This is a genomic window from Vibrio agarivorans (assembly GCF_030409635.1).
Lineage (GTDB): Bacteria > Pseudomonadota > Gammaproteobacteria > Enterobacterales > Vibrionaceae > Vibrio > Vibrio agarivorans.
In genome coordinates this window covers 1955236-2012906 of the sequence record NZ_JAUFQF010000004.1, presented here as the reverse complement: position 1 = coordinate 2012906, position 57671 = coordinate 1955236, and the positions used below count along the sequence as shown (strand labels likewise).

Genomic DNA, 57671 nt, shown 5'->3' with positions numbered 1-57671 from the left:
TACCTAAAAGAAAATAGAACGATCAGTGATAAAAAAACAAAAAAACCTCGCTCCGAGGAGCGAGGTTTCATTCTTGAGTTGGAACTTGACGTGTTAGTTCGCTATTACCGTCATGATAGGATTTACTTTATCAATGGCATTGAAGTGGAAGGTATAACTACCATTTGCTGGGATTTCGATAGCAAGGTTGTCATTCGATCCTTCTTCCATATCAATTGGCTCGCCAAACACCACTGAACCTGTACCACCGAAGTTTGTACCTTCGCTCCAAGCATCATCAGCAACTTTCATTTGAAAACTACCTGCGACCAAATCAATTGTTAAAGAGTAAACATCATTCGCATCATAAGTGAATTTCGCCGTTTCTATTGCTCCCCAATTGCTGTCGGTTACATCTCCACGAAGATACAGAGCTGTATCACCAAATGTTGGTGCATCAGCAGCCTGAGTCACAGACAATACTGGCTTGTCTACAGAGCTTGAATGCTCATGGCTTGCATTCAGAGTGAAGGTATATTTACCTGATTCATTGATTGTTACCTCACAATCGCCCCCCGTACCCAAGTCAAGACTTCCCGACGCTTGAGTTGCATTGTCACAACCGATATTCGGGTTACTCCATGCAGCATCTGCAAACTTAAACTGATACGTTCCAGCTTCAAGCGATCCAGTTACGGAGTACAAACCGTTTCCTTCAAAGCTCATCGCCCAGTCATCACTTTCTCCCCAACCATTCATTGAACCTTTCACATACACAACGGTATCACCGTATGGTGGAATTGATTCAAAATCTTTGTTGCTTTCGTCTACTGGAAGACCAGTACCGTCAGTCTGAACAAACACGGCCGTTGTTAAAGCAGGAACAGCAAAGGTTTTGTCTGAGAAAGAAGCGCTTCGAACAACACTATCCTCTGACTCTTGTTGCACTGGGTGCAAGTCAAAGTTCACCGCATCAGAGATTGAGAACTCTTTCTCTACAGCAGTCGAGTTGATAACCGCAACAATTGCACTGTAGTCATCGTCAATACTAAAGCCTTTGTTATCAATCGACATGACAATCAAGCCTTGTTCTTGCTTTTCGCCTACGTTTCGGAAGTCAACTCGGTTCATGACGTCAGAAGCAGACTCTAAACGGAACAACTCACTAGAGCTACGGATGGTTAGTAACTCTAGGAACTGCTGTTTGGTCAGTTCGATATCATCAACTGATGGCTCTGCTGTTGAATCACCGATGATCTCTTTAATCAAGTTCCAGTTGTCAGCATCTTTGTCTTCGCGCGGTAAGCCCACATTCCAGTTGTTGTCGTCACCGTTAAATTTAACGCGGTTGAACCAGTCACCAGAGTCGTAAGAGTCACGCTGCATTGACTTAGAGCGCAGTAGCTCGGAACCCATGTGAATAAATGGAATACCTTGACCTAACATCACTGTCGATAAGCCGACCGTTTGCATACGTGCACGATCTGCCGAGCTTGTACCCTCATCAATCTTATAAGCGTTAATATCCCATAGCGTTTGGTTATCGTGCTTAGACACATAAGAGATGTTTTCTGATGGATGAACCGTGTAACCTGCTGGTGCGCCGTTGTAATCTACTGTTTTACCAAGCTGAGTGTTGCCTTCATAATCAAGTAGCACGAAATCAGCTAAGTTACCCGCCATACCTACACGGATAATGTCTTGGTTGTGCAAGTGATTAGCTCTCATTTCATCACTTGTATATTTACTCTCCGCTTCCGAGTTTACGTAGGCAGCGTTACCAAAGCCTTGATTATAACGAAGAGAACGTAAACCATCGGTATCTTCACCGCCATCGAATGGGCTACCACCACGAACAGCATCACGTAAACGGTCTGAGAAAGTACCGATTTCTGTACCTGCCATGTTGATCTGTGTTGCTTGCTCAAAGCGGGCGTTGTTAGCTACTTCACCAAAGTCCCAGCCCTCACCGTAGAACAAGGTGTTACCATCAAATTCACGAACCGCCTTTAATGCCTCAACCATCAGGTCTTTCGGTTGGTGACCCATTAAGTCGAAGCGGAAGCCGTCAACCTTGTAATCACGTGCCCAAACCACTAATGAGTCAACCATCAGCTTACCCATCATCAAGTTTTCGGTTGCCGTGTTATCGCAACAAGTCGACATCTCAACGTCACCGGTGTTGACGTTCAAGCGGTGGTAATATCCAGGGACAATTTTATCCAGTACAGACTTATCACTATCACCCGATGCATTGGTATGGTTATACACCACGTCCATGATCAGCTTCAGTTCCATATCGTGAGTCGCCTTGACCATTTGACGGAACTGTTTAATACGTGCAGCGCCATGAGCATTAGTCGCGTAACTGCCCTCTGGCACAGTGTAATGGAAAGGATCATAACCCCAGTTAAAGCTATCGAGACCACGCAGATCATTCATCAATGCTTGAGCATCTGGTGTAGAAGGATCATAACTTGCTAACACGTCTTCGATTACAGCAGCATCATCTTCAACACCACACACAGCAGCTTCTAGGTTCAACTTACACAAGTCACCAATCGTGTCTGTAATGTCAACACGATTCACTTCATCAACGGTCGCGATATCGAATGCAGGAAGGATATGAAGAGACGTTAAGCCAGCTTCTTGCAATGCCTTTAGGTGTGTCACAGACTCACGGTCTTCTTCCGTTAGAGCTAGATATTTACCGTTAAGTGCTTCAGTTCCATTTTCATCACTAAAGCTAAAGTCTCGCAGGTGTGATTCGTATAATACATGGTCGACATCTTTGTCTACACTTGGACGAACGTGACCTTCTTCACCCCAACCATCTGGCATAAGTGATGTATCAGACTCTAGGTCAACAACTTGAGAGTGCGTAGAGTTAGCCGATAAACTCATGGAGTAAGGGTCAGTTACAGGTAAGGATAAAATTCTCTCCAGTGTTGGGTGATATACCTCGACACCATAGCGATAAAATTTTCCAACCACTCCCGAAACTGGATCCGACGACCAAATACCTGTAATAGGGTCCTCAGTCATTGTCAGCGTTTCTTCCATTTTTAAGGTGTCGTCATAAATTGTCACATTGACGCTTAGAGCTGTTGGTGCCCACAACTTAAATGTCGCGTCGTTTCCTTCTACGATCGCTCCTAGATCAGCATCGATAGCATTACCCGCGTCTTCATCAGCGAATACTGCATCCAATACTCCGGCTTTCTGAATTTGGGTTGCAGCAAGGGTCGAACCATCAGACTTATATGCCACTAAGACAATTTGTGATTTAAGAACTGATCGTAAAACTTCATCACTCAAGTCGATATCAGCCGTTGCCAAATCAGATAAATGTGGGAAACGCGCTTTAAGCTCATCACTTAAACCACTCCCCTGCGATAATTCGATAACCGTTCCGCCTTCGACCGACTTAGTTTCATCATTCATCACGATCTTGTTGTCTTGGTCGTAGCGCAGTTCAATCTTGTCGGCACTCGCCACAGATTCCCAGCCGATCGTTGTTGCATCTAACCAGTGTGCTTTCTGTCCATCAATCATTACCGGACGCTCAGCAATCGGCTCGTAGTAAAGTTGGCTACTGCCATGGAAGCCAAATACACCTTGAGAATCATCAAGGTTGCGAAGTTCTACTTTGCTGTTCGCACTACCAAACGCTTTTTCATCACCTTTATGTAAAATGAAGTTCATACACTCATGTGGATCAGAAGCGTTAGGATCGACTTTTAGAACATAATAAGCGCCATAAGTATTACTCATACCCGTTGCTAGCATTGGGTCATTCCAATCAGTGCCACCAGATGCGATACCCATCGCCTCAAGATCGGTACTGGTGCAACCTTCGCCATTCCATAGGTGTAAGCCCCAACCATCGTAACCGGTAGCATTACGAGCTTCGTCTGAGTCGCGTTTGTAGTAAATAACAACTTCATTTTCTTGAGCGTTGTATAGCCCATCCACATTATTGTCACCACCCCCTCCTGGGGTCGTGTCACTATCACTACCACAGCCTGACATCGCCACAGCAACAAACATTGGCATTGTATATTTGGCCAGCTTACTAATTCTAATTTCCATTAATTAAATCCTATCCTTTCGGTTATTTTTATATTTACGCCAACGATATGGTTTGCATGTAGGCACAGAGAATCGTCGTGTTTAAAGCGCACAAAAATATTAATAACAATAAGAACAAGCAGATTGTGACCAAGATTTAATTAAGTGATTTAGAAGCACGAAATATTAATTTATGAACAAAGGATCACGCTTTGCAGACCTACATATTTTGATCTCTTTCAAAAAACAACCTACGCCCCAGCTACTCCCCTTAGCTCAATTAAGTACGCCCCAAACACTCAACCCCAGCAGTGCAGGTCACATTCTGTACAAACAAGGCTGAACCGAGGCTTTATGGGGGGAAATGGGTAACAAAACAGTATAAACGAGCAACTTTTGCACACTTAGCGCCAACCATCACGTTTTCTAACTGTTAATTACCTAGAGCTACAATCTTGGTATAAAAATAAATAGAACAAAATAATAAACAAGGATAACCCAATGAAACCCTCTGCCTTACCAATAACACTAATCGCTATGAGCTCTTTATTAATCGGTTGTCAAAGCACATCTAAAAAAGAAGTCGTTGCTGTTGAGTACAATAACTACGAAATAATGAGTAACTGTTCATTACCTGATAGCACTGAAGCAGGTCCAATCAAAGATACTTTATTTGTTGTCGGCACATTTTCAGATTGGAAACATATTCCCGATAGAGAATACAAATATAAGGGCGACAACCTTTACCAAGCTGTGACTCAAGAATCGGCTGGCAAATACAAGATGCAGTTTGCCAGCTCAAGCTGGAGCCCTCAGTTTACTGCGGACGAGCGCAGCATGACCATCGGCCAAGAAAAAGCGTTGAAGTTTGGTGGGTATGCAAAAGATACCGAAGTGGAAATCTTAGAGCCTGGACAGTACGTTTGGAGTATGAAGTTTGATGACACGGGAGCACCATTCTCTGTCATGGTCGAGAAGTGCCAATAAGTTGTTCATTTTATCTCAATAGGAAACAACAAGGCCGAGCTTAAGCTCGGCCTTGTTGTTATTACGGTTTGCAGCGTAAATAAAAAAAGACTTAGTACTGCTGCTGACGAAGCGCTTCAATACGCTTGTCAAGCGGTGGGTGGCTCATCAGAAGCTCAGTCATTGAACGCTTTCCGTTGATACCGAACGCCATCATTGAGCCCTCAAGTTGAGGCTCGTGACTAACTTTAAGACGCTCAAGCGCAGCAATCATCTTGTGCTTACCAACCAATTGCGCAGCGCCCGCATCTGCATGAAATTCACGATGACGGCTGTACCACATGGTAATAAAGCTCGCTAGGAAGCCAAAGACTAATTCCAGCGCCATAGACACACCGAAATACACCATCATGCTCGTGCCGCCTTCGCCGTTTTCATCACGGTTTGACGCAACAATGTTGGCGATAAAACGAGACAGGAAGATCACGAACGTGTTCACAACACCTTGCATCAGCGTCATGGTGACCATATCACCATTCGCAATGTGACTAACTTCGTGCGCCAGAACCGCTTCTGCTTCATCTCGAGTCATGTTGTGCAAAAGACCGGTAGAAACAGCCACTAGCGAGTCGTCGCGTTTGGCACCCGTCGCAAAAGCGTTAATATCAGGGCTATCGTAAATCGCCACAGTCGGCATACCAATGCCTACCTGTTGAGCCTGACGAGATACCGTTTCCATCAACCAATGTTCTGTTTCGTTGCGTGGGCTTTCGATAACCATACCACCAACAGAACGTAGCGCCATGCTCTTAGACATCATCAAAGAGATCAACGCGCCACCAAAACCAAACAAGGCAGCCATAACCAGCAAACCACTTAGGCTACCTGGCTGAATACCTGTTGTGGCATAAACAATATTAAGAACAACACTTAAAACCAGTACGACGGCTAAGTTCGTTGCTAGAAAGAGTAATACGCGTTTCATTCCTTTCTCCGTTGGATAACGTCTATTGAGGCTCATGATGACCACATCCGACATTGGGTGGTCTGTTAAGCACGAAAACCCCATGCTACACAGTTATATATAGTCTAATTTTTTGTTTTCAAGGTTAAGTGAAGAATTGCAACATTTTGTGGAGAATGTTACGAGTTGTTAACGGGAAGGTTTCGAGGAATGGGGAGTGGAGGTTGAAGGTTGAAGGTTGAACGTTGGAGGTTGGAGGTTGGAGGTTGGAGGTTGGAGGTTGGAGGTTGGAGGTTGGAGAAGAATACAGAATACAGAATACAGAATACAGAATACAGAAGGTTACTATGATGACTCTATATTCTGAAATCTGTATTCCAGATTCCGTAGAGTTACATCTTTACATAAAAATCAACCAGTCACCTCCCTCAATCCTTCTTCCTCTCTCCTTCCCCACTCATTAGACTTAAGTCGTATTGAGTCTACCCTCTCGACCTACTACATTGCTGTAAGAGATGAGTTGGAAGTGTTTATAAGGATTGTAAGATGTCACAAGTTAACAACGAATATCAGATGGCGATTGACCTACTATGCTGCCACTTAGGCGTGTCAGAAAACGAGGCAAAGAAACAGCTAGGGATCAAAGCATTAGATGAGGATAAAGAGCAACAAATTGCCGAAACTCAGTATGCGTTAATGGGCTTATCATCAGAACAATAGTTAGAAAAGACCTGTATTAAAAAAGCCAGAGGGTATAAACCTCTGGCTTTTCTTATTCATGTTACTTTGCTTTGAAATGAGCAAGTTACAGCTCTAAAGGAGACAGATCGATATACTTACCTAAGTTTTTGCGCTTAGGATTTGGCGTATAAGGAATCTCACCCATCTTAGGTGCAGGAATACGCGCTTCAAGGCACTTAATCACTTCAGAGTAGTTTTCAATACCCGGGTTAACACGGTTCGCAACCCAACCCACGATCTCTAGACCATCAGCAATAATGCTTTCAGCCGTTAGAATTGCGTGACTTAGACAACCCAGCTTAATACCAACAACCAAAACCACAGGTAACTTCTCTTCTTTAACCCAGCTAGAGAAAGAGTCAGTGTCATTGACTGGTACACGCCAGCCACCCGCACCTTCAACTAAAACAACATCCGCATTTTGCTTGTGCTGCTCTAGCTTTTCAGAAATCAAAGGAAACTCAATCTCAATATTTTCCGCTTTAGAAGCAATATGAGGTGATGCTGGAAGAAGCAGCGGATATGGATTCACATCCTCATAAGAGACTTCAACGGTAGAAACAGAGTGTAGATGGCGAGCATCTGAATTGCGTACGCCTTCATCGGTCTTTTCGCTACCCGCAGCAACCGGTTTGTATCCAATAGTGCGTTTTCCTTTCGCATTCATCGCTTGTAGGATGGCTTTCGAAGCCACTGTTTTTCCTACATCAGTATCCGTACCAGCAATAAAGAAAGCATTAATCATGCTGTATAACCCCTAAACAAACTTGATAAGTTGCAGGTAAAAGACCTTGCTGATTTTTAAACTTTTGGTAAGCCATTTCGACTTGGTTCAAGGTTTTTCTACTCGTTAAACCCTGACCGCGACCACTCACATGCGTCGCACCAATCCCCTTAAGGTCCCGCATCACTGCAAATGCAGTCGGGTACCAAACTGTAATGGTCGGCAAGTCTAGGTCATGGTTAGCACAATGTGATTGAGCTAACGCAATTTTTAACCGATTGGGTGAAATAAAATCATTTACGTGTTGATATGAATCAATTTCTGACCAAGCCATAGCTAGCTCATATAATGATCCTTCTAACAAAGTACTAAAAAGGACCTGTCCACCCTGCCTAGTTACACGCTTTGCTTCACTTAATGGGAGCGATAAATCCTCACACCACTGCAGGGCAAGGCTTGAGAAAACATAGTCAAACTCTCCTCTATCAAAGGGCAAACATTCGGCGTCTACCTGATAAAAAGCAGCCCGCTTGCTGTCATTACAACGGCGCTTGGCAACGTCAAGCATAGCTAACGACAAGTCACCGCAAACTACCGTTGCACCGCGCTCAAGTAACTTTTGACTAAAATACCCCGTGCCGCACCCTAAATCTAAAATGCGTTTTCCGTTTAAGTCTTGTGGTAGTTTATCCAACAGGCGATGCCCAACATCACGTTGAAATTCGGCATGTCGATCGTACGTTTCCGCCGCACGTCCAAACGCATCGGCGATCGCCTGCTTCTCATCTAAGGCAATATCTAAAGCCGTAACAGCATTCATGATTAATCCTCTTGCCTTTCTATCGCTTGGCGCAATCCTGCTGCCAAGGTTTTCACTTGTTTCTTACTATGATTTGCCGTCAACGTCACTCGCAATCGTGCGCTATTTTTGGCAACGGTTGGTGGCCTAATGGCGGTGAGCCATAATCCTTGCTGACGAAGATAGTCCGCTGCATTAACGGTACGGCTACTGTCACCCATCACAAACGGCTTAATTGGAGTTTGCGTTTGACGATATTGAGGAAGATCAACCAGTAACTCCGCGTAGGTCGCACTCAATTCATTGAGTTTTTCTCGTCGCCAATTTTGTGTGCGAATCATCTCTATTGCATGCGTTAAGGCGTAGGCCTGTGAAGGCGGCATTGCGGTTGAGTAAACATGATGGCGCGCAAATTGAGTTAAATAGTCACCGGTGTTTTGATTGCACAGGATCGCCGCTCCCGAAAGACCAAACGCCTTTCCAAAAGTCACCACTAGAATGTCTGGTGTCATCTGGGCGGCATCACAACTGCCTCGCCCTTCTTCGCCCAGCACACCAATGCCGTGAGCGTCGTCTACCGCGAGCCAAGCTTTATCAATGCAGGTGTTTTGTAGCTCGGCCAATGGAGCACAGTCTCCATCCATACTAAACACCCCTTCCGTTACGACTAACGTGGCGTGTTCACTGTTGAGCATATAGCTAAGATGCTTGGAATCATTGTGTTTAAAGCGGCGCATTGTTGCACGCGACAACATACCCGCCTCAATTAAAGAAGCATGATTGAGTTTATCTTGAAGTAGACAGTCGCCTTTCTCCAGCAGGCTAAATAGCAATGCTTGATTCGCACTAAAACCCGAATTGAACAGAATCGCTCGCTCGAACCCAAGCCAGTCACACAGCGCAGATTCGAGATTATTATGTGCGTGGCTAAAGCCTGTCACTAATGGCGAAGCACCACTCCCTGAGCCATAAACACTCAAACCTTGCTGCCAAGCTTTTAACAACTCAGCATCGTGGGCAAGGCCTAAATAGTCATTGCTCGAAAAATTGAAAAAGCGTCGACCATTCCACTCTAACTCCGATTGATTGCCACCAATCACGGGGAGGATTTTACGATCCAACCCCTGTTTTCGTCGTTGGGTTAACGCTTGGTTGATGCGTGAAGCAAAGTTAGGCGCTGGCATCGTAAAACAGGTCGTCTTTGGTTGGACGAGCAGCAACACGTTCAACAACGCGATCAAGGAGATCGCTTTCTTCAACTTCGTCTGGCTTTTGCGAAACTTGCTGGCTGTTGATACCCAATTTTGCAAATAGCTGCATGTCTTTATCTTCACTTGGATTTGGTGTCGTTAACAACTTGCAACCATAGAAGACAGAGTTCGCACCCGCCATAAAGCACAGCGCTTGCATCTGCTCGTTCATGTTTTCACGACCAGCAGATAAACGAACTGCAGAGCCCGGCATCATAATGCGCGCTACGGCAATTAAACGCACGAAATCAAATGGGTCAACGTCTTCGGCTTCAGCCAGTGGCGTGCCTTTCACTTTGACTAGCATATTAATCGGCACGCTTTCAGGATGCGTTGGCAGGTTGGCAAGCTCCACCAAGAGACCCGCTCGGTCATTAGCGCTCTCACCCATACCAATAATGCCACCTGAGCATATTTTCATTCCGGCATCACGGACGTGCGATAAGGTATCTAAGCGATCTTGGTAAGTACGTGTCGTAATAATATTGCCGTAGAATTCTGGCGAGGTATCGAGGTTGTGGTTGTAATAGTCAAGACCCGCATCTGCAAGGGTTTCGGCTTGATCTGGCGTCAACATACCTAGCGTCATACAGGTTTCTAAGCCCATATTTTTTACGCCTTTGATCATATTCGTCAGCAATGGCATATCGCGTTCTTTCGGGTTTTTCCATGCAGCCCCCATACAGAAGCGTGTTGAGCCCGCCGCCTTCGCTTTCCCTGCTGCGTCTAATACGCGCTCCACTTCCATCAAGCGTTCGTTCTCGACATCGGTGGTATAGCGAGCACTTTGCGGGCAGTATTTACAATCTTCCGGGCAAGCACCGGTCTTGATTGAAAGTAATGTACTCACCTGAACGTGATTGGTTTGTTGATATTGACGGTGAACCAACTGCGCCTCAAACAACAGATCCATAAATGGCTTTGCCAGAAGGGAACGGACTTCTTCCACTGTCCAATTATGACGAACTTCCACACTGATTCCTTTTTATGAGTTTTCTAAACTAGTTGTTGGCTAGTCTACCTACACGCATTACACTGTCAACACATTGCACCTTTATAAAGTTGACATCTGTTTAATTTTTAGACTTTGGTATATTTTACTATGGCTATGGATCTTGCCTTCGACCGCCAGCACCTCTGGCATCCCTACACTTCAACGCTTACTCCTCTTACCTGTTACCCGGTGGCATCAGCCCAAGGTGTGACGCTGACACTGGAAGATGGAACTGAACTCACCGATGGAATGTCTTCTTGGTGGTCGGCTATCCATGGTTATAACCACCCGATTCTTAATGCGGCTGCTCACAAACAAATTGATACTGTGTCACACGTGATGTTTGGTGGAATCACTCACGAGCCCGCCATTGAACTAGGGAAAAAGTTACTCAATCTAGCCCCTGATAATCTTGAGCACATTTTTCTGGCCGATTCTGGCTCTGTCGCAGTAGAAGTCAGTTTGAAGATGGCATTGCAGTATTGGCATGCAAAAGGACAGTCTAGACCCAAATTTCTGACGTTACGCCATGGCTATCATGGTGACACCTTCGCTGCGATGTCGGTGACGGACCCTAACAATTCAATGCACAGCTTATATAAAGGCTTTTTACCAGAGCATATTTTTGCCGATTCGCCGAACTGCCGTTTTGAGGACGATTGGAATGACCAAGACTTAAATGACTTTAGGCTTCAATTGGAAACCAATCATCAGTCAATTGCTGCTGTGATATTGGAGCCAATCGTACAAGGTGCAGGCGGGATGCGTATTTATCACCCGCAATTTCTCAAGGGCGTGCGCGATCTTTGCGATCACTATGGCGTGCTATTGATCTTGGACGAAATCGCCACCGGTTTCGGTCGAACTGGTAAAATGTTTGCCTGTGAACATGCTGACATACAGCCTGATATATTGTGTATCGGCAAAGCCCTGACTGGGGGCTACATGACGCTATCAGCGACCTTAACCACGCCAGAGGTTGCCAACACCGTGTGCGGTGGTCAAGCAGGTTGCTTTATGCACGGTCCAACCTTTATGGGTAACCCTCTCGCCTGCGCCGTTGCCAACGCCAGTATGGCCATCTTACAGTGTGGCGACTGGCGACATCAGGTACAGAATATTGAACTCGCATTTGCTGAGTTATTACCTACATTAACCACGCATTCTCGAGTAAAAGACGTTCGTTGGTTAGGGGCCATCGGTGTGGTCGAAACGAATGAGCCTGTGAACATGGAACAGATTCAACGCCATTTTGTGGAAAATGGGGTTTGGATTCGTCCTTTCGGGCGCTTGATTTATATGATGCCGCCTTATATTAGTCAGTATGAGGATATTGCTAAGTTGGTGGGGGCGATTGAGGGGGCGTTGGGGAATGATGGTTGTTTTGGGTAGGTGGGGCTAGGTTGAAAGTTGGAGAAGAATACAGAGTTCAGAATACAGAGGGTAAAGTCGGTCTCGTATTCTGTATTCTGTATTCTAAAAAAATCTAAATATCGACTTACTCGAAGTCGATCAGCCACTTACGGAAGGCTTTGCGATCTTCTTGTGAGGCTTCTGTGTACCAAGTTTTTAGCTGTTGGAGTTCTTTTGAGTCTAGCTCTGGCAGCTGAACAGGTATAGCAGGCTCTGGGGCAATTTCTGGCTCTGGTAAAACGGTAGGGACAGCGGCTTTTGCTGTGTTGTCGACAGCAACGTAGGAAATGGCGACTGCAGCTGGGCCGCCGTTGATGTTGTACTCTCTAACCTCTTCTATATGGTTCCGCCCTAGCTGAATGCCATCTGATTTTAATACGTCTAGCGTCTTTTCAACTTCTTTGCCGTTTTGGTCAATAATCTTGAAGTCTAACTCTTTTAAGCCTTTTTCTGCTGAGCGCACTGAGCGGTAGCTTGGCATTTCGAATTGCACATCTTGATCTTCAGAGACAGTAAAGGTGACGACCTGGGTTTGGCCATAGACTTTCTTGCGCTCACTATTAGTTTCAATAACCGGTTCATATTGGAAAACGACTTGGTTTTTCCCTTCAGCCAGCTTGACACTTTTGGAGGATTTAAAAAGTTGGCCAGAAAGGGCGGGCTTTTCCATATTGACGACTAGTAGGTCAACAGTATCTTTCACTGATAGAGAAGCGGCCAGTGAGGAAGCACTCACTAAAAGTGTGGTAGCAAATGTAACTGCTTGTATTTTCATTATAATCCCTCAAGAACAGAAAAGCCCAGCTTACGCTGGGCTTTGGGAAGTAGTCAAACAGATTGATTACCAGTAAAAACGTGCACCGATACCGAAGTTACTCTCACTATCAGCAACTTGTGCTTCAACTTCTTGGTCAGATCCTTTGTTCGAGTAACCTAACGTTGTACCGTCACCGTAGCCGTATTCAGCATATACACGAGACCAACTATTAAACTTGTGCTCTACACCCACATAGATCACAGTACCATCTTCATCGTAATTCATTGCAAAGCCTGAAGACTCTTGATCTGTGAATTCATAACCAGCATACAACGCTGTTTTTGCTGTTGCTTGATAGATGCCAGCGAGTGAGTAACCATTTTCTTTGATTTTCTCTGAACCATTACCGTTTGAAAGTTCAGCATTGTAATATGTGAAACCAATTAGGTGATCGCCAATGTTGTACTCTGCAGTCAGTTCGAAGAATAGGTTCTCAACTTCTGCTCCGTCGACTCCAGCATCATCGTCTTCACCAAATGCGTAATCTTTATTCAAACCAACACCTGCGTGCAAGTCTAGAGCATCGAAAGACGTACCTACGAATAATTCATAAAGATCTTGGTTCGACTCACCTTCGTTGAGACCCCAGCCGGCTTTTAGCCAAAACTGCTCTGCATCGTAAGCATATTTTATCTGAGAATCATGTAAAGCACCGTTAAGTGTTGAATAACGTAATGCTGAACCGCCGTAGAAATATGAGTAATCAGCACCATAAACATCATCAGATGTTGTCCATTGTTTACCCAACTTGATAGTACCGAAATCACCAGAAAAGCCAAATATGTGCTGACGAACGTTTACATCAGTGTTGTCTCGAACACCGACTTCAACCAAACCTAATACATCAAGAGAATCAGTAAGTGCGTAACTTCCGTCAATACCCATACGCGAAGAACCTGAGCTTAGGTCTTCATTCCAGTCGCCATCCGAATCCTCAGAAAATTTCAATTCTGTACGAAGTTGACCATAAAAGTTAACAGATCCATCTTCTGACTTATAAATCTCTGCTGCATTCACAGAAGTAGCTGCCGCTGCAACCACTAGAGCTAATAGCGTCTTTTTCATAATTTCCACTGCCTTTTCTTAGATTAGGGATACCGAATCCAGGTTCCCTTTTTAGTTTTTTTGATGACAACTCAAACTCTATTGGTCCGATGTCGTCACCGAGTAAATGACGGGATTTAGATTGCAAAAGAATATCTCGCATGTCAAATCATATAAAAGGCAACATAATAAAAACTAAAATTCAAATAAAAACAGTAACTTAAAGGCGTGACGCTTGATTTTACGAGAAAACTAGCAGATTTAATTTAGTAAATGCTAATCCTGTAATTTATATAATTTTTAGCTTAAAACCCTAACAAGCAACTAACATTGCGCATTTTTATAATACATAAAACTGAAAGTTAATATTCCTGCAACATTTAATAACTCAACACGCATCCCAAATGTTTCTCAGTGAAAGGTTCACTCTATTTTTGTGACACTGGTCACTTATTTAGTAAAAAGTCATCCATTTTGTTCATTATCGAATCTGCAGAGAGATGTGCTAGACTCGGCGGGTTGATCAAATAGGGCAAAATATGCTGACTCCAAACATTCAAAAATCCATTCGTACCAGTTATCAAAATCTACAGGCTCAGCTCGATAATTTTGTTCCTAGACGCTCGCAAAACTACTTGGTTGCTGAGATTGCTAAATCACTTTGTGGCGAATACCACAAATCTACTCGTATGATTGTGGCTGAAGCTGGCACTGGAATCGGTAAGTCTCTTTCGTATTTGATGGCGTCAATTCCAGTGGCCGTGTTAAACAACCGCAAGGTGGTCATTTCTACCGCAACCGTTGCCCTGCAAGAGCAGTTGATTGATAAAGACTTGCCGCTATATCGACGAATCACCGATCTTGATTTCGAGTTTCGACTGGCAAAAGGTCGTCAAAGGTATTGCTGTGCGGAGAAACTCGCTGCCGCGAGTGGTGAAGACGGTGGCCAAGTGGCAATGTTCGACAGCAAACCCAAAGCGAAAGATATTGAGTTGCTAGAACGTCTTTATAAAGCCCTATCAGATGGCAAATGGGACGGAGATAGAGATAGCTGGCCAAAGCCAATTAAAGACGATATTTGGCAGCTCATTGTTAGTGATAAACACTCTTGTAATAACAGTTTGCCAGCACATCGTGGCTGCCCGTTTTCAAAAGCAAGATCGGATCTTGATCGCGCCGATGTAATAATTGCCAACCACAGCTTAGTTATGGCAGATGCAGATCTAGGCGGCGGTGTCATTCTTCCTGAGCCTGAAAACACTATTTATGTTTTTGATGAAGCACATCATTTACCGCATGTCGCACGTGAACACTCTTCTGCAGCGGCGAGCTTAAAAGGAGCTGCAACTTGGCTTGAGCGTCTTAATCAAGTTATCTCAAAACACGCTAGCCTGGCCGATGTGAAGCGTGCAAGTCGTTTCCAAAATGATCTACAAGAAGCGATTCAGGTGATTGTTCCGACGCTCACCCAAATGACTAACCAGTTTAACCCTGAACACTTTGATGAGGGAATCTACCGCTTTGAAGATGGCGACTTGCCGGAGTGGTTGTTTGAAGAAGCAAAAGGATTAAAAACCAGCACACAAAAGCTTGCACAATGTACAGCTAAAATTGCTGACCTTATTTCTGAGCGTGTTAAAGAGGGGGAGCTTTCTTCTCGCCTTGCCGAGCCTGCCCTTGCAGAGCTAGGCTTCTATATCCAACGTTGTGACAACTTGGCCCAAGTTTGGAACCTGATGGCTGAGCCTAAAAGAGAAAAAGGCGCTCCACTGGCTCGTTGGCTAGAAGTGAGTAAAGAGCGTGAGGGGGATTTTGTCGTTTCCGTGTCTCCGCTCGAGGTTGGCTGGCAACTGGATCAACAAATATGGAGTCGCTGCATTGGTGCCGTTGTAACGTCAGCTACACTACGAGCATTAAATCAGTTCAGCTATTTTTGCCGCCAAGCGGGGATCAGCGAGCGTGCGGAAGATGGGGTTAAGTTTCTTGCCCTGGCTTCACCATTTGATTACCCAAATCAAGCAGAACTGATCGTGCCTGTGATGAAGCACGAGCCACAAGCTCCTCAGTTTACTGAATATCTTATAGAGATTCTGCCTAAGTTAATTGAGGACAAGCAGGCCAACTTAGTTTTATTCTCATCTTACTGGCAAATGAACCAAGTAGCGGAAAAACTCGCCACATTGTTTACAAAAAAAGGCTGGGCGCTACAAGTCCAAGGGGATTCTTCGCGTGCAGAAATTCTAAAAAAACATAAAACACTAGTGCAGTGTGGTAAAACAAGTGTTCTTTTTGGAACAGGCAGCTTTTCAGAAGGTCTTGACCTACCGGGTGATGAGTTAACCAATCTCATCATTACCAAGATACCGTTTGGTGTGCCGACGTCTCCAGTAGAGCAAGCGCATTCTGAATATATTGAGCGATGTGGCGGCAATCCATTTATGCAAATCGCGGTGCCTGAGGCGAGCAAAAAGCTCATCCAATCAGTTGGACGATTACTGCGTAAAGAGAAAGACTCTGGTAAAGTCTACCTGCTTGATCGACGCGTCGTTTCAAAGCGTTACGGAAAAGCTCTCCTTGACTCGTTGCCTCCGTTTAAACGCACTATACATAAATAAGAATTAATCTATGGAATTTCTCGAACCAAGCATGCTGGTCGTGCTTGCTTTAGTCGCATTTGTTGCTGGTTTTATTGATGCCGTTGCTGGCGGTGGCGGTATGCTAACTGTCCCTGCCCTTCTCTCTCTTGGGTTGCCTCCGCATATTGCTTTAGGTACAAACAAGCTTGCAGCCAGTTTTGCGTCTTCTACTGCTGCTTTTACTTATTATAAGAAGCGTTTGTTCGAACCTAGCTTCTGGATACCCGCTTTTATTGCTACGCTCATTGGCGCGATTACGGGAACACTGGTTGTTGATGCCATCAGTACCGAGTGGCTAGAAAAAGCACTGCCGCTCATCATATTAATGACGGCTGTTTATACCCTGTGGCCGAAATCAAAGCACGCGAATAAGAACACACTGCCAGCCAAGTGCTCAAAGGTGAATAAGAAACAATATCTGCAAGGTTTTACTCTAGGTTTCTATGATGGCGTTGCAGGCCCTGGTACGGGGGCGTTTTGGACAGTCAGTTCAATGGCTTTGTATCGACTCAATATATTGCTGGCGTCTGGCCTTGCTAAAGCGATGAACTTTACTAGTAACTTTACGTCACTAGTGACGTTTGCCATCCTTGGTCACATCAACTGGCTGCTCGGTTTAACCATGGGAGTCTGCTTAATGCTTGGCGCTTATGTTGGCGCGCATTCCGCCATTCGCTTTGGTGCAGGTTTTATTCGTCCTGTTTTTGTTACTGTGGTTATCGTTTTGTCGGTTAAACTAGCCTTTGACGCTTGGTTTTAGTAAAGAGACGCTGCAATGGTAGAGCTATCAAAAATAGATAAAATGCTTACAGCACTATCTGTTCAAGCTTCTGAACTTGATAAACAACGAGGAGAGCACCACCTTGCCCTCTTCGACGAGCAGCTCTTTCAAACTCGCTCGCGTCTGTTACAGCCATGTGTGGTGGAATCTCAGCATATTGTAGATTCAATTAAACGTGAGCAAGAGCAAGGGACACTCACTCACGAACGGGCTGAATATTTGAGTGAGAAGCTCATCAGCCAAATCAGTGCGATTCAACGCGAGTTGTCGACGTCGACTATCCGTTCACAAGAACCAAAGCATTCAAGTCACTTCCGTAAGCCAATACATGTCCTTCACCAAGACTTGATACAACACCAAGAGTGGGAAACTCGCCTACAGAAAATGCTCCAAACCGCCACCTTACAAGGACAGTCCCAACAAGTCATCGAAGCCACCCAGCAACGTCTAGAACGCTGCCGCGCAGCAAGAATCAAAATTGAAAACCAAATAACCGACAGAGAGAGTCATATAAATGAGCAATGAAAACACACAATCAAGTGGTTTAGAGCAAGCACCCGCCGAGGTTAAACTGGCGGTGGATCTGATTTATCTATTAGAAACCAATGAGATATCACCTGAAATTGCTTTAAAGGCGATTGATATTGTGCGTGGTGATTTACTGTCTAAGGTTGAGGGGGCTTGATCGGGCTCTTGAAAGGACAGTCCCGATAAGTCACCCAGGTTCAAAGAACATAACCTAGCCTTTGAGAGGACAGTCTATCCAAAGTAAAATACTTTACTTCACCAAGTTCCTGCCATTACCTTTGTGCATATGTAGAGCGGTTGCACTCTAATTAATATCAAACCTTTGAGTGATAGCTTGTAAGGACAGTCCCAAATTAACTACTTAGTTTACTAAATATCCATGAACGTTAAACCTCTACAACACGTCAAGCTTCACACCATTCACTCGGCTAATGCTCATCTTGCCACGCTGCTTATCCAGGCTACTTCTTAATCCAACAAACTTCGCCCGCTTCCTTTCAATTAATGTCACCGCAGCTAACCAATTTGATTGTTCCAAATTCAAACCGCCTAAAAGCCTGGGTATATCCTTTTGAATTGATGCCTTTCCTTGCCGGTTTTGCGTCGAACTCCAACAAAGAAGGTCAACATATTCTGCAAGTGTAAAAGGAATTCCTTTTCTGACTTTCTGCTGATTTCTACCGACAAATACAGCCAAATTGGGTGCGGTATCTTGATTATTTTCAAGCGCAATCACCCGTCGTTTTATGGATGTAAAATCCGAAGCTAAGGCATTTTTACTTACACCAGCTCGTACAGGGTTGAGATCAACATACGCCATTGCTGCAATCAAAGCTGACTCATCTAACAATGCTTGACTTTTATACCGACTTTCCCAAAAGTGACCTTTACAGTCATCCTCTTCATTCGCCTTTCTAGCAATATCGTAGTTGAGCTCCTTCATGAACCAACCTAAATCGCATAATCTTATGCGCCAGCTTTCAATTAACCTGTTACAAGTTTTGAGCTCTGCTGGTTTTTCAACTGTGCCCATTTGCCAGCGCTTCACCATATCCGGTATTTTGTGGCCTATGGCCCATCTATTGACTACTTCATATGGCGTCAACTCCTCAGCCCCGGCTTTATCGATAAACACAACTAAGTGGTAATGGTTACTCATAACCGCATAAGCACAGACATCAATGCAGTAGACTTTTGTTAGCAGATTAATTCTGTTTTCAACCCACTGTTTGCGATGCTCATAACTTCTCCCGGAGGTTTTATCGTGACCGCACAAAAATGACTGCCTGACACACCTAGATACGCAATGGTAATAAGGTGTAATGTTAGTATCGACGAGTTTTTTGCGTGCAGTGGTCATTGCTAAACATCCATATGATAGTTAAGTAACTGACCAAGATAAGTATCCTAGCTGATGCCTCTACCAATAGATTTAAAATATCGAGCAATATCACTAAAAATCCACCACAGGCAACACGGTTAATAATGAAATGATGACACCCTCCGCCATTTTAGACTGTCCTTTTAAGCAACAATTCCCCTTTTAACTAGCCTGTCCTTATAAGAACAAGAACAAGAGCACCTCAACGTATTGATTCGCTCATAATGAAAAAGTGCTTGATGGTGGTAAACCAGCAAGCACTATTCGCGTTCTACTTATCTATAATGTTTAAGCAAAAGGCTTAAGTAGACTGTCCTTCCAAGAACACCTTAGTCAATCAAAGTTTGCGCATGACTTTGGTTTCTCGAGTTTGACCATGAACGGAACATCGTTATCGAGGTATAAAGCACTACAAAAGTCACAAGCCACGCGAGGGTGTCTAGGTCTAGAGACTTAACTATAAATGCCGCGATAAGGACGGCAATCGGGCCAGTAATAGCAACGGATAGCGCCGCTCTGGTATTAAGTGCTTTACGCTGGATAAAGTTACCCGCAGAGAAGAAGCACAAGAATGCACATGAACACATCATAATCGGGAATGCTGCGATAGGGTTCATTCCAAGCAGATAGATCATCGTCATACAAGGAGCATAAAGCCCGATGCCAACGGTCATCAGTGCACCAAAAATAAAGTTACCCACAATTGCGATAGCAAGCTTAGTTCCTGATAGACCTAGCTCCGTTCCGCCCAATGGAAACAGCTCTAAACGCCCCGCTAGCATTAACAGCGCGACGATCATTAGGGCACAGCCCATGATCAAACGAATCATCTGACGATCTAAACCCGATACAATTCTTGCACCAATCGTTGCGCCAAGACACGCTGCGACAATTAAGCTTACCATTGTGGTCATGTCAACTTCGACTGCGGTAAGAAAGATTAGTGCTTGTGCCACTGTAGCCAACGCCGCTTGAGCATTAAGCGTTCCGGGTAGATCCTTGTCATCCACCAGATTAAATTGCTTATAACCCGCTGTTTTAATAGCAAAGCTACCTACACCCAACGTGTCACAAAAATTGGCAAATCCACCAATGGCACCTATCGCCATTACATTAGTGCTTTTCTCGCTGGTACGCTTTTCGCGCCACGCTTTCACCAGCATAAAAATAAATATAGCCCCACCAATAGAAAGGCCGATTTGAAGAAGCATTAGAATTGTCATAACGATCGCCATAAATAAAAAACGCGCGATTTTAACGACATTATTCAGAAGATACTATCGAATTAGTCGACTTTTACTCTGTAGTTGCACCACATTAACAAGCACATAAAATGCCGCCTTCAGACTGTTAATGGTCGTCACGAGTTAATATCGGGGTACGAGGTTTCACCCACTTGCGAACCGATACCGATAGCATAAAAAACAACATACTCATTGCACTCAAAATGTACAAACCACCTAGAGCGGATTGACTTGATACCCAGTACTCTATCAATAACCCACCAACAGCCCCTGCGAGCACCATCTGAATCGAACCAGACAACGCTGACACTGCACCAACTTGATCTTTGTGTGGAGCCAAGAGTTTCGCGATAGAAATAGGAAAAGAGATCCCCTGCGCGAACGCAAATGCCGTAAATGCAAGTACTAGGTTTGTTGAATTGAAATCTGAAACCAATAAGCTCACGCCAGACATGAATATTATCGCTATCGCCGCGGCCAGCATGTGCTCTTGCGAGAGTCGTTTACTAAAGATATTGAGTGCGACTGTCCCGATAAGGAGGCCTAATGACGGGATCAACATAATTGTGCCGTATTCAGCGGCCGACATCCCTAACTGCTTTTGCATTAGAAAAGGAAACAGACTTAGCGTCACGACGGCACCGAGGTAAGTTATCCAGTTGTAGCTTGCGCTTTGTATTACCTGCCAGTTGCCAAGTAGTTTGCCGTAGTTACCCAGTAACTCACTCGGTTTAAATCGTCTTTTTGCATAAGGGAGAGTTTCAGGCAATATCCACCAACCTACGGTAAAAATCGCGAGCAGATAAACAAGCACGAAACTAAATACGGCTTCCCAGCCTAAATGGTGAGCAATCCAGCCACCAAACACCGGTGCGATGATGGGTAATATTGAAGCCGTGACAGACATATAGGACAAAGCTTTGGTTAGCTGAGAGCCGTCATAGCTATCACGCAACACGCTGCGACTTAATACCGATGCACTGCCGGCTCCTAAACCTTGTAATAAGCGTCCTGCGATTAGTGCGATATAGCTTTCGGTAAAGGTAAGACACAGGACTGTCCCGATAAGATAAATAGACTGTCCCAATAAGAACACGGGCCGGCGGCCAATGGCGTCAGATAAGGGGCCATAAAACAGCTGTGAAGCGCCAAAGCCTACCAAGAAAAGGGTGACCACCAGCTGAATTTGTGACGCGTCCACGCCCAACGACGCACTCATTAGCGGAAGTGAAGGTAAGTAAATACTTACACCGACCTGCCCTGTAGCGATGATCATCATCGCTAGCAACAGTGGCGTTTTATTAAAATAATTGGAATCTCGTTTCATAAAAGAGAGTCTATATTATTGTTCTATCAGTGATAATCAGTCACTATGGAAAGAGATTATTTCCCACTAGGAATCAATAAGACGCGTATGGACTGGTTAGAGTGTATGAACACCTATGTAAAAGTGGTTGAAGAAGGCAGTTTTAATGGGGCTGCGCGACGTCTTCACACCACGAACTCTGCTGTGAGTAAGCGCATACATTGGCTCGAAAACCGTGTTGGAACCCAACTATTGAAACGAACCACACGCTCGCTGTCCCAAACTGAAGCTGGCGCTCTCTTCTATCAAGGTTGCAAAGAGTCTATGGCGCAGTGGCAAACGATGTTGGACGATACACGTTCAGTGTCGGGCTCTCCGAAAGGCTTGCTTAGGGTGGGGGCAACGGTAGCCGTTGGCTCTAAGTTTCTGGTTAAATACCTCAAAGACTTTCTCGATTTATACCCTGAAATTCGCATTCAACTCACCACCACCGATCCTGGTCAATTGCCAGAAATGAACTTAGACGTGTTTATCTCTCGTGAGCTAGAACAATTAAATTCACTTAGCGTGAAACAGATGCCGTTATTAGAACGAAAAATTGCCTTTTATGCCGCGCCTAGCTATATCGAACAACATGGTTGCCCTAATACCATTGATGAACTTAAACATCACAATGTCTTAATTTGGGGTGAAAGTCCGGAGCGCGAGTACCGCGTATCAAACAATCAACGAGTTATGGTGAGCGGTAATTTTTCGACAACCAATCCGGAAGCTCTGTTTTATGCAGGAAAATCAGGAATGGGGATTATGATCGTCAGCGAGTTTATGATTGAACAGGAAGTCGAATCTGGCCAGTTAGTACGCGTATTGCCCGATATCATGGCAGAAGAGCTAACAATTTATGCCTACTACCCTAACCTTGACCGCGAACATACACGTACCAAGCTGTTCATCGACTATCTAAAAAGTCGTTTAGAGCAACATCAGGTACAAAAAAACGCCAGCCCGCAATAATCGGGCTGGCGTTATCTAAATAGAGCGAGCTAGCTTACGCTTTTGCGCAGCTCGCCATTTTTGACTTTGATAGTGTTGATAGAACAAAACAAACCACTACAAATGCTACTGCTGAGGCAATAAATGCCATAGTAACAGAAGAAGTAAAGCCAAGAGCGATGTAACCCACACAAGAAATCAAAGCAACAGATAGAGCGTAAGGAAGCTGAGTCGCTACGTGATCGATATGGTTACAGCGAGCACCTGTCGACGACAAAATTGTCGTGTCTGAAATTGGAGAACAGTGGTCACCAAATACAGAGCCCGCTAGAACCGCACTCAACATTGGTAGCATCAGAGCGATATCAGTTGCTGCTGCCATATCGCCTGCGATAGGAAGCATAATACCAAAAGTACCCCATGAAGTACCGGTAGAGAATGCCATTAGACCAGCAAGAAGGAATAGAATCACTGGTAACCAATGTGTACCGATATTGCCTTCAGCAAGTGTAGATAGGTATTTACCTGTGTTCATATCACCGATAACACTACCAATACTCCATGCAAATACCAGGATTAAGATTGCACCAAACATCGATTTAGCACCAATCCACAGCGTACGTGAAATATCAGCAACAGGTAGACCCTGCTTAAACACAGTAAATAGAGAGACTGCTAGGCCAACAATACCACCGTAAATCAATGAGCGACCCACATCCGTATTCTCGAAAGCACCTAGAAGATTAAACGCTTCACCTTCGTCTGCTAGAGCAACACCACCGGTGTACAACATCGCAACCACTGTCGCTGCAATAAGAGATACAATCGGTAGTACCAGATCAGACACTTTACCGCCTTCACTCTCTTTAATATCGAGCTCTTCAGTAATCTCGTGCGCTGATGCTTCGTCATCAGACTTTTCATTTTCAAAGCCGTGACCTTGAGATGCCTCGATTTCGTGCTTACGCATTTGGCCAACATCTAGTTGGAACCAAACCACAGCAAATACCATCAACAGTGCAAATACAGCGTAGAAATTCATTGGAATCATTCGCACGTATGCGCCGATCGCTGAATACTCAGTTACACCGTGAGAAACCAAGATGCCCGCAACGATAGTCATAATGTATGCGCCCCAGCTCGATGCTGGCATAAGCACACACATTGGTGCTGCGGTAGAATCAAGAATATAAGCAAGTTTTGAGCGAGAAACGTAGTAACGGTCAGTTACTGGACGCGAAATTGCACCAACAGCAAGACTGTTAAAGTAGTCATCGATAAAGATGAATACACCTAAGAACGCTGCCAATAGTTTAGAGCCGCGCTTACTTTTTACTCGTGATTGTGCCCACTCAGCAAATGCGCGCGTACCGCCTGACAGCGTTAGCAGTGCTGTCATCATGCCTAGTAGAACAAGGAAACCAACAATACTCATGTTCCATTCATTGATACCGCCATCTTCAATAAAGACGCCAGAGACAACTGAGCCTACATAGCCTGCAGCCGATGAAAGAGAGTAGTCGTTAAGAAGGATTGCACCCAGGACCACACCCACACCTAGTGAAACCAAAACGCGACGTGTCACGATCGCAAGTGTTAAAGCCACCAAAGGGGGTAATAAAGAGATGGGTGACGATGCAAAGTCGATTAAATTCATGATCTTCAAAAACCAAATTAATTGTATTTATGTGGTTAGAGATCTACTGCAGTGACATAAGTACCTTGTTGAACAATAAGTACTCATCAGATAAAGAAAGGTGTGCGAAAGCCTCACCCAACCCTACAGTAGCGCTCCATAGTAATTCCTATCCCACATGCTAGTGTGAGTATAGACTATGGCAGTGTTGCTTCTATTTGATAGCAACCCCAGCAAATCTGCTTTGATAGACAAGATTTACTTCGGCGACAGAGCCTTTCACGTTTGTTCATTGGCATCACCCCAACAAACGCTACTCATCAGATATCGCGCCTCTACCGCTCTTCCTAAGAATAAAAACTGTCGCAACCTCAAGTTCACAACATTTTAACTCTTACAGAGCATTAGGTCTGGGCTATTCTACTCATCAAAATTTGATTTGCAACACATTACTCCGTTCAAATGATGCAAAACTTGTCACTATGTTGACAATTCAATCATTAATTATTGAATGCGTGTCTAATGATAGGCCTCAAAAACAATATTGAACGGCATATGGCATACATACAAGCAAACTACACCTCTCCCAAGCAAACTAAAAAACAGTTCCATAACAATTTTGCTTATTTTATCTTTCTTTTGTTGACGTATAAGCTATACCGCTCGAACATGAATGAATCACAACAGATAACTTAACACCACCATGCGCTATCTTGATTGCTATCTTTCCTGTAAAGATGGACATATCAGTAAACGTTTTTTTAAACCGCTATATCAATCTACGTTTACGTTCGCGACTGTGACAAGGGTTACAATCTGTTACATGTGTTTAATCAATACAGCTTTTAGTCTTGGTTTGATTTTTCATTTATCTTGATAAATAAAGTATTTATTCTAATCTTAAAAAGTCCACACCGACTTCTATATTTGTATTAACCTCTAATTAATTTACGTTAATTACGTTTATATCAAGATAGAATATTGTCATACTAAGATATTGGGTATATCATCAACTATGTTGACTTAATTAAAAATGGGAAGAGTCATGTCGGAACTAACAAAAACACTATTAAACATCCGTAGCCTTCGTGCATTTGCTCGTGAGCTAACTCTAGAGCAACTTGAAGAAGCCTTGGAAAAACTAACCATCGTAACTGATGAGCGTCGTGAAGCTGCTGAAGCTGAACAGGCTGCTCAAGCTGAACAAGAAGCGAAACTTGCTGCCATCGCTGCTCAAATTTCTAAAGACGGTATTGACGTTGACGCGCTTATTTCTGCTCTATCTGGCGAAGCCGGTAAAGCAAAACCAAAAGCAAAACGTGCACCACGCCCTGCTAAATACAAATATGTAGATACCAGTGGCGAAGAAAAAACGTGGACAGGCCAAGGCCGCACACCTTCTGTAATTCAAGCTGCGCTTGATGAAGGTAAATCACTAGAAGACTTCGCAATCTAAATTGCTCAAGCTTCAAAAAAGGCTCCTAGATAGGAGCCTTTTTTATTATTTGTAATATTCGATATTAGAGAAGTTGCATGCTTTGTCCCGCAGTGACAAAAATATGGCGGCCATGCCGCGTCAGCAAATTAGCACTATATAACCAACCACCTCTATATAACTGGCTTTTGGCCTCGTTGAATTAACTTCAAGAAAACGTTTTCAGCAGCATCTCCCGCTACCCCAGCCAACTTGTCTGTAATTTTCTTTTTCTGTACATAACGAACGCAGAGAACTGTTTTTTCTTTACATGCTGCGACAATCAAATCGTCTGAAGTATTAATTTCATCTACTAAGCCCTTTTCTTTTGCTGTCGTACCAAACCAGTGCTCTCCGGTTGCAACTTGTTCAAGGTCAAGTTCAGGGCGTCGCTCTCGAATGAAATCTTTAAACAGGCCATGAGTTTCCTCTAACTCCTGTTTAAACTTATCACGTGCCTTATCAGTGTTCTCACCAAACATAGTTAAGGTGCGCTTATATTCCCCTGCGGTTAGTTGCTCGTATTCAATATCATACTTTTTTAGCAGCTTATTAAAGTTCGGTAGCTGGGCAATCACGCCAATAGAACCAACAATGGCAAAAGGTGCCGAAACAATTTTATCGCCGATACAAGCCATCATATAACCGCCACTAGCTGCGACTTTATCAACCGAAATAGTTAAGGGTAAGCCAGCGGCTTTAATGCGATCCAATTGTGAGGAAGCTAAACCGTAGGCATGAACCATACCCCCACCGGACTCTAAACGAACCAATACCTCGTCACCTTCTCGAGCAACTGATAATACCGAGGTAATTTCCTCTCGCAGTGAGGCAACTTCTCTCGCATCAATACTACCGTTAAAATCGAGCACGAAAAGGTGTGGCTCGCGCTTGCTATCAAGCTCATTCGCTTTATCGGCTTGCTTAATCTCTTTTTCGCGCGCTTTCACTTTCTCTTTATTCGCTTTCTTTTCCGCTTTGTCTCGTGCCTTAATAAATGCAGAGTCATGCAGATGATGCTCGAGTTGCTCGACATTCTGTTTATACGCTTCGGTAAGATCAGTAATTTCTAGCTCACCCTTTGCGACGCCTTGTTTGCTCGTGGCTGTCTTAGCTATCACTAATACAACGACGAGAGCAACGACAAAAGTGGCAATCTTGGCGAGAAACAGCCCATAATCCAACAAAAATTCCAAAATGATTCCCTCTTTGAGTTTGGATATCTAGCGTAATGAAGTCTGAACGCGCGCACTATTTGTACATTAAATAAACGAAAGTACACTCTTTAGTGTCAAATAACGCTATATCGTTCAATAAAACTCAGTACTGATATTGTTTTCTTCTTTATAGTAAGGCTATTGTACTGTTCACATCAAAATAAAGACAACTGACAATCAGGTTGCGTTGCAAAAAATCGACTTGTAACAAGCTTGATAACAGAACATAAAGGAATATCACGGTGGATTATTCAGTCTCATCTAATGCCCTTGAGGGAAAAGTCATCTTAGTTACTGGTGCAGGTGCCGGTATCGGTAAACAAGCGGCTATCAGTTACGCACAACACGGAGCAACCGTCATACTATTGGGTCGCACGGTGAAAAAACTGGAACAGACGTATGATGAGATCGAATCTGCGGGGTATCCTAAACCTGCTATCGTCCCGCTTGATATGATGGGAGCGAGTAAGCAAAACTACCTCGATATGGCGGATACTATCGAAGGTCAGTTTGGTAAGCTAGATGGCGTTTTACATAACGCTGGCGCACTCGGCGTGATTAGCCCATTCGACCAAATTGAAGAAAAAATGTTTGATGAGGTCATGCAGGTCAACGTCAAAGCGACCTTTGTTATGACCCAAGCCCTGATTCCTGTGCTCAAAAAGAGCAATGATGCTCGTATAATCTTCACCTCTTCAACTGTTGGTCATCAAGGGCGCGCCTTTTGGGGAGCTTACTCAATTTCAAAGTTTGCGACCGAGGGTATGATGCAGATTCTTGCTGATGAGTTTAGTGATTCACCTATTCGAGTGAACGCCATTAACCCAGGCGGTACACGCACCGCCATGCGCGCATCGGCCTTCCCTGCAGAAGATGCAGATTTATTAAAAACGCCACTCGATATTATGCCACTGTACCTTTATTTAATGGCACCTGAAGGACAGTCTGTGCATGGCCAGTGTATTGACGCACAACCCAAATAGATACAACGTTCAGCATTGTCGGTTTATAGCCCAAAATTAGGTTTGTAGCCTCAAACGAAAAATGCAGCTATCGAGCTGCATTTTTTATGTTTCTATTTCGTACTTTTAGCTTCAAAAGCGGCGAGCTGTTCAGGGGTAGCCGGTAGTTGATGATTTTCTTTCCACTCATCATATGTCATGCCATACACTCGCTCACGAGCGTCGTCGATATCAATATCTAACCCCTGTTGTTCTGCTTCTGCTTTATACCATTTACTAAAGCAATTGCGGCAGAACCCAGCCAATATCATCAAATCAATATTTTGAACATCTTTGTTCGCATCTAGGTGCGTAAGTAGTTTGCGAAATACCTGTGCATCCAATTGATCTTGCTGCTGCTGGGTAAGTTGCTGATACTTAAACTCACTCATTGTTCTCACTCCTTTACTTTCATTATTGTTTGCTTATACGTTAATGCACTCTAGCTGGAATAGAAAGAAAAACGCCCAAGCTTTGAGCTCGGGCGCGAAATTATCGACTTCATGGCGATTTAGCTTTGAATACCAACAATCAACCAAGGGGCATTCGGGACCGTTAAGTCGCGTTCCAAGTGCCAAATATCATTGATGTCTTCTTCAATGCCTTCAATCGCATCACGGTAACGACCAGTAAACTGAAGGCTAAGCTGGGCAGTGCTTGCGTCATGATCGGCACGCACAATCTCTGCGTCCACATACATCACATCCGTATGTTGTTCACCTTCCAGTTTCGCACGTTCACTCATCAAATCGTCAAATAAGCTTGGTGACACATACTCTCGAATCGTTTCTAGCTCATTATGGTTCCATGCACCTTGTAAAACACGGTAGTGCTCACGCGAACCATTGAGGAATGCAGATTGATCAAAGCCCGGTGGGTAGTTATGTGGCACGTCTGTTTGCGCACCAAAACCAAACCCTTGCGTACCTTGAGGCTTTTCCGCGGTAAACGCAGGTTGTTGCTCAAAGCTTTGACGGTTCGCTTGTTCTGCTTGTGGTGAGTGACCACCGAATGCAGGCTGAGAACGGTGTTGGTTCATGCTACCTTGTTTATTACCCAGCAACCCTCTCATCAGTTTAAACACAAAGAATGCAATGAGGCCAAGGATAAGAATATCCATGAACTGAATACCCTCAAACGCTCCACCAAAAAACGCGGCTAGAAGACCACCAGCAAGAAGACCACCCATTAAGCCGCCCATCAATCCTTTACGCCCAGAATTTGCGGTCGCGTTTTGGGTCTGGTTTTGGTCACGGCGCAGTGTGTTCGTATTCTGCTGTTGTTGCTTTGGCGCAGGGGCTGTTTTAAAGCTCTTACCAAAAGACTTACCGCCACCAAAGCGTTTGGCTTCAGCGTACGGTGCGACTGATACAGACACAATGATCAGTGCGATAAGTGATAGAAGACGTTTCATGCAGTTCCTTGATAATGAATTGTTGCAAAGTCGCGATCATATTAACTTTATAAGTACGGTTTGGGAACTGAGCAAGATCGAATTGATGTATCAGGATATTGCAAAAACGTTTGCGTCTGAAGAGTGAGATTCCACCCGCTCAATGTATGACAAGATTGACGTACATCAACCAGCTTCATAAAATATCGAACATTGTTCACCAAGAGACCGCAAAATGGCGCGCAGAAACGACCATACCAGAGAAGAGCTGACGGCCTTAACACTTAAAAGTGTTAAGGCATTTCTCCAAGATCACTCACACAACGAACTGAGCCTGAGAAAAGTAGCAACGATGATCGGCTATGTCCCGAGCACCCTTGTTAACGTATTTGGCAACTACAATCTATTGCTGTTACGTGTCGTTGCCGAAACCCTTGATGAGTTGGCCAAGCAATCAGCTCAAATTGTTGCTAGCGAATCTGATGATCGACAAGCATTGTATGAACTCGCTTATTGCTATCATGATTTTGCTTTCAATAATCCTAATCGCTGGCAGTTGATTTTTCAGCACAATATGAATGGAGAAGATTTACCCGAGTGGCAAACCAAGCGCATCGATGGCATGACCAGTATGCTTGAGGGCTTACTCAAAGCGATTAGCCCTGAGAAAACCAACGCCGAAGTCGTTCAAGCGAGCCGAGTACTTTGGGCCGGCGTTCACGGTATCACTCTATTATCAGTCGATGATAAATTCTTTGCCGCTGAGCCTATCGACGGTAAGCAATTGATTCAAGATCTTTTAACCAATTACCTTGCCACTTGGCAATCTTAAGGATTAAGTACAAATGGCAAACTACCAAGCTCAACTTCTTCAATCTAAGCGCTTTCTTCCTTATTTTGTTACTCAATTTTTTGGCGCTTTTAATGACAACATCTTCAAGAATGTGCTTCTTATCTTTGTTGCCTTCGCTGGTAGTGCCGCGCTTCCGATGTCGAGCAACTTGTTCATTAATCTAGCAGCTGGTCTTTTTATACTGCCGTTCTTCCTTTTTTCGGCGACCGCTGGTGTGTTGGCTGACAAATATGAGAAGTCCTGGTTTATTCGCAAGGTTAAATTATTTGAAATCAGCATCATGCTGCTTGGAGCCATCGGCTTTATCACTGAGAGCTACGCCATATTGCTGCTGTTGCTGTTTTTAATGGGAACCCAATCTGCTTTTTTTGGCCCAGTAAAATACGCTTTGCTTCCTCAGCAATTGAAACAACAAGAGCTGCTATCGGGTAACGCGTTAGTTGAGACAGGCACCTTTCTTGCCATATTACTCGGCACGATCGGGGCGGGCATGATTGCATCAGCAGAAAACGCACGATACGTTGCCGCCATTGCTGTGGTAGTTTTTGCCGTTGCGGGGTATTTATCTAGCCGTTATATTCCGCTTGCACCCGCCAGTGACCCTAACCTCAAGTTCAAATGGCAACCCTACACTCAAACAAAAATCACATTAGGTATCGTGGCAAAGGATCGCACCATCTTTTGGTCAGTGATTGCCATCAGTTGGTTCTGGTTTCTAGGGGCAGTCTATCTTACTCAGTTCCCAAATTTCACTAAGGTCCATTTGAATGGAACTGAAGCATCGGTCTCTTTCCTACTTGCGCTCTTCTCTGTAGGTATTGCGCTAGGTTCACTTGCTTGCGATAAGCTGTCTAAAAACCGAATCGATATCGGCATTGTCCCTATCGGCAGTATTGGGATTACAGTTTTCGGATGGTTAATGGCGCAGTCAGTACCTGCTGATTTACCTCGCTTCCATTCTCTGACAGAGTTTGTCAGTTACGAAGCCATGTGGCCGATGTTCCTTTACTTATTGCTGCTTGGGGCCTCTGGTGGCGTGTTTATCGTTCCTCTATATGCACTATTGCAGCAGCGAGCCGATGAAAAGCAGCGTGCGCAAGTGATCGCAGGGCTCAATATTTACAACTCGCTATTCATGGTTGGTAGCGCAGTCATGGGCATTGTCATGTTGAGCGTGCTAGAGCTTAATATCGTGCAACTGTTTAAGGTGATCGCACTACTTAACGTTCTTATAGCACTGAAGATTTTTATGCGCGTGCCGATCTTCGCAGTCCGCTTTCTCGTCTGGGTGCTTACCCACACCATGTATCGCGTGAAGCATAAGAATCTTCAGCATATTCCTGAACATGGAGGCGCATTGATCGTCTGCAATCATGTCAGCTATATGGACGCATTACTACTAAGCGCTGTTTGCCCTCGCCTGATCCGCTTTGTGATGGAAGAAGACTACGCGAACTTTAAACCCATTCGTCGCTTTCTAAAACGTGCAGGGGTTATTCCCATTTCCGCCACTAACCGTGGCTCTATTCGACGTGCGTTTAGTGAAGTCGAAGAAGCTCTGCAACAAGGGCATATTGTGTGTATTTTCCCTGAAGGGAAACTGACTCATGATGGAGAAGTACAAGAGTTTATGCGTGGCATGGATATCATACTGCGCCGCAGCCCTGTACCGGTGATTCCATTAGCTATTAAGGGGTTATGGGGAAGCTACTTTAGTCGCTACAAAGGACGTGCATGTAAGGGGCTACCAAGCCGCTTTTGGTCAAAACTGGAAGTTGAGGCAGGAGAACCTGTGCCACCAGCCCAAGCGACAACGGCTCTGTTACGCGAGAAGGTGACAAAATTAAGAGGTGATTACCGCTAGAGGTCTTCTGCTTCAAACTTAACCTTAGCTCTTGTCTTGTTCTTAGTGAGCAAGATAAGAGCTACCAAGCTGATAAACCCCGTCAACTCGGCGATTGCACGCACCAGTTGTTCTGACACAAGTGCAATGACCACCGAACCGACTAACAGTACTAGTAATATCCCTTTCACTCACCTTCCCTCATCAACTACGCAACTTGCTATCGCTTTGCAACACCATATAGCCGCTTTGCAGGTTATCGCTGTGATGGTAATAAATGAAATTCGATTTAGTGCTATTACATAACCTTCAGTTTGACAAAGTGCTTAGAAACCCAACTTTTCACTTGGTATCGAGACAGTTTAATGCCTCCCTCTAACAGGCTTGCTGGCAGCGCTTCAATATGTTTAGGTTGTTTGAAGTTAACCAAGTGAGTGGCCAAGTGAGCATTAAACTCATCTAGGTTAAAGGTATCACTCGGCTGGATAAGCAGCATCGGACGAGCGCCAAACTGATCGTCTTCGATAGGGACTGTCATCGACTGAATAACGCCTGCAAAACGATTGGCTACTGCCTCGATCTCTTCGCAATGAATATTCTCTCCACCAGAGATAAAGCAGTTATCAGCACGACCATCAATAACCAGATTCCCATTATGATTATGGGCAAGATCTTTGGTATCAAACCAACCATCACTGTCGCCTATTGCGACTAGAGCACCTTGACGATAATAACCCGCAGCAAGCGTCTCCCCTGCTACTTGAACACGATTATCGACTAATCTTAGCTGGCGTAGAGGTAATACTTCCCCAACGCCAACCTCACTATCCACGCGTTTCGCCGTTACGGTTGACGCCATCTCGGTCATGCCATAGCCAAGCCAAGTATCAATACCTTGCCGTTGAGCTTGTATCGCGAGTTCAACAGGGATATGAGCACCACCAAGCAAGACACGTCGTAGTGACGTTGCTATACCTTTTTCTAGTAATCGTTTAAGCTGTGTCGGCACCAATGAGGCATGAGTCACCCCCTCGATATCATGAGTGAGGTTGCCATGTCCCAGCTTTAAACACGCCCCTGCCAACAACCAGCGATGAACAATCGCCAGTCCGGAAACGTGGTACATGGGTAAGCTCAGTAGCCAAGTATCCTCAGGATGAAACTCAAACTTATTGAGTAACCCCTTCGCAGAAGCGGCATGTTGCGCGTAACGATGGACAACCGCTTTTGGGTTTCCCATAGAGCCCGACGTAAAGATAAGACTACTTATATTATCTGCATCGAACGATACGTTGTGCAGGGATGCTTGGCTTCCTGCCTTGGAATTAATTTCGAGAAGGACATAATGTTTAGTCAAGTTCTCACGAACTTCCGCATCCAAAACGCGGAAATCCTCTAGATGAGAAAATACATAACGTCGTTTGAGCTGTGTGTTATCAGGCGAGTACAACTGTTCTAGCTTATTTTGCGTTCGCGACCACGGTTCAGGCATTATCCAAGCGGTTATCGCGCCAAGTTGAATATTGGCCAAATACACCAACAAAGCATCAACGTTGTTTTTGCCCACAATTGTGACAACATCGCCAGCAGTGACGCCTTGTCTTTTTATCTGCGCGGCGATATCAGAGATTTTTTTTGATAACGTCAACCATGTTAAATCGCCATCAGGCGCAGTTAATGCGACCACATCAGGCTTTTGACTCACAAACGTTAACCAAGGTAAACCCTTCATTAGCTCTGCCAAATTAGACTGTGTGCCTGTAACGTATCTAACGGCAGGTCACAACCCGGCCAAGCCACTTCTAACTGACGCTGGAAAAGACCTATTGTATCGAGACCCGGCGTCACCGTCGGCGTTTGCCAAGCAGCAAGACGCGCAATTTGCGTTAACCCTAAGCTAGATTCTAAACTCGAGCTCAATACTGGGCGAATACCCAGTGCGTGCGCCTTTTCAATTAACGCAATACACGACTCTACCGAACCAATAAGTGTTGGCTTGATCACCACGCTTTTTGCGCCAGTGAGATCCTCAAGACGAAAGTCATGCTTTTTAACCGCATCTTGTAGAGTCTCATCCCAAGCAATGGCAATACCAGTTTCAATCGCAAACGTTAGGCTATCACTTGGTTGCTGGCAAGGCTCTTCAAGAAATGAGATACGGCGACGCAATGAGGGCGCAATGTAGTCAGCAAACTTACGTGCCTTATCAAGAGTCCACGCTCGGTTCGCGTCCAAGCGTAGTTTAAGCTCTGGGATAGACTCAAGAAATAGGTTAACGATCATTCCATCACGGATAGGCTCATAGAGACCTACCTTGATTTTAGCTACCTTATCGCCTGTCATTTTCTCTAACACTGGCAGTAACTCATCAGGATCACCCGCACATAGCGGTGCTGCTTGATAATTGCCTTCATCAGGTAACAAGCCCGACAGTTCCATCTGAGCGATAGATAGACCAAACGCGGCGCTCGCTGGCAATTCGGCTAAGTTAAACTCTCCAGTTGCCACCCAGCTCTTACAGGCATCAATCACCACCTGATAAAGTGAATCTAGACTCTCATGACTAAATCCTGGGAGTGGAGCTATCTCCCCCCGCCCTTGGTGAGAACCATCGTTTAGTTCAACCACATAACCGACTCTCTCTGTGAGTTTTTTATCACGTAAAATCACCCCGCTGTCCATAGGAAGTTGATAGAGATAAAGTTTTACAGAACGCATGGGAGCTCCAGCTAGTCGATAGTATAGAAAAGGGTTGAGAGGTTAATCACGAGTGTTGCTCAATCTCGATGCAGCCTCCTAGGAGCAAGGCTCTTTTAGGGGGCTGCTCGTAAGACAAGCCTTTTAGTAGGACAAGGCGTGCCCTTCGGAGTTCAGTTCCGTTTATGGGTTACGCGGGAATTTGTTGAAGTCTGGACGACGCTTTTCGTTAAATGCGTTGCGTCCTTCTTGACCCTCATCCGTCATATAGAACATCATTGTCGCGTTACCCGCTAACTCTTGTAGACCGGCTTGGCCATCACAGTCAGCATTTAGGGCCGCTTTCAAGCAACGAAGCGCCATTGGGCTGTGCTGTAGAGTTTCACGACACCAACGAACCGTCTCTTTTTCTAGATCAGCGACCGGGACAACTGTGTTCACTAAACCCATATCCAGTGCCTCTTGTGCATCATAGAAACGGCACAAGAACCAGATTTCACGTGCTTTCTTTTGGCCAACAATGCGTGCCATGTAAGAAGCGCCCCAACCACCGTCAAATGAACCTACTTTCGGCCCGGTCTGACCGAACTGTGCATTTTCAGCGGCAATTGTAAGATCACACATCATGTGAAGTACATGGCCACCACCGACAGCCCAACCCGCAACAGAAGCAATCACAGGTTTAGGACAGGTGCGGATTTGACGCTGGAAATCCAGCACGTTCAGATGGTGAGTACCAGAATCATCACGATAGCCGCCGTAATCACCGCGAATTTTTTGATCGCCACCAGAACAAAAGGCATCTTCACCTAGGCCTGTCAAAATGATTACACCGACAGACTCATCATAACGTGCATCCGCTAATGCGTTGATCATCTCTTTTACAGTTTGCGGACGAAACGCGTTGCGAACTTGAGGACGTGCAATGGTGATTTTCGCGATCCCATCTTCAGATTTGTGGTAATGAATGTCTTCAAATTCTGCCGTGCAATCTTGCCAGTTAACTGGTGCGTATAGCTCTTCTTCGCTAATTCCGACTGTTTTTGCCATGAGTATTTCCTAGCTAAATTATTGGTTCAGATATTGTTCAATGATTGTTTGAGTATTTGTTCGAGGCTTTATCAGTCTGTGAAAAACGCTCGACTATCGCTCTAAGTGCCTCAGAAAACAGTATTGGGCACTCGTGATGGACGTTGTGTCCTGCCCCCTGCACTATGGTGACTGGAAGTCCACTTTGGGCAGCAAGCTGTTTAAATTTATCGTCTTTCTCGCCGCATAAATACCATATTGGTACTGACTGTTTGCGCAAGTTGGGGAGCAAATAATTTTGATGAGCGAGCGATGTAACGCGTAGCATTGCCCCTATAGACTTCCCAAGGTTATCACTGCGAAGCTTGACCAAAGTTTGTCTTTGGTCATCATTCAGTGAAGAAAACACCCCCTGTCGATACCAATCGTTCAACACTTGCTCAATCGGTTCGCCTTCAAAGCGCTGCGCCCAGCGTTCATCATTGGTATAGCGAGCGGCTCGCTCATCTTGATCACGTAAGCCGAAGTGTGCTCCCTCCACCACACAACCAATAACACTCAGATGAGAAAAAACCTGCTTCGCGAGTCCTTGGAGTAGAATGCGCCCCCCCATAGAGTAGCCCACCAGCACCACTTTGGTTTGCGTGGTCGTATACTTTTTTAGCGTGGTTTCGATAGCACTCAAACAAGAAGGCATATCTTGAGACTTTAGGTGTCGACTCGCTCCAAAACCGGGCAGGTCGATCAACAGGCGCGGGAACTCATCAAAGCTCTTAACGCTCTCCAGCCAGTCCTCACTACTCCCCAAAAAGCCATGTAGAAACACCAATAGAGGTAATGGGCCTCTATTGGTGTTTTTTGTGGCAGATAGATAACGGCTATAGAGCATTCAGCTTCGCTATTAGCGCTTTTAGCTGCTCGGAGGCTTGATTGGGCGGAGTGGTGACTTCAACTAACAGCGTGCCTTCGCCATGTTGAATGTGCTTTGCCACATTGTGCTCAAGTTGAGCCATCGTTGATACGTTTTCGTATCCCAGATTGAATTGCGCAGCGGCATGTTGAAAATCAAAGCCATGAGGCATTTGATACAAACGTAATTTTTGCTGCTCTGGTACAGGTAACAGGTCAAAAATAGCGCCACCATCATTGTTGGTCACGAGTACAACATTCGCGATCCTCGTCTTTGACAATAGAGCTAATGAGTTAAGGTCGTGCAATAGGGAAGTATCACCCAATAGACAGATCATCGGTTTTTGGATGTGTGCATGTACGCCTGCCATCGTAGCAACGAGTCCGTCAATACCTGACGCTCCGCGATTGGTGTAAACCTGTTGCCCTTGCGCAAAGCCGACCATATCAATCAAGCGAACAATCATGCTGTTGCCAATGAACACATCCGAAGCGTGCTTTTGTTGCGTTATCCAGCGCGCAACTGAGAGCTCAGTGGCTTGTTCACTATCACAGTAATGCTCAACCTGCTGCTGAACGCTTATATGCCATGTAAAATCAAAATCATACCAAGGCGAACGATGCCCTTCGATACGATCATTGAGCAGCGCAAGCCAACCATCAATCGAGGTAATAAGGCGATTTTGCGGTACATGATCTGGGTTGAGGCGTTGATGTGAGGCACTCACAACTTTATATGTAACACCGTATTCTCGCACTTGTTGGGCTATCCACTGGTTCAAACGTTTTGAAACAACACGGTCACCAAGCTGAACAATGCACTCACACCCTTGCAGTACTTGCTGCCCTTTTTCAGTTTGTAGCCATAAATCATAATGGCGCCAGTTGCTGCTCACGCCCGATTGGGGATCGCTTAACACTGGCCAGCCTATCTGCTCGGCCAAGCGCTTGGCATTCGTCGCCTGTTCGGGCTTCAATCGTCCTAACACTAACACGCCACGCTTGTGAGCCAATGACCAATCAAGTGTCGCACTCACATCACGGTGCTCTATCTTGCAGTAAGAGCTGGTGCTGTTAAGCCAATTTTGTAATTCTGGATACCCTGCTAGCTGAAGCTCTGTATCCACCTCACCATAAAGCGGCTCGGGAAACGGACAATTAATGTGAATTGCTCCGCCAAATTCTCGCTGTTCAAACATCGCGTGATCAATGGTTGATAGCAGCCAGGTGTACGATGTATTTGGACTCGGTAGAAACAGGTTTTGCGTAACGTGTTGGGAGAAAATGCCACTTTGATTGATTGCCTGATTAGCACCACAATCAATCAGCTCTTGTGGCCTGTCAGCGGTTAAGACCACCAGTTTTTCGCTGGTTAAACCAGACTCAACAATCGCTGGGAGCAAGTTCGCTACTGCTGTGCCTGATGTGACAATCACTGCCACAGGCTGTTCGCTGGTTTTTGCTAGCCCTAGTGCAAAAAAGCCTAAACCGCGCTCATCGAAATGGGTATGCACCGACAATGACGGATGAAGATCAGCCTCTAGCGTTAATGGCGTTGATCGTGAGCCGGGAGCAATACAAACATCCTTGACACCTAATCGAGACAACTCCTCAAGAAGGACACGACACCAAGTCCGGTTGAGTGTCGATTGATGTGTACTCACTGATAAACTCCTACATCTTCGGTTTTTTCATCAACGAGCAAAGTCAGCAACGTTGACAACTTCTTGTCTAATTCTAGCCACTCATGATCAGCTTGTGAGCCAGGTACAATGCCTGCCCCGGCGAATAAATGAATGGCTTGTTCTACTACGAGCGCACTACGAATGGCCACGCAAAATTCCGCTTTTTCATGACTTAAATAGCCGACTGAACCGGCATACCAACCGCGAACAAAGGGTTCGTTTTCTTCGATAAATTGCATAGACGAATGCCGAGGGAGTCCTGCTACCGCAGCGGTCGGCTGCAATGCGTTGAGTAACTCAACCCCTTTCACGTCGTCTTTCAAGTTGGCATATATCGCGCGTTTTAGATGCTGAACTCGACGCAAGCGAATCAATTTGGCCTGCTCCTCAACATGGACACTGTCTGTAAGCCCATCTAAACGTTCTAGAATGTCATCAACCACAAACTGGTTTTCGTTGAGGTTTTTCACATCCCCACTGAGCCAATTTGCTAACGCGTGATCCTCATCGGCTGACTGACCTCGACCAATCGTTCCAGCTAACGCTTCAGTATTCAGCACTCGACCTAAGCGGCGATATAAACGCTCTGGCGTTGAACCGATAAAACTGTGCTCCGCGTCCATCGCGAACAGAAAATGAAAACTATTGTGGTTAGATTTTCGGCTCAATTTGATTATCTGAGCTGCTGAAACTTTGTCTTTCAGTTCTAGTGTTGTCTTGCGCGCTAAAACCACCTTTTTGAACTTATCATCATCAATGTCACGCAACGCCTTATCAACTAACTGAACCCACTGTGCCTTTTCAGGACAATGCGTTGAGACAGCAACATCCACTTTTGGGGTCCCAAGAGGCGAGAAATTCAACACCAAAGAACGCAGGGCTTTAATCGCGTCACTTTTGGAGCGATTACAGTTAACGACTAGGGTCAGTTGCCCATCTTTTGCGATCAGTTCGATAATGGGCAAAAAGAACAACGAAGATAAACATCGCTTGCTACTCTTTGCAGAAGGAGAGAACGCGCGTCCCCCCCACACTCTCTGTTGCTCACCAAGAATAGTGTAAGCCGGAGCAGGGTGCTGAAAGGTGTACATTTGGCCTAACGCCACGACCTGTTCGGTATCGTCACGATCTTGCCAATAAAATTTTGGATAAAGAGATTGAGCGTCGAGCCAGTCCACTAATTCATCTTGCTTTAAAGCCCACCTTTGCCCAATAGACTGTGCAAATCGCACTTGCCCATCGGCGTTGGCTTCAATCTGACTAATTAAGGTTGCTATGGCAGTCGCGAAATCCAATTCGGTGTCCTCATCGCTCTAACATTGACGTTTGATGTTCAAAAGTCGCTGAGTGATCAACGGCTAACGTCTTGACGGCGATATCTCTTTTCTATTAATAGAACGCTAATGTATTGATTGCATCGATTCAAATCAAGAGAAGTACTCGGTTTCAAGATCAAACGCCGCATATTTGTTCCAATTTGCTCATGATTCAAGCGACTCGCAACCTATCTGTGTTGCTGCAATTTTATCAAATAGCACAATCTTGTAGATTTTTATTCTATCAAGCTCCGGTTTTATATGGTTTAATAATGAAAACGGTTAGTTATTCAGGGTTAAACAATGCAAAATATCGGCATGTCGAGCAAACTCGATAATGTATGCTATGACATACGTGGGCCAGTACTTAAACATGCTAAAAAAATGGAGGAAGAGGGGCATAAAATTCTTAAGCTGAATATCGGCAACCCAGCTCCATTTGGTTTTGATGCCCCAGATGAAATCCTCGTTGACGTTATACGCAACCTACCGACTTCTCAGGGTTATTGTGACTCTAAAGGTATCTACTCAGCACGTAAGGCTGTGGTTCAGCACTATCAGAAAAAAGGGATTCACAGTCTCGATGTCGAAGATGTTTACATCGGTAACGGTGTTTCTGAGCTGATCGTGATGGCAATGCAAGCCTTACTCAACAACGGCGACGAAATGCTTGTACCTTCGCCTGACTATCCACTCTGGACTGCATCAGTTGCTCTGTCAGGTGGCAAAGCCGTCCATTATATGTGCGATGAAGAGGCCGACTGGTACCCTGACTTGGATGATATTCGCAGCAAAATTACACCCAAAACGCGCGGTATTGTCATAATTAACCCGAACAACCCAACCGGCGCTGTCTATAGTCGCGATTACCTACTCGATATCATTGAGATTGCGCGTCAGCATAAGCTGATCATTTTTGCTGATGAAATTTACGATAAAGTCCTTTACGACGGTACGGTTCATACCTCTATCGCGACACTAGCAGATGATGTACTGGTGGCGACCTTCAATGGCTTGTCGAAAGCCTATCGTGTCTGTGGCTTTCGTGGTGGTTGGATGTTCTTTACCGGTCCAAAACATCTCGCACAGGGCTATATCAATGGTGTAGACATGCTCGCCTCTATGCGACTGTGTGCCAACGTCCCCATGCAGCATGCCATTCAAACCGCACTCGGTGGGTATCAAAGCATCAACGAGCTGATTCTTCCTGGCGGGCGCTTGCTTGAACAGCGTGACAAAGCCTACGAGTTGATCAACCAAATTCCGGGGGTCTCTTGTGTTAAGCCAAAAGGTGCGATGTACCTATTCCCGAAAATTGATACTAAGCGCTACAGCATTAAAGATGACCAAAAAATGGTACTTGATTTCTTGATTCAAGAAAAAGTGCTACTCGTACAAGGAACGGGCTTTAACTGGCCAAAACCGGATCACTTCCGAATCGTGACACTGCCACATATCGATGATTTGGAAACCGCAATTGGCCGCTTTGAGAGATTCTTGTCTACTTATTCACAATAAGGCGCTAACATTAAGATAATCAATCGGTTTGTACATGCGCTATGTACATTGACTTTATAAAACAAAGGCACTCGTTTGAGTGCCTTTGTTGTTTTACACCACAGCATGATTACGACTGTTGGAGGGAGACATGGAAACCAGTCATTTTTTCGCCCACTTAGCACGCATGAAGCTTATTCAGCGTTGGCCGTTGATGCGTTCGGTATCTGTAGAAAACATCTCAGAGCATAGCCTACAGGTCGCCTTTGTGGCGCACGCGCTCGCGGTGATTAAGAACAAAAAATTTTCCGGCAAGTTAAACCCTGAACGTATTGCATTACTGGGCATGTATCATGACACCAGTGAAGTGCTCACCGGAGATTTGCCGACCCCAGTTAAATACTACAACCCCGAGATCGCGAAAGAGTATAAAAAGATTGAAGCTGCTGCCGAGCAAAAGCTGCTCTCAATGCTGCCCGAAGAGTTTCAACAAGACTTCGCTCCCTTTCTGATTTCTCACGACGCTCATCCAGAAGACGCACTTATCGTTAAACAAGCCGATACACTCTGTGCTTATCTTAAATGCCTAGAGGAGATAGCCGCTGGAAATCACGAGTTTGAGTTAGCGAAAAAACGCTTGGATATTACCCTCAATGAGCGAAAAACGGATGAAATGACCTATTTTCTCGAAGTTTTTGTGCCTAGTTTCAATTTGTCACTCGATGAGATAACGTAACCCCATACGCTGCATAATAAAAAGGATACCGCTGTTATGCCAATGAGCCTTCTATGGAATGACCGCCACGACGACGAGCATAAGATTCGCCGCGATGATCATCGCAGTCCTTTTCAACGAGATCGCGCTCGAATTCTTCACTCTGCGGCTTTTCGCCGCCTGCAAGCCAAAACTCAAGTGCATGGTAGCAGCATCGACGACTTCCATCGCACTCGGCTGACTCATTCCCTCGAAGCGGCTCAATTGGGCTCCGGTATCGTGGCTCAAATTAAGAAAAAGCAACCCGATGCTCGCGAGTTGTTGCCATCTGATTCTTTAATCGACGCGATCTGCCTTGCGCATGACATCGGTCATCCTCCATATGGCCATGGCGGTGAGATTGCCCTCAACTACATGATGCGCGAATACGGGGGTTTTGAGGGTAATGCTCAAACGTTTCGCATTGTCACCAAGCTTGAACCTTATACCGAACAGTTTGGTATGAACCTCTCAAGGCGTACCCTACTTGGCTTAATTAAATATCCAACCCTCCTTACTCATGCAAGGCGCGAAATTACGCCCAGTGCACCACCCTCACCTCGTCAAATCAAAGCCAAAGACTGGATGCCAGCTAAAGGCATATACGATTGTGACCAAGCCATATTCGACTGGGTTTGCCAGCCATTAAGCGACCAAGATAAAGCTCTGTTTTCATGCTTTCGCGATAACCCAAGCCCAGAGTCGACCCATCATAAGACACTCTACAAGTCATTAGATTGCTCGATTATGGAGTTGGCTGACGATATCGCCTATGGCGTGCACGATCTCGAGGATGCTATCGTGCTTGGCATGGTCTCACGACAACAGTGGCAAGAAGCGGCTGCGACTCTATTAGCTGAGTGCGAAGATGAGTGGTTTGAAAAGCACATCAATTCCGTCAGCGACATGCTCTTTTCTGGTCATCACTACCAGCGCAAGGATGCTATCGGCGGTATGGTCAATGCTCTATTGACGAGCATCTCTTTAGAGTGTGTTGATAAACGCTTTGACAGTGACTTATTGGCTTACAATGCCGTATTAACACGACCAATGGCGATTGCACTCGATATTCTCAAGCGCTTTGTCAGCCAATATGTGATTCAAGTACCCGATGTTCAGGTTGCCGAATATAAAGGACAGCAGATCATTATGGACTTGTTTGAAGCCTTAAGTGCCGATCCCGAGCGCCTGCTGCCCATCAATCAGCAACAGTTATGGCGGCAAGCAGATGACAACAAACAGCAAATGCGGGTTATCTGTGATTATATCGCTGCGATGACTGATGGTCGGGCGAAAAGACTCCACCAGCAGATGTTCTCAGCGCACCTCTAATAATTGAGAGATCACACCAAGTACCCAGGGGTTTTCAAAGACAAGCAGGTTATTTTGATAAGTAATTTCGTTCAAACACACCAGGTGGCATTTGATCGATCTGAAACTGAATCATCTGCTTGAAAGCATCAACCAACGGCACGAAATTCGTGTTCGGCTCGAGAATGGACAGAGCATGATAGCCCGCTTCAACGGTTGAGAGCGCATTGTCGGATGGCGCTTTACGAATTTGATATTCACCTTTTAAGCTCTTCGGTAGAGCCACACACGGTACTGAGTGTAAATTTTTAGATAACTGCCACATCTTGTAGGCTTTTTTCCAAGTGCCATCAAGAAGAATTACTCGGTATTTCATCTCAGGCGCAATCTGTGACGCAAATTGAGTGAGATCTACCGCCAGCTCGCTCGGGTAAAGAATAGCGTGCTGATAGCGCTTATCAGCAAGCAAGAGATTAAGCTGCTCATGCTGCGAAAAATCTTCGCCAATAAACAGATGAGTCCGAGCCAGTGACAAATCAAGAATGCGAGCACTACCAAGTGGATGATTTTGTTCTGATTCATGCTGTAATATGATCAGTTCTACGCTGGCATCAATGGAGACTATGTACTCACAGATGCACGCTTGGTTGGCTTTTCCACACTGGTGGCAATAACGTGAATCATGGGATAACTGGTGAGACATAAACTAAAACCCTACCTCTTTGTGATGTCTGTAAGCATCGTTGTGTGTTTGCTGCAGCTGGAATACCCGCAATCTTACGCAATTTGGCAACGACAATACATAGTAGATGGCCAATGGTGGCGTGTTGTCTCTGGTCACTTTACCCATACTAATCACTATCACTTGCTGATGAATCTTGCAGCATTATGGGTTATGACGTTTATTTTTAAACCTCAGCCTCGAAGTTTAGCTGTGGTTTTTACTGCCTCATCCATCATCATTGGTTTGCTTAACTTTCTTACGCCAGTTCAAGAATATGCCGGCCTTTCCGGTGTTCTTCATAGCGTCTTTGCCTATTTCGCGCTGAATGAAGCTCTAAACGGCTTAAAAAGCAGTTGGTTACTGGTTGCAGGTATTGTCGCAAAAGTTGCATGGGAGCAGTTATACGGCGCTTCAGAGAGCACTGCTCAACTCATTCAAGCATCAGTTGCTGTGGATGCGCATATGTTTGGGGTGGTTGTGGGGTTGCTGTTGGCGATATGGAGGTTGAAGGATTAAGGATTAAGGATTAAGGATTAAGGATTAAGGATTAAGGATTAAGAAGAATACAGAGTTCAGAATACAGAGGGTAAAGTCGTATTCTATATTCTGTCACTTACCCTAAACCTACCTGGTTCGATCCTCTAACTTCAATCCTCCAAGCGCAGCGCCCCTCTCTAAAAACAAAAAGAGAAGCCGAAGCTTCTCTTTTTAATCATTGACTAACATAGTCTTGGATTAGTTGTTTTTAATCCACTCATCCATGTCAGTTTTAAGGTTGTCAGATTTCGTACCAAAGATAGCTTGGACACCACCTGCTACAACTACTACGCCTGCTGCGCCTAGTTGTTTTAGTTTGTCTTGGTCAACCGCTTCAGTGTCAGCAACTGCGACACGTAGACGAGTGATACATGCGTCAAGACCAGTGATGTTTGCTTTGCCGCCGAATGCAGAAACTAGTTCAGCTGCCATTTCAGAACCTTGAACTGCGCTAGCAGATTCTTCTTCATCTTCACGACCTGGTGTTTTTAGATCCATTGCTTTGATTGCAGCGCGGAATACTACGTAGTAGATAGCTGCGTAAACAAGACCAACAGCAACCATCAGACCCATCTTCTGAGCGTTACCAGAAAGAACTAGGAAGTCGATTAGACCGTGTGAGAATGAAGTACCGTGAACAAAGCCTAGAGTGTTAGCTACAACGTATGCAGAGCCCGCTAGTAGAGCGTGGATTCCGTATAGTACTGGAGCAACGAATAGGAATGAGAATTCGATTGGTTCAGTGATACCTGTTAGGAAAGACGTTAGAGCAGCAGATACCATGATACCCATTACTTTCGCGCGGTTCTCTGGCTTAGCAGAGTGAGCGATAGCAATTGCAGCAGCAGGAAGGCCGAACATCTTAAACATGTAACCACCAGCTAGCTGACCGAAGCCATTACCAGCAGCACGTGAAGCTTCATCAGCCACTAGATAACAAGTAAGAACACCGTTGTTCGCTTCGCCTGCAGCGTTCACACAAGAACCCGCTTTGAAGAAGAACGGTACGTTCCAAACGTGGTGAAGACCGAACGGAATTAGAGAACGCTCGATGATACCGTAGATACCAAATGCAACTTGTGGGTTCTGTTCAGCAGCCCAGTGTGAGAATGCACCGATACCAGCGCCGATTGGTGGCCAGATAATAGAAAGCACGATACCAAGACCAATCGCAGCGAAACCAGTGATGATTGGCACTGCACGCTTACCAGCGAAGAAGCCTAGGTACTCTGGAAGTTGAATTTTGAAGAAACGTGCAAATGCCCAAGCAGCCACACCACCGACAAGGATACCACCTAGAACGCCTGTATCGATTTTATCAACACCCATTACGCCAGCCATCACTGATAGAGTAGCAGCCATGATGCCGTAACCAACAATTGCAGCTAGACCTGCAACACCATCGTTGTTAGTGAAGCCTAGTGCAACACCCACAGCGAATAGAAGTGGCATTTGGCCAAATACTGAACCACCAGCTTGTTCCATTAGGTTCGAAACGATTTCTGGGATAAAACCAAGGTTGGCTGCACCAACACCCAGCAAGATACCTGCGACCGGAAGAACTGATACTGGCAGCATCAAAGACTTACCGACTTTTTGCAGGTTTGCAAAAAGGTTCTTAAACATAGTTATGCTCCTGATAAAGTTATTGTAATTACTGAGTCCTAACGGCACACCCCCGTAGCCTTCTGATGTTAGCACCCAATGAAAATGTAACCACTTATTGCATTATATTTTCCGGCTCTAAATATATATTGACCCCTCTCTCATTTTCTAGCGAACAACGAAATTTAATTCCAAAGTACTATTTAGATCACAATAAATAATCGCAAAAATCCATGACCATTTTATTGCATAAACTCATATATTCAGTAACTTACAACCAGATGACATTAATTTTACTGCGTAAATAAATCCACCCGAAAACATATTTTTCGCTACAAATTTACATTTCTGGAAAACGCTTACTTTCTCAGCAACAGTGTGAGCGATAATTAAACCAAATTATGGAAACTTGATATGACGCAAAAAAAAGAGCGCTTGAAAGCGCTCTTGATTTGTTAAATTATTTTCTATCGCAAAAAAAGATTTCTGAAGTTATTGCTGGTGATTTCACCAATCTCGCTCAAAGAGACCCCTTTTAGCTGCGCGATATAAGCCGTAACCTCAACAACATACGCTGGCTGGTTCTCTTTTCCGCGGTGAGGAACCGGTGCCAAGTAAGGAGAGTCCGTCTCAATAAGCAGTCGTTCTAGCGGAACCGCTTTCACTACTTCTTTTAGTTCCGTAGCTTGTCTAAACGTCACGATCCCAGAGATAGAGATATAAAAGCCGAGCGCCATCGCTTGCTGCGCAAAGTCGAGATCTTCTGTAAAACAGTGGATCACACCACCACATTTATCCGCGCCGTATTCACGTAAGATAGCTAACGTGTCTTCTCGAGCTTGTCTTGTGTGGATGATTAGCGGCTTATTCAGTTCAACCGCTACCTTCACTTGTTCTATAAATCGAGCTTTTTGTAGCTCCGCTGTTTCGGGCTGATAGTGATAATCTAACCCTGTTTCTCCAATGGCAACCACTCGGTCATTCTGAGCATATTGTTTGAACTGCTCTAGATTGAAATCACTTTCGACATCGAGGGGATGAACACCGCAGGACACATGCACCTGAGAAAACGGCTCAATTAAGGCCAACATCTTAGGAAAAGAGGCCATTGTGACACCAACAGAAAGAAACTCAGTAACGTTCGCTTGTTCTGCTTTTGCAATCACATCACCAACATCAAGGTGCAAATCATCGTAATTTAGTTTGTCTAAATGACAGTGTGAATCTATAAACATGAAACTCTCTTAAAACGCCATCAACCAGTCTAAGGTTAACAACTCTCTATTTAGGCCAGAATGGTCATGAAATTGCTTAAGCAGCTGAACAAGTGCATTCGTTTGTGAGTATAGCTTATCACTTCTAGTTAACTCTCCAACACGACGTGCCCCGGGCAACGTCCCTTCACTCTCTATGCCAAATAACTGTTTTTGCGCATCGGTCAACAGATACCACAGCCAGGTTAATCCCTGTGTATAATCGTCAGAAAGCAACTTAGCGGCATCATGCCACGCAAACAGGGTATTGATTTCGAGTGCTTGTAACAATGCTTGCTCAAGCTTGTGATACGAAGCAACCTTCTTATCATCGATCAGCTGTCGTGCGTTTAATGGAGATCCTCCAGCTAGGCGCAGCGCAAGATCGAGATCTTTGTCTCCTGCCTCATTCAACAACCATTGCTTAGCTTGCTGGTGTGGTGGTATCGCTACAGACCACTGCTGACAGCGACTAATAATGGTTGGAAGTAGCTGATTAACCTTTTCGACACTCAATACATAAGAGCAACTTTCCGACGGCTCTTCGAGTGACTTCAGCAAAGCATTTGCTGCTGACTCTGTCATTGCGTCAGCCTGATCAATCCAGATAACGCGAACACCTGAAAGCTGTGAGCTTTGTTGAGCCCACTGCTGACATTGGCGAATTTGATCAACTGAAATCGATTTACCGACCTCAATAGGAGCAAGCTTATGAAAATCTGGATGAGTGCCGGCATCAAACAGATCGCAGCTATGACAGAATCCACAAGGCTCATCGTTGGATGATTTGCACAGCCGTGTTTTCGCCAATAGTTTAACCAGCTGATCGATTCCCATACCAGCTTGCGCGCTGAGGAGTATCGCTTGCGAAAAGTTATCTTGTTCAAGGGTAGGTTGCCACTGCTTCCACAGTGGCTCTATCCACGGATACAGTGTGGTCACACCGACTCCTTGTTTAACCACTCGAGAAGAGCGGCTTCAATATCGGCACCCACGGCTTCAATGCTTTGGCTAGCGTCAATCACGATAACCGTTTTATCGTTTCGCGCTAAGCTCAAGTATCGTTCGCGCGTTCGTTCGAAAAAGCTGATGTCCATTTTTTCAATCCGATCCAACTCTCCTCGCCCACGAGCTCGCTCTAAGCCAACACGAGGATCAATATCCATGTAGATCGTTAAATCTGGACGAAAACCCCCAAGAGAAATATCACGCAATGCCGACATGGTTTCAGCAGCAATGCCACGGCCACCACCTTGATACGCCTGAGAAGACATATCGTGACGGTCGCCAACCACCCATGCGCCACTTGCCAACGCTGGTTTGATTTTGTTTTCAACTAATTGAACACGAGCGGCATACATCATGAGCAACTCTGTGGTATCGATCAGAGCTTCACCTTCATGTTCTTGTTTGACAAGGGTACGCAACGCTTCCGCTAGCTTGGTGCCACCTGGCTCTCGAGTCTGCTCAATTTGGCTCACCCCATGCATTGACAGTGTATCCAACACACGCTGGATCGCAGTGCTCTTTCCCGCGCCTTCAAGACCCTCAATGACAATAAATTTTGCTTGGCTCATTATTTACTTCTTATGTGTTTTAAGTAGGCACGGACAGCGCGATTATGCTCCGCCAGCGTCTTTGAGAATACGTGTCCACCTTTGCCGCTGGCGACAAAGTAAATATAGTCGCTCTCTTCAGGGTTTAGTGCTGCATGAAGAGAAGCAGTACCCACCATCGCAATGGGTGTGGGTGGCAGGCCATTAATAATATAGGTGTTGTAAGGTGTCGGTGTATCTAACCCCTTACGGCCAATACGCCCTTGGTATTTATCACCCATACCGTAAATCACCGTTGGGTCAGTTTGCAGTCTCATGCCGCGATTAAGGCGATTAACAAAGACCGCCGACACTAAACCACGTTCCTCTGCAACCGAGGTCTCTTTTTCAATAATTGAAGCGAGAATCAGGGCCTCATAAGGCGTTTTCAACGGAAGTTTTGGTTGCTTAGACTGCCAAAAGTTATCGAGATTTTGCTGTAGAGAACGATGGGCACGGCGCAGAATATCTAGATCACTGGTACCATGGGTATAATTGTACGTTTCCGCCAAAAATAGCCCTTCTAATTTATCGCGTTCAACACCCAGACTTTTGGCGATCTCAGCTTCGCTCATCTCAGTCGTTACCAACTCTAAACCCTGAGCATCCTTGAGTAACACTCGCCACTCATCGAAACGACTGCCCTCAACGAAAGTAATCGAGTATTGGTGCTCTTTACCCGACACAACGAGCTCTAACATGTTCTGCAGAGACATAGTTTCATCAATAGCAAACGTACCGACTTTAATGTCGACTAACTCTGGATGTAAACGACGTACTAAACGGCTAAACGGTGACGGCTCAATCCAGTTTGCATCGAGCGCTTGATTAATGACGCTGTTGATATTAGCGCCACGACGGACCTGCAGGATCTCTTGCTGCTCAATTTGTAGTGGTTGAGCAAGAAACTGATTTAACTGTTGCTGTGCGTAATAGAAAGCGCCACCCGCAAGGGCAGCCAACAGCAATATAAAGAAAACAAATTTTTTTAACACGACATATAACTCTTGCGTAGTTGTTCAGCGAGGTTAGAAAATGAGAAAGCATGTTGCTCGATTTTCCGCACGGGCGCAATGCCCAATACCGCATTGGTGATATAGACCTCATCCGCTTCGAGCAAAGATTGCATTTTGTAGCGACTTAACTCAACGCTCAGCCCAAGGTCTGCTGCACGCGCTAGCATATAATTACGCGCAGTGCCTTCAACGCCTGCACGGTCAATTTTCGGTGAAAAAAGACACTCGCCCTTACGCCAAATCAGATTAGCCATGGTGGTTTCCGTCACGTATCCGTCAAGGTCGCACACAATACCATCAGCAAATCCTGCTTGGTCCATTTCTGATTTGAGTAAAACTTGTTCCAGGCGATTATTGTGCTTAATTCCCGCAAGCAACGGGTTGATGCCTAACGTCTGGTGACAAATCCCCAGTTCAACACCTTGCTCAAACCACTCTAAATAATGCTTCGGGTAAGCAAAGCCACTAACAGTGACGAGCGTATTTTGACATCCAAGCGGGCTATATCCTCTGCCACCTGAGCCGCGGCTGACGTGTACCTTAATACCTGAAAGGCTATCAGAAGGCGCGCGCTTTAAGGCTGAACCAATCCAAGCGCTCACCAAATGCCAATCTGGCGGAGTAATGTGAAGTCGAGATAGGCCTGCGATCAATCGCTGTTGATGAGCATCCCAATGAATGAGTTTCTGATCTTTAACTAATACAGTGGTAAACACGCCGTCACCATACTGAAAAGAACGGTCAGTCACATTCGTAGTATCGCGCGGCTCACCATTAATCCAAATCATTCACCTATTCCCTTATGACAGATAAAACAAAACGGCTCAATGCTAAAGCATCAAGCCGTTGGTAGACAAGTGTCAGAGACCTTGATTAGATTTTCTTGAAGATCAATGAACCGTTTGTGCCACCGAAGCCGAACGAGTTACACAGAGCATATTCCATGTTTACATCGCGAGCGACGTGAGGAACTAGATCAATGTCTAGGCCCTCTTCTGGGTTGTCTAGGTTGATCGTTGGCGGTACTTTTTGGTCTACAAGTGACATCACTGTGATGATCGCTTCTGCAGAACCTGCTGCGCCAAGTAGGTGGCCCGTCATAGACTTAGTTGAAGAGACAAGTACTTGCTTAGCCCCCTCTTCACCTAGAGCACGCTTGATGCCTTTGATCTCAGCAACATCGCCAGCCGGTGTCGACGTACCGTGTGCGTTTACATAGCCAACTTGAGTACCTTCGATACCCGCATCACGCATTGCCGCTTCCATCGCAAGTGCACCACCAGAACCGTCTTCGCTTGGTGACGTCATGTGGTAAGCATCACCTGACATACCGAAACCAACCAGTTCAGCGTAAATTTTTGCACCGCGCGCTTTAGCGTGTTCGTACTCTTCTAGTACCATCACACCTGCACCGTCACCCAGTACAAAGCCATCGCGCTCTTTATCCCAAGGACGTGACGCTTTTTGCGGCTCATCATTACGAGTCGAAAGCGCTTTTGCAGCGCCAAAACCCGCCATGCCTAGTGGCGTGGATGCTTTTTCAGAACCACCACAAACCATTGCCTCTGCATCGCCGTATGCAATCATACGAGCAGCGTGGCCAATGTTGTGAAGACCTGTTGTACACGCCGTTGCGATCGCGATATTCGGACCACGCAAACCACGCATAATAGAGAGATTACCTGCAACCATGTTAACGATAGTTGAAGGAACAAAGAATGGGCTAACTTTACGTGGACCTTTTTCTACTAGTGCTGTGTGTGCAGTTTCGATTAGGTCTAAGCCGCCAATACCAGAGCCAATTGCAACACCGACGCGGTGTGCGTTTTCTTCGTTAACTTCTAGCCCAGAGTCATCCAGTGCTTGGATGCCAGCTGCGATACCGTATTGGATAAATAAATCCATTTTACGTGCATCTTTTTTAGACATGTACTCAGTGCAATCGAAGTCTTTTACAAGACCTGCAAAACGAGTGGCAAAATTTTCGGTATCAAAGTGCTCGATATTTACGATACCACTTTGACCTTCTAGCAGGGCTTTCCATGAAGATTCTACAGAGTTGCCAACTGGTGACAACATACCCATGCCAGTGACAACGACGCGACGCTTGGACACGATCTTATTCTCCGGGATGTAAATTGGTTCTAAGAGGGGTTAGAAGAGAGTATAAAAAACACAGGCGGCCAGATGGCCGCCTGGGAGAGTATCTTACTGAGCGCTGTTTACGTAGTCGATTGCAGCTTGAACAGTAGTGATTTTCTCTGCTTCTTCATCAGGAATCTCAGTGTCGAATTCCTCTTCTAGAGCCATAACTAGCTCTACAGTGTCTAGAGAATCTGCACCTAGATCGTCAACAAAAGAAGCTTCGTTTTTAACTTCTGCTTCGTCTACACCTAGCTGTTCAACAATGATTTTCTTTACGCGTTCTTCGATGTTGCTCATTTTTCTTTTCCTTTACAGATGTCGCCTAAATGCGATGTTTCCGTAGTTTATTAGAACTATTGAAAGTTGCAAGGGGGACCTTGCTGGTCAAACCACAATTTTAGCGATTTTAACCGAAATTCAGCTCATTTTTGACATATATCATGCACATTTTATGTGCAGACCTTGACTAAAACTTGGCAAGTTTAGCGTAACAATGTGAAGTTTAGCCAAACTCAACCAACTTTAGCACTAAACCATGTACATGCCACCATTTACATGCAATGTTTCACCCGTTATGTAGGCTGCTTCAGGAGAAGCTAAGAATACTACGGCTGAGGCAATCTCTTTCGGGTCACCCAAACGACCTGCTGGTACGTTCGACAGAGTTGCCGCACGTTGCTCATCATTTAGCGCCTTAGTCATGTCGGTTTCAATGAAACCTGGTGCTACCGTGTTCACTGTTACACCGCGTGAAGCCACTTCACGTGCCATCGACTTAGTAAAGCCAATCACACCCGCTTTCGCCGCCGCATAGTTTGCTTGGCCAGCGTTACCCATCGTACCCACAACAGAGCCAACGTTGATAATACGACCCGCACGTTTCTTCATCATGCCACGAAGCACCGCTTTCGACATACGGAAGATTGGCGTTAGGTTTGTATCGATGATGTCATCCCACTCGCTGTCTTTCATGCGCATAAGTAGGTTGTCACGTGTGATACCCGCGTTATTCACTAGGATATCAATGGCACCAAACTCTTCGTTGATGGTTATTAATGTCGCTTCAATCGATTCAACGTTTGTTACGTTCAGTGCTAGGCCTTTACCATTATCACCTAAGTATTCACTGATCGCTGCAGCGCCACCTTCCGATGTTGCCGTACCAATAACCTTTGCGCCACGTTCAACAAGTAGCTCAGCGATTGCACGACCAATACCACGGCTTGCACCCGTTACTAGAGCAACTTTGCCCTCTAGATTCATCATACTCTTAATCCTTTATTACGATTTCACTGCATCTAGAGATGCAACATCGTTAACTGCAGCCGCAGTTAACGACTTAACGATACGTTTTGTTAGACCCGTTAGAACTTTGCCAGGACCAAGCTCGAGTAGCTTCTCTACGCCTTGCTCATTCATTAGCTGTACGCCTTCGGTCCAACGAACTGGGTTGTATAGCTGGCGTACAAGCGCATCTTTAATTTTCGCAGGGTCTGTCTCTGCGATAACATCAACGTTGTTGATCACAGGGAGCGCTGGTGTATTAAATTCGATATCTTCAAGCGCAATTGCAAGCTTGTCAGCTGCAGGCTTCATTAGCGCACAGTGTGAAGGCACAGATACTGGCAGTGGAAGTGCACGTTTCGCACCAGCTTCTTTACAAAGTGCTCCAGCACGCTCTACCGCAGATTTATTGCCCGCGATAACCACTTGACCAGGCGAGTTAAAGTTCACTGGAGAAACCACTTCACCTTGCGCTGCTTCTTCACACGCTTGAGCAATCGCATCATCAGCAAGACCAATGATCGCATACATTGCACCAACGCCCGCAGGGACTGCCTCTTGCATAAGTTGACCACGAAGCTCAACCAGTTTAATCGCTTGTTTAAAGTCAATGACGCCTGCACACACTAGTGCTGAGTATTCACCGAGGCTGTGACCAGCCAAGTTCGCAGGTTGCTCTAGACCCAGTTCTTGCCAAACACGCCAGATAGCAACTGATGAAGCAAGAAGTGCTGGTTGAGTGCGGAATGTCTGATTGAGATCTTCCACTGGACCATTTTGAACCAAGGCCCACAGGTCGTAACCAAGCGCGTCAGAAGCTTCAGCAAAAGTTTGCTTAACCACATCATATTGTTCGCCAAGTTCAGCAAGCATACCAACCGCTTGAGAACCTTGACCTGGGAATACAATCGCAAAGTTGCTCATGTCTTATTTCCTTAAAAACTGTCAATAGAGGCTCTTTAAGAGCCCAGATCCTAAAACTTAACTAGGGCACTGCCCCAAGTAAATCCGCCACCAAACGCTTCAAGAAGAAGGGTTTGACCGCGCTTAATTCGTCCATCACGAACCGCTTCGTCGAGTGCCGTTGGAACGGTCGCTGCCGAAGTATTCCCATGACGGTCTAAGGTGATCACCACTTGATCGAGTGGCATCGCTAATTTCTTCGCTGTCGCGGAAATAATGCGCAGGTTTGCCTGATGGGGAACAAGCCAATCAAGCTCTGATTTATCCATGTTGTTCTCTTTCAGTGTTTCTTTCACCAATCGAGAAAGCTGAGTCACCGCAACTTTGAATACTTCATTGCCCGCCATGTGTAGCCAGCTGTTGATGTCGTCACTGTGCTCAAAGCTACCCGGCATGTCATCACTACGATTCGGGTATTTCAGGCTTAGAAGATCACCAAAACGACCATCTGCATTGATGGTTGTTGATAAAATGCCTGGCTCTTCACTTGCACCAACAACAACTGCACCTGCCGCATCACCAAATAAAATGATGGTTGAGCGGTCAGTAGGGTCGCACGTTTTTGATAATGCATCTGCACCAATCACAAGAATATTTTTACAATGCCCTGTTTTGATATATTGGTCAGCAACCGATAGAGCATAAACAAAACCTGAACACGCTGCTGCCATATCGAATGCTGGACAGTGCTTGATGCCCAACAGTGCTTGAACCTGACACGCCGCTGATGGGAACGCATGAGAGCCACTGGTTGTCGCGACAAGAATCATATCGATATCATTCTTATCGATACCCGCCATCTCAATGGCATTCTCCGCCGCGTGATGAGCCATGTCAGCCACGGTTTCATTTTCTGCAGCAATACGACGCTCTTTGATACCCGTACGAGTAACAATCCATTCATCGCTTGTCTCTACCATTTTCTCTAGGTCTGCGTTTGAACGCACCTGAGATGGCAGGTAGCTGCCTGTACCTAAAATTTTGCTATACATGAAGACTAATAATGCCTCTCGAGTAATACCGCTTCCAGACGATCGCTGATGCGGCTCGGAATCTGTCGTTTCACCTCGTGTACTGCCTCGCCTATGGCATTTTCAAAAGCAGTAACATCGGCACTTCCATGACTTTTAATGACAATGCCGCGCAATCCTAGCAAACTTGCACCGTTATACTGGTCGGGGTTCAGTGTTTTTAATTCTTTAAACAAGTCAGGGAGTAACCTACGAAGCAACCAACCACGAATTGACGAACTTGCCATCCAGTTTTTTAGCTTATCGACAAACAGTTGCGCTGTACCTTCACAGGTTTTCAGACAAACGTTACCGACAAAGCCATCACACACTATCACATCTGCTTTGTCATTAAAGATCTGATTCCCTTCAATGTAACCGATGTAATTGATTCCATCCGCTTGAGACAGCATTTCAGCGCAGCGTTTAACTAAATCATTACCTTTAATTTCTTCCGCGCCGATATTCAAGATTGCGACACGCGGGTGTGCAGTATGGGCGGTTTCTGCGAGTGCACTACCCATCACGGCAAATTGAAACAGGGAATCTGCGTCGCTAGAGATGTTCGCTCCTAAGTCCAACATCCAAGTTCGCTTGTTGCCAGCGGTCGGAAGCGCGGAGACTAATGCAGGTCGGTCGATACCAGGAAGAAGTTTGAGTTTAAAGCGAGACAGTGCCATCAATGCACCGGTATTGCCGGCACTGACCACGGCTCCCGCCTCACCTTGGGCCACTAGTTCTAGGCATACAGCCATTGAGCTTTGCTGGAAATGCCTTAGGGCAACAGAAGGTTTTTCGTTGTTAGAGATGACTTGATCTGTATGACGAATGCTCAGCCTAGCGTGCTCGCTAATGCCAAGTTTTAGGAGTTGTGCGGAAATCAGGGATTGATCACCGACTAAGATCACTTTTAGCGTTGGGAAATGCGACAGTGCCTGCACGGAGGCAGGCACTGTAACGCGAGGACCGAAGTCCCCGCCCATTGCATCAAGTGCAACGGTTAAATTTTGCAAAGGTCAACCTTACTTGTTGATAACCTTTTTGCCACGGTAGTAACCTTCAGCAGTTACGTTGTGACGTAGGTGAGTTTCACCTGAAGTTGCGTCTACAGATAGTGCTGCTGTAGTTAGTGCATCGTGTGAACGACGCATGCCACGCATTGAACGTGATTTCTTGCTCTTTTGTACGGCCATTGACCCTACTCCTATGTTAGAACTTAAAGAATTACTTCTTTAGGCTTTTTAAAACATCGAATGGATTCGGTTTCTCTTCCACAATCTCTTCTGGAATTTCACCAAACACCAAATTGTTTGAATTAACGCTACAGTCCGCTTCGTCATGCATCGCAATTTGCGGCAATTCGAGGATAAACTCATCTTCAACTAGCTGTATAAGATCTAATTCACCGTACTCGTTAAGATCTACCAAATCGTACTCTTCCGGTGCTTCCTCTTCACTCTTCTCGCTATAGTAGGGAGTATAAGTGAATTGGATTTCACACAAATGTGTGAATATCTCATTACAGCGTTGACATTCAAGATCGACTTCGATGTTAGCTTTACCAGAGATAACAACAAGTCGCTGTTCATCAAGCCCAAATGATACTTTGACGTTTGCGTCGCGTTTTACGCCTTCAGTAGTTTCCAATAAACGCTTAAAAAGACTTGCTTGGATGATGCCATCGTAATCAAGACGTTTTTGAGCAGTTTTTGCTGGATCTACCGTTCGCGGTAATTTTACCTTTTGCATAGGGCGCGAATATTATCTCCCAATTCAAAATTAGTCAAAGGAAAAGGGAAAAAACTTAGAGTTTTTTTGCCTTCCCCTAGCGTATTAGCGGCATGAGCGATATTGTCTCTAATTCGTTGTGACAACAAACAGCAAGTGATTAAAAAATGACACAATACCAACTCGTACTCGCATCCACTTCTCCATTTCGTCAATCACTATTGGAGAAGCTTGGCTTGCCCTTTTCTTGTGTAAAGCCCGACTGCGACGAAACACCATTAGCAGGAGAAACCCCTGAAGCCCTTGTTGCTCGCTTAGCACAAGATAAAGCGCGTTCTTGCCAAAGCCACATGCAATGCCCTGCCCTAATTATCGGGTCAGACCAAGTCTGTATCATTGACGGCAAGATAATAGGTAAACCTCACACAAGAGACAATGCCATTGCACAGTTAACCGCGCAAAGCGGTAAAACCATCACTTTTTATACCGGCCTAAGTGTGATTAACACCGAGACAAACCTTGCTGAAACGGTTGTTGAACCTTTTCACGTCCATTTCCGCACTCT

54 protein-coding genes and 1 riboswitch (1 of these 55 running past the window's edge) are annotated in these 57671 nt (G+C 45.2%); of the genes, 17 read left to right on the top strand and 37 right to left on the bottom strand.

Annotated elements, in window-relative coordinates; translation table 11 throughout:
- Positions 1 to 93: 93 nt before the first annotated feature.
- Positions 94 to 4071 (bottom strand): pullulanase-type alpha-1,6-glucosidase, encoded by a 3978-nt coding sequence (gene pulA / locus QWZ05_RS17840; protein ID WP_290299808.1) that lies wholly within the window; start codon positions 4069 to 4071, stop codon positions 94 to 96.
- 480 nt (positions 4072 to 4551) lie between these two features.
- On the opposite strand from pulA, the gene QWZ05_RS17835 reads away from it, so the two are divergent.
- Positions 4552 to 5037, top strand: a complete 486-nt coding sequence (locus tag QWZ05_RS17835; protein WP_264877110.1) for an early set domain-containing protein — start codon at positions 4552 to 4554, stop codon at positions 5035 to 5037.
- A 91-nt stretch (positions 5038 to 5128) separates the two neighbouring features.
- On the opposite strand, the gene htpX is transcribed toward QWZ05_RS17835, so the two are convergent.
- Complete coding sequence (gene htpX / locus QWZ05_RS17830) at positions 5129 to 6001, bottom strand: protease HtpX (protein WP_264877109.1); 873 nt, start codon at positions 5999 to 6001, stop codon at positions 5129 to 5131.
- 525 nt (positions 6002 to 6526) lie between these two features.
- Between htpX and QWZ05_RS17825 the strand changes: the two genes are divergently transcribed.
- On the top strand, positions 6527 to 6700 hold the full coding sequence (locus QWZ05_RS17825; RefSeq protein ID WP_264877108.1) for a hypothetical protein: 174 nt from the start codon (positions 6527 to 6529) through the stop codon (positions 6698 to 6700).
- Positions 6701 to 6785: 85 nt separating this feature from the next.
- Here QWZ05_RS17825 and bioD read toward each other — a convergent pair whose 3' ends face one another.
- From bioD to bioB, 4 genes are read right to left on the bottom strand one after another with little or no spacing between them, the layout of a single operon-like run.
- Complete coding sequence (bioD, locus tag QWZ05_RS17820; RefSeq protein WP_264877107.1) at positions 6786 to 7466, bottom strand: dethiobiotin synthase; 681 nt, start codon at positions 7464 to 7466, stop codon at positions 6786 to 6788.
- Positions 7459 to 8265 (bottom strand): malonyl-ACP O-methyltransferase BioC, encoded by an 807-nt coding sequence (bioC, locus tag QWZ05_RS17815; protein WP_290299803.1) that lies wholly within the window; start codon positions 8263 to 8265, stop codon positions 7459 to 7461. Before bioC ends, bioD begins: the two co-directional genes overlap by 8 nt.
- 2 nt (positions 8266 to 8267) lie before the next feature.
- Positions 8268 to 9428 (bottom strand): 8-amino-7-oxononanoate synthase, encoded by a 1161-nt coding sequence (gene bioF, locus QWZ05_RS17810; RefSeq protein ID WP_290299802.1) that lies wholly within the window; start codon positions 9426 to 9428, stop codon positions 8268 to 8270.
- Positions 9415 to 10467, bottom strand: coding sequence for a biotin synthase BioB (gene bioB / locus QWZ05_RS17805; RefSeq protein WP_290299801.1), 1053 nt, complete (start codon positions 10465 to 10467; stop codon positions 9415 to 9417). The genes bioF and bioB overlap by 14 nt, the downstream gene beginning before the upstream one ends.
- Before the next feature lie 135 nt (positions 10468 to 10602).
- Between bioB and bioA the strand changes: the two genes are divergently transcribed.
- Positions 10603 to 11880, top strand: coding sequence for an adenosylmethionine--8-amino-7-oxononanoate transaminase (bioA, locus tag QWZ05_RS17800; RefSeq protein ID WP_290300824.1), 1278 nt, complete (start codon positions 10603 to 10605; stop codon positions 11878 to 11880).
- Positions 11881 to 11986: 106 nt separating this feature from the next.
- Here the strand turns inward: bioA and QWZ05_RS17795 are convergent, their stop codons facing one another.
- Together QWZ05_RS17795 and QWZ05_RS17790 are read right to left on the bottom strand one after the other, a co-directional pair.
- On the bottom strand, positions 11987 to 12676 hold the full coding sequence (locus tag QWZ05_RS17795; RefSeq protein WP_290299799.1) for a YccT family protein: 690 nt from the start codon (positions 12674 to 12676) through the stop codon (positions 11987 to 11989).
- A 66-nt stretch (positions 12677 to 12742) separates the two neighbouring features.
- Positions 12743 to 13783 (bottom strand): porin, encoded by a 1041-nt coding sequence (locus QWZ05_RS17790; RefSeq protein WP_264877102.1) that lies wholly within the window; start codon positions 13781 to 13783, stop codon positions 12743 to 12745.
- A 518-nt stretch (positions 13784 to 14301) separates the two neighbouring features.
- Here QWZ05_RS17790 and dinG point away from each other — a divergent pair.
- The 4 genes from dinG to rsmS are packed head-to-tail and all read left to right on the top strand — an operon-like array spanning position 14302 to position 17864.
- A complete protein-coding gene (dinG, locus tag QWZ05_RS17785) occupies positions 14302 to 16377 on the top strand; it encodes an ATP-dependent DNA helicase DinG (RefSeq protein ID WP_290299796.1) in 2076 nt (691 codons plus the stop codon).
- A 10-nt stretch (positions 16378 to 16387) separates the two neighbouring features.
- Positions 16388 to 17158: a sulfite exporter TauE/SafE family protein gene (locus QWZ05_RS17780; protein WP_290299795.1), complete on the top strand. Its 771-nt coding sequence runs from the start codon at positions 16388 to 16390 to the stop codon at positions 17156 to 17158.
- A gap of 15 nt (positions 17159 to 17173) precedes the next feature.
- Complete coding sequence (locus QWZ05_RS17775; RefSeq protein ID WP_290299793.1) at positions 17174 to 17704, top strand: primosomal replication protein; 531 nt, start codon at positions 17174 to 17176, stop codon at positions 17702 to 17704.
- Positions 17694 to 17864: a pleiotropic regulatory protein RsmS gene (gene rsmS / locus QWZ05_RS17770; RefSeq protein WP_290299791.1), complete on the top strand. Its 171-nt coding sequence runs from the start codon at positions 17694 to 17696 to the stop codon at positions 17862 to 17864. Before QWZ05_RS17775 ends, rsmS begins: the two co-directional genes overlap by 11 nt.
- Before the next feature lie 237 nt (positions 17865 to 18101).
- Here the strand turns inward: rsmS and QWZ05_RS17765 are convergent, their stop codons facing one another.
- The 3 genes from QWZ05_RS17765 to QWZ05_RS17755 all read right to left on the bottom strand — a co-directional run bounded on the left by QWZ05_RS17765 (position 18102) and on the right by QWZ05_RS17755 (position 21659).
- A complete protein-coding gene (locus QWZ05_RS17765) occupies positions 18102 to 19067 on the bottom strand; it encodes a transposase (RefSeq protein WP_290299789.1) in 966 nt (321 codons plus the stop codon).
- 350 nt (positions 19068 to 19417) lie between these two features.
- Positions 19418 to 20311 (bottom strand): sulfite exporter TauE/SafE family protein, encoded by an 894-nt coding sequence (locus QWZ05_RS17760; RefSeq protein WP_290299787.1) that lies wholly within the window; start codon positions 20309 to 20311, stop codon positions 19418 to 19420.
- Between the two features lie 127 nt (positions 20312 to 20438).
- Complete coding sequence (locus QWZ05_RS17755; RefSeq protein WP_290299785.1) at positions 20439 to 21659, bottom strand: multidrug effflux MFS transporter; 1221 nt, start codon at positions 21657 to 21659, stop codon at positions 20439 to 20441.
- An 87-nt stretch (positions 21660 to 21746) separates the two neighbouring features.
- On the opposite strand from QWZ05_RS17755, the gene QWZ05_RS17750 reads away from it, so the two are divergent.
- Positions 21747 to 22652, top strand: a complete 906-nt coding sequence (locus QWZ05_RS17750; RefSeq protein ID WP_264877639.1) for a LysR family transcriptional regulator — start codon at positions 21747 to 21749, stop codon at positions 22650 to 22652.
- 34 nt (positions 22653 to 22686) lie between these two features.
- Here the strand turns inward: QWZ05_RS17750 and QWZ05_RS17745 are convergent, their stop codons facing one another.
- On the bottom strand, positions 22687 to 24288 hold the full coding sequence (locus tag QWZ05_RS17745) for a Na+/H+ antiporter NhaC family protein (protein ID WP_264877094.1): 1602 nt from the start codon (positions 24286 to 24288) through the stop codon (positions 22687 to 22689).
- A gap of 121 nt (positions 24289 to 24409) precedes the next feature.
- Positions 24410 to 24613, bottom strand: a riboswitch (Lysine riboswitch).
- Positions 24614 to 25312: 699 nt separating this feature from the next.
- Between QWZ05_RS17745 and QWZ05_RS17740 the strand changes: the two genes are divergently transcribed.
- The gene (locus QWZ05_RS17740) at positions 25313 to 25723 is read left to right on the top strand and encodes an H-NS family histone-like protein (protein ID WP_264877093.1); all 411 of its coding nucleotides are present in this window, start codon (positions 25313 to 25315) and stop codon (positions 25721 to 25723) included.
- A gap of 152 nt (positions 25724 to 25875) precedes the next feature.
- Here the strand turns inward: QWZ05_RS17740 and sohB are convergent, their stop codons facing one another.
- The gene (gene sohB, locus QWZ05_RS17735) at positions 25876 to 26937 is read right to left on the bottom strand and encodes a protease SohB (RefSeq protein ID WP_290299781.1); all 1062 of its coding nucleotides are present in this window, start codon (positions 26935 to 26937) and stop codon (positions 25876 to 25878) included.
- A gap of 263 nt (positions 26938 to 27200) precedes the next feature.
- Here sohB and QWZ05_RS17730 point away from each other — a divergent pair, with 263 nt between their 5' ends.
- Complete coding sequence (locus tag QWZ05_RS17730) at positions 27201 to 27941, top strand: YciK family oxidoreductase (protein WP_290299780.1); 741 nt, start codon at positions 27201 to 27203, stop codon at positions 27939 to 27941.
- Positions 27942 to 28033: 92 nt separating this feature from the next.
- Here the strand turns inward: QWZ05_RS17730 and QWZ05_RS17725 are convergent, their stop codons facing one another.
- Both QWZ05_RS17725 and QWZ05_RS17720 read right to left on the bottom strand, forming a co-directional pair.
- The gene (locus QWZ05_RS17725) at positions 28034 to 28351 is read right to left on the bottom strand and encodes a DUF1244 domain-containing protein (protein ID WP_264877090.1); all 318 of its coding nucleotides are present in this window, start codon (positions 28349 to 28351) and stop codon (positions 28034 to 28036) included.
- Positions 28352 to 28470: 119 nt separating this feature from the next.
- The gene (locus tag QWZ05_RS17720) at positions 28471 to 29373 is read right to left on the bottom strand and encodes a Tim44 domain-containing protein (protein WP_264877089.1); all 903 of its coding nucleotides are present in this window, start codon (positions 29371 to 29373) and stop codon (positions 28471 to 28473) included.
- A 214-nt stretch (positions 29374 to 29587) separates the two neighbouring features.
- On the opposite strand from QWZ05_RS17720, the gene QWZ05_RS17715 reads away from it, so the two are divergent.
- A complete protein-coding gene (locus tag QWZ05_RS17715) occupies positions 29588 to 30184 on the top strand; it encodes a TetR/AcrR family transcriptional regulator (protein ID WP_264877088.1) in 597 nt (198 codons plus the stop codon).
- A gap of 13 nt (positions 30185 to 30197) precedes the next feature.
- Entirely contained in the window at positions 30198 to 32069 is a 1872-nt protein-coding gene (locus QWZ05_RS17710; RefSeq protein WP_290299776.1) for an MFS transporter, read from the top strand.
- Here QWZ05_RS17710 and QWZ05_RS17705 read toward each other — a convergent pair.
- The 7 genes from QWZ05_RS17705 to QWZ05_RS17675 form a co-directional block, all read right to left on the bottom strand.
- Positions 32066 to 32239: a hypothetical protein gene (locus QWZ05_RS17705; protein ID WP_289960897.1), complete on the bottom strand. Its 174-nt coding sequence runs from the start codon at positions 32237 to 32239 to the stop codon at positions 32066 to 32068. The genes QWZ05_RS17710 and QWZ05_RS17705 overlap by 4 nt on opposite strands.
- 107 nt (positions 32240 to 32346) lie before the next feature.
- Entirely contained in the window at positions 32347 to 33780 is a 1434-nt protein-coding gene (gene menE, locus QWZ05_RS17700; protein WP_264877085.1) for an o-succinylbenzoate--CoA ligase, read from the bottom strand.
- The gene (gene menC, locus QWZ05_RS17695; RefSeq protein WP_290299772.1) at positions 33780 to 34766 is read right to left on the bottom strand and encodes an o-succinylbenzoate synthase; all 987 of its coding nucleotides are present in this window, start codon (positions 34764 to 34766) and stop codon (positions 33780 to 33782) included. The genes menE and menC overlap by 1 nt, the downstream gene beginning before the upstream one ends.
- A 162-nt stretch (positions 34767 to 34928) precedes the next feature.
- On the bottom strand, positions 34929 to 35795 hold the full coding sequence (menB, locus tag QWZ05_RS17690) for a 1,4-dihydroxy-2-naphthoyl-CoA synthase (protein ID WP_264877083.1): 867 nt from the start codon (positions 35793 to 35795) through the stop codon (positions 34929 to 34931).
- Positions 35796 to 35832: 37 nt separating this feature from the next.
- The gene (gene menH / locus QWZ05_RS17685; protein ID WP_290299770.1) at positions 35833 to 36663 is read right to left on the bottom strand and encodes a 2-succinyl-6-hydroxy-2,4-cyclohexadiene-1-carboxylate synthase; all 831 of its coding nucleotides are present in this window, start codon (positions 36661 to 36663) and stop codon (positions 35833 to 35835) included.
- Positions 36653 to 38347: a 2-succinyl-5-enolpyruvyl-6-hydroxy-3-cyclohexene-1-carboxylic-acid synthase gene (gene menD, locus QWZ05_RS17680; protein ID WP_290299768.1), complete on the bottom strand. Its 1695-nt coding sequence runs from the start codon at positions 38345 to 38347 to the stop codon at positions 36653 to 36655. The genes menH and menD overlap by 11 nt, the downstream gene beginning before the upstream one ends.
- Positions 38344 to 39663 carry an isochorismate synthase gene (locus tag QWZ05_RS17675; RefSeq protein ID WP_373875567.1) on the bottom strand — a complete coding sequence of 440 codons (1320 nt, stop codon included), beginning with the start codon at positions 39661 to 39663 and terminating at the stop codon, positions 38344 to 38346. The genes menD and QWZ05_RS17675 overlap by 4 nt, the downstream gene beginning before the upstream one ends.
- Positions 39664 to 39987: 324 nt before the next feature.
- Here QWZ05_RS17675 and QWZ05_RS17670 point away from each other — a divergent pair, with 324 nt between their 5' ends.
- The 3 genes from QWZ05_RS17670 (at position 39988) to QWZ05_RS17660 (ending at position 43267) form a co-directional block, all read left to right on the top strand.
- Positions 39988 to 41202 carry a pyridoxal phosphate-dependent aminotransferase gene (locus QWZ05_RS17670; protein WP_290299766.1) on the top strand — a complete coding sequence of 405 codons (1215 nt, stop codon included), beginning with the start codon at positions 39988 to 39990 and terminating at the stop codon, positions 41200 to 41202.
- A gap of 130 nt (positions 41203 to 41332) precedes the next feature.
- On the top strand, positions 41333 to 41917 hold the full coding sequence (gene yfbR, locus QWZ05_RS17665; protein ID WP_264877079.1) for a 5'-deoxynucleotidase: 585 nt from the start codon (positions 41333 to 41335) through the stop codon (positions 41915 to 41917).
- A gap of 36 nt (positions 41918 to 41953) precedes the next feature.
- Positions 41954 to 43267 (top strand): anti-phage deoxyguanosine triphosphatase, encoded by a 1314-nt coding sequence (locus QWZ05_RS17660; RefSeq protein WP_290299764.1) that lies wholly within the window; start codon positions 41954 to 41956, stop codon positions 43265 to 43267.
- Between the two features lie 49 nt (positions 43268 to 43316).
- On the opposite strand, the gene QWZ05_RS17655 is transcribed toward QWZ05_RS17660, so the two are convergent.
- Entirely contained in the window at positions 43317 to 43949 is a 633-nt protein-coding gene (locus QWZ05_RS17655; protein WP_290299762.1) for a tRNA-uridine aminocarboxypropyltransferase, read from the bottom strand.
- A gap of 24 nt (positions 43950 to 43973) precedes the next feature.
- On the opposite strand from QWZ05_RS17655, the gene rrtA reads away from it, so the two are divergent.
- Positions 43974 to 44486, top strand: a complete 513-nt coding sequence (rrtA, locus tag QWZ05_RS17650) for a rhombosortase (protein ID WP_290300821.1) — start codon at positions 43974 to 43976, stop codon at positions 44484 to 44486.
- A gap of 219 nt (positions 44487 to 44705) precedes the next feature.
- Here the strand turns inward: rrtA and ptsG are convergent, their stop codons facing one another.
- From ptsG to yceD, 14 genes are all read right to left on the bottom strand, one after another.
- Complete coding sequence (gene ptsG / locus QWZ05_RS17645) at positions 44706 to 46133, bottom strand: PTS glucose transporter subunit IIBC (RefSeq protein ID WP_290299760.1); 1428 nt, start codon at positions 46131 to 46133, stop codon at positions 44706 to 44708.
- A 446-nt stretch (positions 46134 to 46579) separates the two neighbouring features.
- Complete coding sequence (locus QWZ05_RS17640) at positions 46580 to 47347, bottom strand: TatD family hydrolase (RefSeq protein ID WP_290299757.1); 768 nt, start codon at positions 47345 to 47347, stop codon at positions 46580 to 46582.
- A gap of 9 nt (positions 47348 to 47356) precedes the next feature.
- Positions 47357 to 48307: a DNA polymerase III subunit delta' gene (holB, locus tag QWZ05_RS17635; RefSeq protein WP_290299755.1), complete on the bottom strand. Its 951-nt coding sequence runs from the start codon at positions 48305 to 48307 to the stop codon at positions 47357 to 47359.
- Positions 48304 to 48942 carry a dTMP kinase gene (tmk, locus tag QWZ05_RS17630; protein WP_264877073.1) on the bottom strand — a complete coding sequence of 213 codons (639 nt, stop codon included), beginning with the start codon at positions 48940 to 48942 and terminating at the stop codon, positions 48304 to 48306. Before tmk ends, holB begins: the two co-directional genes overlap by 4 nt.
- Entirely contained in the window at positions 48942 to 49955 is a 1014-nt protein-coding gene (gene mltG, locus QWZ05_RS17625) for an endolytic transglycosylase MltG (RefSeq protein WP_390216857.1), read from the bottom strand. The genes tmk and mltG overlap by 1 nt, the downstream gene beginning before the upstream one ends.
- On the bottom strand, positions 49949 to 50764 hold the full coding sequence (gene pabC, locus QWZ05_RS17620; RefSeq protein WP_264877072.1) for an aminodeoxychorismate lyase: 816 nt from the start codon (positions 50762 to 50764) through the stop codon (positions 49949 to 49951). The genes mltG and pabC overlap by 7 nt, the downstream gene beginning before the upstream one ends.
- Positions 50765 to 50849: 85 nt before the next feature.
- The gene (gene fabF / locus QWZ05_RS17615; RefSeq protein WP_264877071.1) at positions 50850 to 52091 is read right to left on the bottom strand and encodes a beta-ketoacyl-ACP synthase II; all 1242 of its coding nucleotides are present in this window, start codon (positions 52089 to 52091) and stop codon (positions 50850 to 50852) included.
- A gap of 93 nt (positions 52092 to 52184) precedes the next feature.
- Positions 52185 to 52418 carry an acyl carrier protein gene (acpP, locus tag QWZ05_RS17610; RefSeq protein ID WP_004406112.1) on the bottom strand — a complete coding sequence of 78 codons (234 nt, stop codon included), beginning with the start codon at positions 52416 to 52418 and terminating at the stop codon, positions 52185 to 52187.
- Positions 52419 to 52649: 231 nt separating this feature from the next.
- A complete protein-coding gene (gene fabG / locus QWZ05_RS17605) occupies positions 52650 to 53384 on the bottom strand; it encodes a 3-oxoacyl-ACP reductase FabG (RefSeq protein ID WP_290300817.1) in 735 nt (244 codons plus the stop codon).
- Between the two features lie 18 nt (positions 53385 to 53402).
- On the bottom strand, positions 53403 to 54329 hold the full coding sequence (fabD, locus tag QWZ05_RS17600; protein WP_264877062.1) for an ACP S-malonyltransferase: 927 nt from the start codon (positions 54327 to 54329) through the stop codon (positions 53403 to 53405).
- A 50-nt stretch (positions 54330 to 54379) separates the two neighbouring features.
- Complete coding sequence (locus QWZ05_RS17595; RefSeq protein ID WP_264877061.1) at positions 54380 to 55360, bottom strand: beta-ketoacyl-ACP synthase III; 981 nt, start codon at positions 55358 to 55360, stop codon at positions 54380 to 54382.
- A 5-nt stretch (positions 55361 to 55365) separates the two neighbouring features.
- On the bottom strand, positions 55366 to 56391 hold the full coding sequence (gene plsX / locus QWZ05_RS17590) for a phosphate acyltransferase PlsX (RefSeq protein WP_290299748.1): 1026 nt from the start codon (positions 56389 to 56391) through the stop codon (positions 55366 to 55368).
- 9 nt (positions 56392 to 56400) lie between these two features.
- The gene (gene rpmF / locus QWZ05_RS17585; RefSeq protein ID WP_004414666.1) at positions 56401 to 56571 is read right to left on the bottom strand and encodes a 50S ribosomal protein L32; all 171 of its coding nucleotides are present in this window, start codon (positions 56569 to 56571) and stop codon (positions 56401 to 56403) included.
- 31 nt (positions 56572 to 56602) lie between these two features.
- Positions 56603 to 57127: a 23S rRNA accumulation protein YceD gene (yceD, locus tag QWZ05_RS17580; protein WP_264877059.1), complete on the bottom strand. Its 525-nt coding sequence runs from the start codon at positions 57125 to 57127 to the stop codon at positions 56603 to 56605.
- Between the two features lie 146 nt (positions 57128 to 57273).
- Between yceD and QWZ05_RS17575 the strand changes: the two genes are divergently transcribed.
- Positions 57274 to 57671, top strand: the 5' portion of a protein-coding gene (locus QWZ05_RS17575; protein ID WP_290299744.1) for a Maf family protein. The gene runs 190 nt beyond the window's last position; only the first 398 of its 588 coding nucleotides appear in the window; it begins with the start codon at positions 57274 to 57276; the stop codon falls past the right edge of the window.

What these genes read in the sequence shown, in the direction of transcription:
- pulA (WP_290299808.1), bottom strand. Translation starts at nt 4,071, where the DNA reads ATGGAAATTAGAATTAGTAAGCTGGCCAAATATACAATGCCAATGTTT.
- QWZ05_RS17835 (WP_264877110.1), top strand. Translation starts at nt 4,552, where the DNA reads ATGAAACCCTCTGCCTTACCAATAACACTAATCGCTATGAGCTCTTTA.
- htpX (WP_264877109.1), bottom strand. Translation starts at nt 6,001, where the DNA reads ATGAAACGCGTATTACTCTTTCTAGCAACGAACTTAGCCGTCGTACTG.
- QWZ05_RS17825 (WP_264877108.1), top strand. Translation starts at nt 6,527, where the DNA reads ATGTCACAAGTTAACAACGAATATCAGATGGCGATTGACCTACTATGC.
- bioD (WP_264877107.1), bottom strand. Translation starts at nt 7,466, where the DNA reads ATGATTAATGCTTTCTTTATTGCTGGTACGGATACTGATGTAGGAAAA.
- bioC (WP_290299803.1), bottom strand. Translation starts at nt 8,265, where the DNA reads ATGAATGCTGTTACGGCTTTAGATATTGCCTTAGATGAGAAGCAGGCG.
- bioF (WP_290299802.1), bottom strand. Translation starts at nt 9,428, where the DNA reads ATGCCAGCGCCTAACTTTGCTTCACGCATCAACCAAGCGTTAACCCAA.
- bioA (WP_290300824.1), top strand. Translation starts at nt 10,603, where the DNA reads ATGGATCTTGCCTTCGACCGCCAGCACCTCTGGCATCCCTACACTTCA.
- QWZ05_RS17795 (WP_290299799.1), bottom strand. Translation starts at nt 12,676, where the DNA reads ATGAAAATACAAGCAGTTACATTTGCTACCACACTTTTAGTGAGTGCT.
- QWZ05_RS17790 (WP_264877102.1), bottom strand. Translation starts at nt 13,783, where the DNA reads ATGAAAAAGACGCTATTAGCTCTAGTGGTTGCAGCGGCAGCTACTTCT.
- dinG (WP_290299796.1), top strand. Translation starts at nt 14,302, where the DNA reads ATGCTGACTCCAAACATTCAAAAATCCATTCGTACCAGTTATCAAAAT.
- QWZ05_RS17780 (WP_290299795.1), top strand. Translation starts at nt 16,388, where the DNA reads ATGGAATTTCTCGAACCAAGCATGCTGGTCGTGCTTGCTTTAGTCGCA.
- QWZ05_RS17775 (WP_290299793.1), top strand. Translation starts at nt 17,174, where the DNA reads ATGGTAGAGCTATCAAAAATAGATAAAATGCTTACAGCACTATCTGTT.
- rsmS (WP_290299791.1), top strand. Translation starts at nt 17,694, where the DNA reads ATGAGCAATGAAAACACACAATCAAGTGGTTTAGAGCAAGCACCCGCC.
- QWZ05_RS17765 (WP_290299789.1), bottom strand. Translation starts at nt 19,067, where the DNA reads ATGACCACTGCACGCAAAAAACTCGTCGATACTAACATTACACCTTAT.
- QWZ05_RS17760 (WP_290299787.1), bottom strand. Translation starts at nt 20,311, where the DNA reads ATGACAATTCTAATGCTTCTTCAAATCGGCCTTTCTATTGGTGGGGCT.
- QWZ05_RS17755 (WP_290299785.1), bottom strand. Translation starts at nt 21,659, where the DNA reads ATGAAACGAGATTCCAATTATTTTAATAAAACGCCACTGTTGCTAGCG.
- QWZ05_RS17750 (WP_264877639.1), top strand. Translation starts at nt 21,747, where the DNA reads ATGGACTGGTTAGAGTGTATGAACACCTATGTAAAAGTGGTTGAAGAA.
- QWZ05_RS17745 (WP_264877094.1), bottom strand. Translation starts at nt 24,288, where the DNA reads ATGAATTTAATCGACTTTGCATCGTCACCCATCTCTTTATTACCCCCT.
- QWZ05_RS17740 (WP_264877093.1), top strand. Translation starts at nt 25,313, where the DNA reads ATGTCGGAACTAACAAAAACACTATTAAACATCCGTAGCCTTCGTGCA.
- QWZ05_RS17725 (WP_264877090.1), bottom strand. Translation starts at nt 28,351, where the DNA reads ATGAGTGAGTTTAAGTATCAGCAACTTACCCAGCAGCAGCAAGATCAA.
- QWZ05_RS17720 (WP_264877089.1), bottom strand. Translation starts at nt 29,373, where the DNA reads ATGAAACGTCTTCTATCACTTATCGCACTGATCATTGTGTCTGTATCA.
- QWZ05_RS17715 (WP_264877088.1), top strand. Translation starts at nt 29,588, where the DNA reads ATGGCGCGCAGAAACGACCATACCAGAGAAGAGCTGACGGCCTTAACA.
- QWZ05_RS17710 (WP_290299776.1), top strand. Translation starts at nt 30,198, where the DNA reads ATGGCAAACTACCAAGCTCAACTTCTTCAATCTAAGCGCTTTCTTCCT.
- menE (WP_264877085.1), bottom strand. Translation starts at nt 33,780, where the DNA reads ATGAAGGGTTTACCTTGGTTAACGTTTGTGAGTCAAAAGCCTGATGTG.
- menC (WP_290299772.1), bottom strand. Translation starts at nt 34,766, where the DNA reads ATGCGTTCTGTAAAACTTTATCTCTATCAACTTCCTATGGACAGCGGG.
- menB (WP_264877083.1), bottom strand. Translation starts at nt 35,795, where the DNA reads ATGGCAAAAACAGTCGGAATTAGCGAAGAAGAGCTATACGCACCAGTT.
- menH (WP_290299770.1), bottom strand. Translation starts at nt 36,663, where the DNA reads ATGCTCTATAGCCGTTATCTATCTGCCACAAAAAACACCAATAGAGGC.
- QWZ05_RS17670 (WP_290299766.1), top strand. Translation starts at nt 39,988, where the DNA reads ATGCAAAATATCGGCATGTCGAGCAAACTCGATAATGTATGCTATGAC.
- yfbR (WP_264877079.1), top strand. Translation starts at nt 41,333, where the DNA reads ATGGAAACCAGTCATTTTTTCGCCCACTTAGCACGCATGAAGCTTATT.
- QWZ05_RS17660 (WP_290299764.1), top strand. Translation starts at nt 41,954, where the DNA reads ATGCCAATGAGCCTTCTATGGAATGACCGCCACGACGACGAGCATAAG.
- QWZ05_RS17655 (WP_290299762.1), bottom strand. Translation starts at nt 43,949, where the DNA reads ATGTCTCACCAGTTATCCCATGATTCACGTTATTGCCACCAGTGTGGA.
- rrtA (WP_290300821.1), top strand. Translation starts at nt 43,974, where the DNA reads ATGTCTGTAAGCATCGTTGTGTGTTTGCTGCAGCTGGAATACCCGCAA.
- ptsG (WP_290299760.1), bottom strand. Translation starts at nt 46,133, where the DNA reads ATGTTTAAGAACCTTTTTGCAAACCTGCAAAAAGTCGGTAAGTCTTTG.
- QWZ05_RS17640 (WP_290299757.1), bottom strand. Translation starts at nt 47,347, where the DNA reads ATGTTTATAGATTCACACTGTCATTTAGACAAACTAAATTACGATGAT.
- tmk (WP_264877073.1), bottom strand. Translation starts at nt 48,942, where the DNA reads ATGAGCCAAGCAAAATTTATTGTCATTGAGGGTCTTGAAGGCGCGGGA.
- pabC (WP_264877072.1), bottom strand. Translation starts at nt 50,764, where the DNA reads ATGATTTGGATTAATGGTGAGCCGCGCGATACTACGAATGTGACTGAC.
- acpP (WP_004406112.1), bottom strand. Translation starts at nt 52,418, where the DNA reads ATGAGCAACATCGAAGAACGCGTAAAGAAAATCATTGTTGAACAGCTA.
- fabG (WP_290300817.1), bottom strand. Translation starts at nt 53,384, where the DNA reads ATGAATCTAGAGGGCAAAGTTGCTCTAGTAACGGGTGCAAGCCGTGGT.
- fabD (WP_264877062.1), bottom strand. Translation starts at nt 54,329, where the DNA reads ATGAGCAACTTTGCGATTGTATTCCCAGGTCAAGGTTCTCAAGCGGTT.
- QWZ05_RS17595 (WP_264877061.1), bottom strand. Translation starts at nt 55,360, where the DNA reads ATGTATAGCAAAATTTTAGGTACAGGCAGCTACCTGCCATCTCAGGTG.
- rpmF (WP_004414666.1), bottom strand. Translation starts at nt 56,571, where the DNA reads ATGGCCGTACAAAAGAGCAAGAAATCACGTTCAATGCGTGGCATGCGT.
- yceD (WP_264877059.1), bottom strand. Translation starts at nt 57,127, where the DNA reads ATGCAAAAGGTAAAATTACCGCGAACGGTAGATCCAGCAAAAACTGCT.